Origin of the sequence: Campylobacter concisus, from assembly GCF_003049065.1 — a bacterium.
GTDB classification, from domain to species: Bacteria; Campylobacterota; Campylobacteria; order Campylobacterales; family Campylobacteraceae; genus Campylobacter_A; species Campylobacter_A concisus_BE.
This window is the reverse complement of sequence record NZ_PISC01000001.1, coordinates 228,973-286,643: the sequence shown is the minus strand read 5'-3', so window position 1 is coordinate 286,643 and position 57,671 is coordinate 228,973. Positions and strand designations below refer to the sequence as shown.

Below are 57,671 nucleotides of genomic sequence, written 5' to 3'. Positions count from 1 at the left end.
ACAAGGCAAATTTGTGATGGCTTTAGCAACGTGAAATTTCACGAGCAAGCTTGGCTTGGATTTGGCGCGCAAAAGCAAAAGGGCGTGGATATAGCCAAAAACGAGTGGGTCTTTGTGCTTGATAGCGACGAGGTGATTACAGACGAGCTTAAAAATGAGATCATTAGCACATTAAAAGAGCCTAAATTTATGGCTTATAACGTTGCTAGGTTAAATTTTTTCTTTGGCAAAGCGATAAAAAACATGGGGCTATATCCAGACTACACGGTGAGGCTTTTTAATAAAAATTTTGCCAAATTTGATGGTAGAGCCGTGCATGAAAAGGTCGTTTTAAATGACGGCTCACAAAGGCTTGGCGCGCTTAAAAATCACTTCTTGCACTACGCGTATGAGAGCATAGAGCAGTTTATCGCCAAGCAAAATCGCTACTCAAGCATGGGCGCAAAAAGAAATTTGCTAAAGGCGCTTACAAGCCCGGCTTGGACATTTTTTAAGCTTTACGTGCTAAAAGGTGGCTTCAAAGAAGGCTTTACGGGCTATATTATCGCTAGACTTTACGCCCAGTACACATTTTGGAAATATATAAAATGAAAATACTTGTGATTAAATTTAGAAACATCGGAGATGTGCTTTTAACAACACCGCTCATTGAAAATTTGCACCACTACTACCCAGATGCGACTATCGACTTTGCCCTAAACAAAGGGACAGAAGCGATGATAGAAGGCAACCCTTATATAAATAAAATCCACATTTACGATAGGCAAGGTGCAAATTCTGGCTTTTTTAAAAAGCTAATTACCGAGCTAAAATTTATAAGAGCGATCAAAAAAGAGAAGTACGATATGGCGGTGCAAACGACCACTGGAGACCGCGGCGTCATCATCTCAAAGTACGCTAAGATAAAAAAAATAGTTGGCTTTTTAGGCAAGCACAAGGCGATAAACAAGCTTTTAAGCGTAAAGGCAAAATACTACGAAAATTTCTCTCATACGGTTGATCTAAATTTAAACGCGCTAAGGGCTTTGGGCTTTGAGCCAGTAAGTAAAAAAGTGAGTGTTTTTTCAGATGAGAGTGTGGAGTATCTAAATTTACCAAAACGCTTTGTGCATGTGCATCTAACAAGCCGCTGGATGTTTAAATGTGCAAACGACGAGAGCATGGCAGAGCTCATCGACTACTGCGAAAACGAGCTAAATGTAAAGGTCGTGCTAACAAGTGATAACAAAGAAAATGAGCTAAATAAGCTTGCAAGCGTGCTAAAAATTTGCAAAAGCGAGCCTATAAATTTAGGTGGTAAGCTAAGCCTAAAACAAACGATCGCCCTCTCAAAGCGCTCAAGCCTCTTTATCGGCGTCGATACTGCTATCATGCATATAGCCGCAGCAAACGATGTGCCAGTGATCGCCCTTTTTGGCCCAAGCAATGCTTTTGAATGGGGACCTTGGGATAATAGCTTGATGCAAAATGGCTACACAGCGCAAAATGGCATCCAAAGTATGGGCAAGCATATCGTATATCAAAAGGACTGGGACTTTGTGCCTTGCGACAAAGAAGGTATCACGAAGTATAATGTAGAAAAAACGCTGATGGATTTTAGCGACGAAATGCTAAAGATAAAAGAAAAGATAAAAGAAAAGTTAGGATCACAATAATGAATATACTTTATACAGAGACGCTTTATAACTGGGGCGGACAACAAAATAAAGTGATAAACGAAATGCAATCAGCGCAAGAGCTGGGTCACAATGTAATATTATTTTGCAACCCAAATTCTGAAATTTTAAAACGTGCTCGAGAAGAAAATTTTAAGGTTATTGAATGTGAGATGAACAAAAAAAATTTTCACAAAACTTTGCCGATACTTTGTAAAATTTTATGGCAAGAAAATATAGATGTGGTCATATCAAATGGCTCAACAGACAGCTGGGTAGCTGCTATATCGAAAATTTTTACTAGAAAAAAAGGTGTTAAATTTATACGAGAAAGGCACAATGAATTCCCAATAAAAGGCTTTTTGAGTAAATTTTTACACACCATGCTATTTGATAAGATCATAAGCGTAAGTCCTAACGTAACAAAAGTTTTACAAAAAATAGGCGTAAAAGATGAAAAAATATTTTTCATGCCTACCTTTGTGGATTATGATGCTCTAAATGCGGTGCAATCAACATTTAAAGAAGAATTTAACATCCCAAAACAAGCGATAACAGTAGGTATGTTTTCCTCACTTAGTCGCCAAAAAGGGGTATATGAATTTGCAAATGCGCTAAAAATTCTCATGCAAAAAAACAGCGATATATATGGCATTTTTGGTGGAAATATCAACAAAAATACAAAAGAGCAAATTTTAAGCATCTTTGATGAAGCAATGAGAGAAAAATTACTCTTTACTGACTTTAGAAGCGATATAGCAAACGTAGTAAAAGGGATAGATTATTACGCATTTCCTTCTCATACAGAAGGCCTTCCTACGGCTTTACTAGAGGCTATGGCTCTATCTCGCCCAATAGTCGCTTTTGATATCGCACCTATGAATAACTTGCTTGCAAATAACAGGGGTCAATGTGCTAAATTTTTAGACGTGCAAGATATGGCGGAGAAGATAAATGCGTACATACAAAATGACGATCTAGCCAGACAATGCGCAGAAAATGCCAGCACCTTTGTCAAAGAGAATTATGACACCAAAATTTTAAAAACATATATCAAGAGATTATTGGAGAGCCTATGAATAGTCCAGTCTGCATACTGACAGTTCACCACTGCAACAACAACAAAAACGACTTTGCTATAAGCCCGGAGCTTTTAAAAAAAGCGCTTCGCATGGCGCTTGATGAGGGATATAAATTTATAAATTATGCCCAGTTTAAAGATATCGTTGCTGGTAGGTTAAAAGCCTCCAAAAAGAGCATTTTGCTAACTTTTGATGATGGATATTTTGACAATTATAAATTTGCATATCCCATCTTAAAAGAGCTAAATATCCCAGCTGTTTGCTTTTTGATAACAGATAAGATCAAGGATTTTAAAAGGCAAGATTACGATTTTTCGTTTAAAAAACACAAAGAAATTGACTACGACAAAGACGCGGAGTATTTTTTAAATTTAGATGAGATCAGACAGATGCAAGAGAGTGGGCTTTTTGAGTTTGATAGCCACACAGCGAGCCACTTTTCTTGCAGAAGTGACGATGAGACAAGGTTAAGAGAGGAGTTTTCTAGCTCGCTTGCTAAGATAAAAGAGCTTTTCCCAGAAAAAAAAGAATTTGGATTTTGCTTTCCAAAAGGGCATTTTAACGAGCTTTCGCAAAGGATAGTTAGAGAGTATTACGGCTTTGCTTTTAGCGTGATAGATGGTGGATATTGCGCTGGGGATGATAAATTTAAGATAAGGCGTATCGATATCTCAAACAACGCAAAGAGCGAGAGCGACTACATTTTTAGGATAAAAAAGAAGCTTTTTATCTATTCGACCCCTTTTATAGGCAAAATTTACTCAGACTTTAGAAATAGAAGCTTTAAATAGCGCTTAGTTCTAACTCCTAAGAAAAGCATAAATAGATCCCAAAAAGTCATTTTGGTAGATAAACATAGTCTTTTTAAGCCATTTTTCATCGCGTTTTGTCACTATTCGTTTTATCTCCTCTAAGTTGCCATCGGCCTTGTTTATGCCACGCTTTGTCGTGAAAAATGCCTTGTAGCCATGCTTTTTAGCAGCACTTAGATACTCGTCACTATATTTGCCTCTTGGCCAGCAAAGTGCGTCATCTTCAAAGCCAAAATTTTTCTTCATAAACTCACGGCAAAGCCCAAATTCCTCATCCAAGCTAAGCTGTCCAAAATATCCATCAAAATGCTCGTGCGTATGCGAGTGAAAGCTAAAACAATCACTCATCTTCTCGATCTGCTCTAAATTTAAGATCACATCTTGCGGCCTACTTGGAGCAAGCCTCTTGCACTCGTTGTGATCAACGTTTAAAAAGCTAGCAGGCCTCAAGTCATGGGCCTTTTGCGCTGCCTCTATCCAGCCAGTTATTATAAATATATTTGCTTTTAGTCCAAATTCTTTCACGATAGGATAGGCATAGATGTAGTTGTCCATCCAGCCATCGTCAAATGTTATGCAAACACTCTTTTTAGGAACCTCAAGCTCACCCTTTTTGTACGCGATAAATTCATTTATACTTAACGTTTTATAGCCATTTTCGGCTAGAAATTTCATGTGCGATCTAAACTCATCCACGCTACTAGCGATAAATCCGCTCTTTTCAAGCACGTGATGATACATCAAAACTGGTACGCTCATTTTACAAGCTCCATATATAAATTTTGTGTGTTTTCTATCATTTTTTCGATGCTAAATGTCTCTTTGACGTACTCTCTGCCAAACTCGCCCATCTGCTTTCTTAAATTTTCATCTAAAATGAGCCTTTCAAGCACCTTTTTTAGCTCCTCTTTGTTGCCATTTTCAAATAAAAATCCGCTTTTGCCATTACTCACTGCCTCACCAAGGCCGCCCACATCGCTTCCGATGGTAGCTAGCTTGCACGAAGATGCCTCGAGTAGCGCCCCACCGATAGCCTCCATGTCTGAAGGTAACACGCAGATATCAAGCGAGCCCAAAAAGTCGTTCACGTCGGTTCTATTGCCAAGCATGAAGATATTTTTTTTATCTTTTATATACTCGTGTAAATTTTTATTTTGAGGACCGTCGCCCACGATAAAAAGGGCTGATTTTTCTAAATTTAGCTCGCTAAATGCATCGATTAAGAGCTTATGATTTTTAGCAGCTCTTAACACTGCAACAATGCAAACGCCCACTACATCGTCACTTAGGCCAAATTCTTTTTTCATATTTATCTTAAATTCTGGCGTGTATTTTTGCGTGTCGATGCCAGTGTAGATTTTTAGCACCTTCTCTTTTTTCACACCTCTTTTGATAAGATCAGCGCAAACTGAGTTGCAAACGCCAACCACCTTTGTGCTTAGGTTGTAAGGTATGGGAGAGCTTATAGGCAGCTGCAAATGCCTAGTACGAACCACGCTAACGCCACAAATTTTGCCCACGATAGCGCCTATGGTGCCGTCTTTACCCGAGTGAGTTGAGATGATTTTTATATTATTTTGCTTTACAAATTTGCAAATTTTTAAAATTTCAAGGATATTAAATGACCTTTTAAGGTTAAACTCGACAAATTCACATTCTATCTGCTTTTCAAAACTTTTTGAGCCAGGGTTTAGCCCATAAAAAACTTTAAATTTGCTCTTGTCTAATCCATTTATAACACGCTGTGTGCGGTGCTCTTGCCCGCCAAATCCCAAAGAGCTTTCAAGCTCAAGTATGTTTATCATTATTTTTCCTAGCTTCAATATCGCTTAAATTAGCGATTTTTAGGGCATTATAGCTAAAATTTTTTTAATTTTATTTTTAAGTATTTTACTATTTGTTTTTGATAAAATAAATCCCTTAAAATAAAAATCAAATGCCTTATTAATAATTATTAATGCTACTTATCTGGGCACTGGCTTTAGGAGTTATAGATGAAAAAAATAGTATTTTTAAGAACTAATCCAAACGCAGTTGGAGGTGCTGAAAGATACTTAAGAAGGCTTGTTAAGGCCCTAAATGAGCTTGATATCCAAACAGAAATTCGCTCATATCTTGGAGATGCTGGCATATCTTCTTGGAAAAAAGCGCTAAATTTTAACCGCCAAGTAAAACGCCAAAAAAAAGAGGACGAGTTTTATTTTAGCCTAGAGCGAGTAAGCTGCGCCGATATCTACAGGGCAGGAGACGGCGTGCACAAGGTTTATAGGGCTACAAAGAGCTTTTGGTGGCTAAACCCCCTAAATTTCGTCTATCCATACTTAGAGAAAAAGTGCTTTAAAAACTCCCAAAAGATCATCACAAACTCAAATTTCATCAAAGAGCAGATCATCGCGACTTACGGCATAGAGTCTGAAAAGATCACGACCATTTATAACGGCGTAAATTTACCCCAAAGGGTGCAAAAAGCTGAGGCAAAGCTCACGCTTTGTGAGGAATTTGGACTTAAATTTGAGCTTGCGACCCTGCTTTTTGTGGGAAATGGCTTTAAAAGAAAGGGGCTAAAAGAGTTCTTGCTCCTTGCTTCAAAGCTAAAAACGCCCGTAAATACGCTCATCGTCGGCAAAGACAAAAACATCTCAAGCTACAAACGCCTAGCTAAAAAACTTGGACTAAACGCCTACTTTGTCGGCGAGCAAAAGAGCACGGCTAAATTTTATGAAGCAAGCGATATCTTTATCTTTCCAACGCACTATGAGCCATTTTCAAATGTCGTGCTAGAGGCACTTAGCTTTAAAAACGTGGTCTTTACGACGGCTCAAAATGGAGCTAGCGAGATTTTAGAAGATAAATTTGTGCTTCAAAGCCCAAATGACGAGAGCGCGCTGGAGTTTATAGATGAAATTCTCACAAACCATGAGCTTTTAGCGAGCCTGCAAGAGAAGGCTTACGAGCTTTCTTTAAATTTTAGCATCGAAAAAAACGCCGCTCTTACGCTTGATGTTATAAAAGATGCCTTAAAATGAGAGTTTTTATCGAGCTTCCAACCTGGCTTGGCGATAGCGTGATGGCAAGCGCTGCGATCGAAAATTTAGTGCAAAATGAGAAGAATTTACAAATCGTTTTTTTTGGCTCATTTGTAGCTTGCGAGCTTTACAAAAACCATCCAAACTGCGAAAAAGTGGTCGTTGATGAGAGCAAAAAGGCTAAATTTAGACTTTTATCTCTTGCAAAAAGTGCAAAAAGTCTTGGCAAATTTGATCTAGCTTTTAGCTTTAGAAGCTCGTTTGCTAGCAAATTTTTGCTATTTTTTATAAACGCTAAGAAAAAAGCCATCTTTAAAAAGAACAAAACCGTCCTTCATCAAGTGCTAAAATATGCAAATTTTGTAAAAAATGCCCTTGGCTTGGGCGAAATTTCTACTCAGCTAAAGCTACATTTTACACCTCAAATTTCAACCAAAAAAACACTAGCTCTAAATCCAGGTGCGAGCTACGGAAGTGCGAAAAGATGGTACCCAGAGTATTTTGCACAGGTGGCTTTAAATTTTAAAGATGAGTTTGAGATAGTCATCTTTGGTGGCAAAGGCGAGCAAGAAATTTGTAAAAAAATAGAGCAAATTTTAAAAGAAAATGGTGCAGACTGCCAAAATTTAGCTGGCAAAACCAGTGTCAAAGAGCTTTGTGAGCGCATAGCTGGGCTTAGCAAAAATGGCATTTTCGTCACAAACGATAGCGGTCCTATGCACGTAGCTGCCGCCTTTCGTGTGCCAACGATCGCTCTTTTTGGACCGACAAAATTTAGCGAAACCTCGCCCTGGGGAAATGAATTTGCAAAGATAGTACATCTAAATTTAGCTTGCATGCCCTGTATGAAGCGAGTTTGTCCGCTAAAAACGCATGCTTGCATGAAAGATCTCAAGCCACAAATGGTAATAGATGAGATAAATTTACTAAGAAAAGAGAGTGGGATTTAGGCAAAAATAGAACGAGGCAGTTGCCTGCCCCGCTAGTTAGCATTAAGCCGACTTTTCTTTGAGATATTTGTTTATAAGAGTTGTGATCTCTTCGCCGTGTGGGAACCTTGACTCATCGTTTCCGATGCGATCTTTTTTAGAAAAGATAACGTTTCCATCAACCTCGACGATGAAATTTCCACCATCACCTACAACCAACTCGACTCTTGCATCACTAAAGTTCGCTTTTATTTCATCTTCTACACGAGAAGCTACCGGACGATAGTTTCAAGAGTTGCAGTAAATAATTTTTACTTGCATGCTCTGTCCTTTCTTGTGAAATAAGCTTTGATTATATAAAATTTATCCTAACAAACAGATAACACGAGAAAGGACGATTTTATGAAAAAGATAGCCGTAATCCTAGCTGATGGTTTTGAGGAGATCGAGGCGCTAACCTCAGTCGATGTTTTGCGTAGAGCTGGAGCTATAGCATCTATCGCTAGCTTAAAAGACGCGCAGATCAGGGGTGCTCACAACATAAATGTAAAAGCTGATGTCACACTTCGTGAGGTGGAGGAGCTTGGCTATGATGCGATCGTGCTTCCAGGAGGCCTGCCTGGTGCAGAAAATCTTGCAAATGACGCCAAGCTAAGAGAAATTTTACAAGAATTTGATAAAAAAGGTAAGCTAATTTGTGCCATTTGTGCCGCTCCTATGGTGCTTGAGCGAGCTCATGTGCTTAAAGAGCATTTTGTTTGCTATCCTGGCTTTGAAGAAAATGTAAGAAGCGACAAAAGAGGCTACGTGAGCGATAAAAACGTGCTAAAAGATCAAAACATCATCACTGGCAAGGGACCAGCTTTTTCTATGGAATTTGCACTTTTTATAGTGAAAAATTTGCTTGGCGAAGAGGCTTACCATAAAGTAAAAAATGATTTACTTTATAAATAGTTTATAAAAAAATTGTAATTTTTTATTTAATTATTCTACTTAAACTTAAGGATAAATTTTGTTTAGTGATAGATATTATAATGCCGTATTGTTGCGATTTGTTGCATTTAAGGATATTTTTTAAAAATTTGTAATATTTTTCTTGGTTTTTACATCTTTTTGACGGAAATAAGCTATTATTTCTCTAATCGATCAGATCGATAATTTTTTTAAGGAATAATCCTGTGAACATTTATGTAGGAAATTTGTCGTATAGAACGACAGAGGCAGAGTTGAAGGAAGCTTTTGCACAATTTGGTGAAGTAAAGCGCGCAAAAATCGTAAAAGATAGAGAGACAGACCGCTCAAAGGGCTTTGGATTTGTTGAGATGGACGACGCGAACGAGGGCCAAAAGGCGATCGACGCACTAAATGAAAAAGAACTTGGCGGACGCACTTTAAGAGTAAATGAGGCTAGACCAAGGGATTAATGACTATTTGCCACCATCTGGTGGCATAGTCTCTCGCATAGCACCGACGCCAAGCGGCTATCTACACGCTGGCAATGCCTACAACTTCATTTTGACTTATCTTTTGACGCGCTCACTGGGCGGCGTTTTACACTTAAGGATTGATGATTATGACCTTGGCAGATACCGGCGCGAATTTGTTCAAAATATCTTTGACGTGTTAGAATTTCTGGGGCTAGATTATGATAAAGGTGCTAAAAACGTTAGCGACTTTGAGCAAAATTTTAGCTTCAAAACAAGAGCCAAAAGATATGAAAACGCACTTGAAAAGCTAGATGAAATTTACATTTGTGAGTGCACAAGAGCTACCAAAGATGCCTATAAAAACGGCATTTACACTAAAATTTGCAAAGACAAAAAGCTAAAATTTATAAAAGATAAAACCGCTATCAGACTAAGCGTGGATGAAAATGATGAGCTTGGCAGGCAAGTGGCAGCGCAGATGGGCGATTTTGTCATTTATAAAAAGGATCTTACTCCAGCTTACAACTTTGCAAGCGTCATAGACGATGAGGATATAGGGGTAAATTTAGTCGTTAGAGGCGAGGACTTGCTGCCTTGCACGCTAGCTCAAAAATACCTTGCAAAAAGGCTAAATTTTAGCTTTTTAAATGCTAAATTTATCCACCACAAGCTACTTTTAGACGGAGCCAAAAAGCTTTCTAAAAGCTCCAAGTCGCCGCCTATTGATCTAAGCCAAAATCCTCAAATTTATTACAAAATGTTAGCAAGTGATCTTGGATTAAATTTAAACTCAGCAGATAAAATTTCAAACCTGCTTTATGAATTTAGGCTTAAAAATATGGCTGAATTATTGCTAAATCACACCTGAAATATTTACGAGCCTATTAAGATCATCAAATTTAAAGCTAAGTTCATCTTTAAACTTAGCTACGATCTCATCTTTGTTTTCGCTAAATTTTATCTCGCAGCCCAGCAAAAGTCCTTTTATAAAAAGCTTGTGATCTAGCTCATAGGCGCTTATGCACTCATTTACTACGCTTACTACTTCGTTTGCTAAAACTGGCTCTTTAAAGATAGCCTCCGCCCTAAATGCCACGTACGCAGCACCTCCGTCGTAATCGATCCTATAATAGCTTAGCTCCTCACCAAGCGCCACGCAAGCAACCATGCTGAGCGTATGACCATTTACATTTTCATCTAGCTCAAACTGCGCCGTGCTAAACGCTTCAAGCCCAAATTTCTCGCCAAACTCATGCGCCCTATTTGCAAGGCCAAGCAAGCGCTCATCAAAGCCATTTACATTTTCATAGCCCCAAAGCCAAGTGTTAGACGAAAAGCTCTCAGAGCCGATAAACTGCATATCAAACTCCTGCTTGTCAAAGCAAATTTTGCCACTTTCAAAGTCAGCCTGCCACTTGCTAGCCTCAACCACTTGCTTAAATAATCTCTTTTGAAGCAGCATCGCTCTGCCAAGACAAGCGCTAAAAAGCTCACTCCAGTTACCTTTATCTATGCCAAGCTCGTCTAAAAAATGGCTCTTTTTTCTAAAAATATCAAACATTTATCGTCCTTAAATTTACGCCGAAGCAGCGAGCTTTTCTATCTCTTCGCCCACATCGTCGCTTATGATAAACTCAGTCTTATAGATGAAAATTTCGCCTGTCGTTTCATTTTTTATCTTCAAAATTAGCCGTTTTTGATTATTTGGAGCATTTTTGCTAAAAACTAGCGAGTAAATTTGCTCCAGCTTTTGCCTGCTAAGCTCGCTAAGGCTTAAAAGCACCTCTAGCTCGGCATACTCTCTTACTTTTTGAGGGGCGCTCGCCTCGTCATTTTTGCTAAATTTAGAGTTTTGTTTTAGCTTTCTAGTCTTAAAGTCTAAATTTTGCGCATCTTCTAGGCTATAAACCTCGTTTAAATTTGTCCTTACAAACTGATCGTCGCGCGAGATATTTATCCTAAATGCATAAGGCAGATCGCGTTTTGCCTCGTCTTTTACGATATCTTCGATGTTGCCAAGCTCCCTTTCAAAGACGGCGATCTCGATGTTGCCGTGAAAGTCCAGCACATTTATAGTGCCCATTTTTTTGCCACTTTTTGTGATCCTTGTGCTAAAGTCCTCGATCTTGCCGACTACCAAAATTTCAGCACTTTGTGGCAAGGTCTCAAACTCCGAGCTTAGCGTGTATTTGATCTTATTTATCTCATCTTTATAGTCATCAAGCGGGTGACCTGAGAGGTAGATGCCAACGCTCTCTTGCTCAAATTTCAAGATCTGTTTGATGTCAAATTCATCATCTATAGTGACGAAATTTATCTTCACATCATTCATACTATCATCTTCGCCAAAGAGGCTCTCAGCCGCATTTTTACGTATCTGAGCTGCATTTTTGCAAGCCTCTACGATATTTTCTACATTTTGCAAAAGCATCTTGCGGCTAAAGCCAAACTCATCGAAGCAGCCAGCTTTTATAAGGCTTTCAAAGACCTTTTTATTGACCTTAAATGGATCGATCCTTGAGACAAAGTCGTCCATGCTCTTAAACTCGCCCTTTGCGTCACGCTCAGCGATGATGTTCTCAATTGCCGCACCGCCAACGCCTTTAATCGCTCCAAGCCCAAATATAATGCCATCATGATCACCATTTTTAACGACGCTAAATTCTTTGGTTGATTTGTTGATAGATGGTGGCAAAGTATCGATGTTTATGCGTTTTATCTCATCGATGTAGCGAACGATCTTATCGACGTTGCTCTCCTCGCTTGTTAGAAGTGCCGCCATAAATTCAGCCGGGTAATAGGCCTTCAGATAAGCAGTCTGAAACGTGACATAAGCGTAAGCTGCCGAGTGAGACTTGTTAAAGCCATATCCTGCAAATTTAACGATCAGCTCGAAAAGATCGTCCGCTTTTTGGCCATTTAGCCCTTTGGCTTCAGCACCTTTTACAAACTCGCCCTTTAGCCTATCCATCTCTTCTTTGATCTTTTTACCCATCGCACGGCGCACAAGGTCTGCCCCGCCTAAGCTAAAGCCGCCTATGGCTTGCACGATCTGCATGACTTGCTCTTGATAGACGATGACGCCGTATGTTGGCGCAAGGATCGGCTCAAGCTCCTTAAATGCGTATGTTATCTCCGCCTCGCCATGTTTTCTCTTGACGAAGTCATCAAGCATACCACTCTCCATCGGTCCTGGGCGGTAGAGTGCTAGCATCGCGACGATATCCTCAAAGCAGTCTGGGCGTAGGCTAGTTCCTAGCTTTCTCATACCCTCGCCCTCTATCTGAAAGATGCCGATAGCTTGGCCACTTTGTATCATTTTATAAACACCAGAGTCGTTTTTATCGACCTGCTCCCAGATGATATCTCTGCCAGTACGCTGTTTAACGAGCTTGATCGCGTTGTCGATAACCGTTAGCGTCTTAAGACCAAGAAAGTCAAATTTTATTAAATCAACGTCTTCTAGGTATTTGAGGCTATACTGCGTGACAAAGCGATCTTCTGGGCTGTTTGGCTGGCGAAATAGCGGGGTTTTGTTCCAAAGCTCTTCGTTTGAGATGACGACACCTGCTGCGTGCTGGCCGGCGTTTCTGTTTAGCCCCTCAAGGTCAAGGGCAAATTTCCAAATTTTAGCCGCCTTTGGATTTTGACTTATTAGCTCAGCTATCTTTGGCTCTTTATCATAGGCATCTTTTAGCGTGATGTTAAGCTCATCAGGGATAAGCTTTGCCATCGCATCAGCCTCCGCATAAGGCATGTCGCAGACTCTAGCGACATCTCTGATGACACCTTTTGCGAGCAATTTACCAAATGTAATAACGCCAGCAACGTTAAATTTGCCGTATTTTTGCGTGACGTAGTCGATGATCTCGCCACGTCTGCTCTGGCAAAAATCCACGTCGATATCTGGCATGCTAACGCGCTCTGGGTTTAGAAATCTCTCAAAAAGCAGGTTGTATGGGATAGGATCAAGGTCGGTGATCTTTAGCGAGTAAGCGACCAAGCTACCAGCTGCGGAGCCACGCCCTGGACCAACTGGCACGCCTCTGCGCTTGGCTTCGTTGATGAAGTCCCAAACGATCATCATATATCCTGGGAAATTCATCTTATTGATGATGCCGATCTCTATCTCAAGGCGCTTTCTATACTCTTCATGTAAATTTTCAGGTACAAATTTCAGCCTCTCTTCAAGGCCCTTTCTGCACTCATGCTCGAAAAATACAGCGTCATTTTTGAAGCTATATCTGTTTTCTGGCTCTGGGAGTGTCAAATTTCTCTCCTTAGCGCACTCAAGAGTAAATTTAAAATTTGGCGGAGTTGGGTTGCCAAGCTTGATCTCAAGGTTGCACTTATCCACGATCTCTTGGGTATTTTCTATCACTTCAGGGATGTCTAAAAATAGCTCGTTCATCTGCTCTTTGCTTTTAACAAAAAACTCATGGACGCTGTGGCGAAGGCGGTTTGGATCATCTAGGGTTTTGTTCATCGCGATGCACATGAAAACCTCGTGCGCAGCGGCTCTTTCTTTAAAAGTGTAGTGGGTGTCGTTTGTAGCGATGACCTTGATGCCAGTCTCTTTTGCGATACGCAAGATGTCATCGTCTATGCGCCTTTGATCGCCGATGCCGTGGCGCATGATCTCAAGGTAAAAGTCATCTCCAAAAATTTCTTTATACTCAAGCGCGACCTCTTTTGCCCGCTCGTAGCCTTTAGCGCCAAATTTAACGTTGCGCTCGCTTAAATTTAGATGCCAACTCACCTCGCCCTGCAAGCAAGCAGAGCTGCAAACTAGGCCCTCGCTGTGCTCTTTTAAGATTTTTTTATTGATACGAGGATAGTAGTAAAAGCCCTCGATGTAGCTCATGGAGCTAAGATACATCAAATTTTTATAGCCAGTCTCGTTTTTGGCGATTAGGATGAGGTGAAAGCGCTGTTTGGTGCTCTTATCATCAAGCTGCTCGCCGTTATGCACGTATGCTTCGATGCCAATTAGCGGTTTTATCCCATTCTTTTTCATCTTTTTGTAAAAATCAATCGCGCCAAACATGTTGCCGTGATCCGTGATCGCTGCTGCTGTGTCGCCTCTGTCATGGAGCATGTGAGCTAGCTCTTCTATCTTGTTTGCGCCGTCTAGTAGGGAGTATTCGGTGTGTAAATGTAGGTGTGTAAAGCTAGAATTTTCACTCATTTTTTATCCTTTTTAATGAGCGGATTTTACAAAATTTTGGCTAATAAGGCGCTTGATGAAAGCTTAATGATAGCTTTAAAATTTAGAGATTTTTTCAGTCTATGGCAAGAGCAAAGCGCATGGTTAGGCTGTCATGCTGCGCTATTTAACGTTTGAGAAATTTTAAAATTAGAGCAGACATATTACATTGTCAAATTTAACCTCGATAAAATTTTAAACTGCATGCGCTACGCTAGCACAATCGCATGCAGTTAAAAAACTCGAGCAAATTTTAAAATTTCATGAACGAGTAATTTCGGCTCTAAAATTTGAGCTAAGCGGTAAGCGAAGCCAAATTTTAGTAGTCAATTCTTGCTAGTGAATGAAATTTTAAAATTTGCAAAAAGATTTTTAGAAATTTAAAGTTTTATTTCTTTGTTAAGGAGGAAGAGGCTTGAATTACGCTCTGCTTACAGTTGCGAGCTAGCGAAGCAAAGCCGTCCCCTTATCCCCCTTTTTAAATCCCCCAAACCCCTCGCACGTTCAAGGTGCATGCGATAGCGTTTTGCGCCGCATGCGTTTTATCATCATGCAAGTGTCAGGCAAATTTTAAAATTTATGAGCGAGCATATCACGGCTCTAAATTTAGTGGCGAGTTTTACGAAACCTAAATTTAGTAAACTGCTAAGGCGAGCGAGTAAGATTTTAAAATTTGCAAAACGAAAAGATGAATTTATTAAATTAGATCGCGGACTAAGCCGCAATCTATTATAGATAAACTGGGATATTTGTATGTTCTAAGAAAAATCTTGATGTTCCGCCAAGGACCATCTCCATTAGTCCGTTTTCGCCGTATCTGCTGGCTACGATAAGATCTGCATTTCTATCATTTGCAGCTTTTAAAAGTGCCTCGCCAGGTATCGTTGTAGTTGCTATAACTTCAAAACTAGCACTGATATTATGAACCTTAAAATACTCTTCAAGCTTTTTAAGATTTAGCTCGGCATTATCACCAAGGCTTGCTTTTGAAGTGATGCATTGAACTCTTTTGGCGCTCTTTAAAAGATCGATCGCTCCAGTTAGGGCTCTTGAGCTTTGTGTAGTGCCTGTCCAGCTTACAAGGATGTTATCAGCCCTAAATTCACGCATCTTTCTAGGGATAACGATCGCATTTTTGCCGCTTTTTAAAACAGCTGACTCAAATGTGCCAGTGATCTTGCCATCAAGTGGCACTGCAGCTACGACTAGATCGCAAAATTTACTCTCTTGCTCGACTATGGCGCTTCTTTTTCCATTATGGATCGTGAAATTTGCAGTGCAGACATCTTCGATGACCTCGTCGCTCACCTTTATGCCTAGCTCGGCGCAAATTTTATTAAAAAGCTTTTCGTTCTCTTCATGCTCAACCGCAAGCTCAGACTTGGCTGATTTTAAAAATTCCTCAAAAAGCACTCCACCACGAAGCGTCATTTTCATATTATAAACCACGCTTGGATCTAGTTGGCAAGTGAGGATCTCCATGTGAGCTTTAAACCATTGTGCAACCTTTAAAGCACCGTAAATTCTTGGCTCGATATCGTCCCCTGCTCCTATTGGAAAAAGCAACTTTTTGTATTTCATCATCTATCCTTTAAAAATTTATTCAACCAAAGAGAGCGAAATTTTGTTTCCTTTTTGCTCGCTCACACACACTTTTACCTGATCGCCTACGTTTAATGGGCTCTTTATCTTTGAGATGTGAAGCAGACCATCAACACCGTCTTTTAGCTCGATAAATACTCCAAAATCAACCACGCTTTTTACGCTTCCAACAAACTCATCTCCGATATTAAATGTCGGTTTTACACGCTCTTTATCGTGTTTAAACGGCTTTTTGCCAAATGAGCGAGAGTTCTCTTTTGAAGTGATCGAGATGATGTAGTCTTTTGCTGCATCGACGTTTTTCTTAGCACCGCCTGCGATTTTAACCTCGCCTTTTTCTCTATCAAGGTCGATCGAAACTTCAAATTTCTCGATGATCTCTTTTATAGTCTTGCCAGCTTGACCGATGATATCTACGATCTTGCTTGGATCAACGTTAAATAGCTCAAGTTTTGGAAGTACATCTTCGTTTATCTCTATGTTTTTATCAGCCTGTGTCATTAGTGCAAGGATGTGCTCTCTGCCGCGTTTTGCTTGATAAAGCGCCTCTTTTAGCACCTCTAGGCTGATGCCTCCAAGCTTGATGTCCATCTGAAGCGCTGTGATGCCATCACTTGTGCCAGCAACTTTAAAGTCCATATCGCCGTCGTGGTCTTCAAGGCCCATGATATCAGTTAAAACAGCGTGTTTCTCGCCCTCAAATATAAGACCCATAGCAACACCAGCGACTAGTTTTTGGGTATTGACCCCAGCTGCTCTAAGTGCGAGCGAACCACCGCAAACGCTAGCCATAGAGCTTGAACCGTTACTCTCTAAAATTTCTGAAACGACCCTTATCGTGTATGGAGATGCTAGATCGATGCTTGGTGCAAGGGCACGTTTGGCTAAATTTCCATGTCCAAGCTCACGTCTGCCAGGAGCTTTAAGTGGGCTTGCTTCGCCGACGCTAAAGCCTGGAAAGTTGTAGTTAAACATAAATTTCTCAACCAAAGGAGCTTTTTCAGTTAGGATGTCATACATCTGAGCATCACTATCTGTGCCAAGAGTGGCGACAACTAGCGCCTGAGTTTGACCTCTTGTAAAGAGACATGATCCGTGAGCATTTGGAAGGACATTTGTCTCTATGCTAATAGGTCTAACCTCTTCAAGTCCGCGTCCGTCGGCTCTAACGCCCTCGTTTATGATCTGCTCTCTTACTATTTTCTTTTTATATTTACCAAGAACATTTGAGATGACAGCCTCGTCCCAGCCCTCTTTTTGAGCTACCTCATCGCTTGAAATTTGTTTAGCGATCTTGCCAAGCTCGCTTGCACGCTCGCTCTTTGCCATTTGATTGATCGCGTTTTTAACCTCTGCTTTATAAAATTTATCGATGTAAATAGCGATATTTTCGTTTTCTATCTCTGGTTTTAGCTCAAGTGCGGCATCCTCTTTTTTATGCTCTTTAAACGCCTCTTCATAAGCGCTGCTAGCTCTTAGTATAGCCTTACCAGCAAAGTCAATGGCCTCAACCATCTTATCTTCACTAAATTCATTCATCACTTGCTTTTGCGCCATGCTATCGCTTAGGCTAGGATCTATCATCGGCTCGATCGCTACCATCGGTATGAGTTGCGTAGTTTGCTGAGGCAAGCTTCTCATCTCGATCATCAAAAGCTCATCTTTTGTGCCAGCAACATAAAGATCGATCGCGCTTTGTTTTAGCTCAGAGTTGCTTGGATTGATAACAAATTTATCATCTATATAGCCAACTCTTACACCACAAACTGGGCGATTTACAGGAATGTCGCTAAGGTAAAGTGCAACTGAAGCCGCATTTAGGCTCACAACTTGCAGATCAACCTCAGGATCAGCTGAAAGCACCATGACAACGATCTGCGTTGGGTATGCGTAGCCTTTTGGAAAAAGTGGGCGAAGTGATCTATCTATAATGCGAGCTGTTAGTGTCTCAAAGTCGCCTGGCTTGGTCTCACGCTTGACGTAACCACCTGGTATTTTGCCAGCTGCGTAAGCTTTTTCGATGTATTGCACCGTTAGAGGCAAAAAGTCCTCTTCAACTTGCACATCTTCTCTTGCCACAGTTGCTAAAACTACGGTGTTTTTCACCCTTAAAAGTACTGCCCCGCTAGCTTGTTTAGCTACTTTATTAAGGTCAAAAATTTCGACCTGATTATTGACTTCTATACTATATTGCATTATTTTTATCTCCTTGTTGTTTTTGTAACGGTAAATAGTGAGGGCTCTCTTCTAATATCGACATGATGCGCTCGCTCGTAGCCTCGATCTTTTTCTCGTAATACGAATCCACATCGATAAAATCAACGATCTTGTTTATCGTGTAAATTTCATCGACCATATCATTTAAATTTGCAAAGACATCAGTGGCTATCATCGGCGTTGCGTATGAGATGGATTTTACCTTCACATCAAGCAGCGTCTTTATACAAATGAGTGCCGTCATGCCAGTCTCGCACCCCTCATCGATCAGTAAAATATTCTTGCCCTTTAGCTCTCCTATCAAATTTCCTTTTCTGTATTTATAGACATTTTTTAAAATTTTCTCTTCATATTTTCTATGTGCTTCGCCGTAGATGTAGTCATAGCTTATGTTAAAAGCCTTTATGAGAGGATCGTTTAGCACGATGTCCTCAGTTTCGCTAACTATCGCTACGTCGCATTCGCTGTTGTTTGGCGCAGGGATTGGCTCGCTAAAGAGCATCTCATAGCTTAAATTTAACCCCCTGCAAACCACATCAGTCAGGATAACAGACTCAAGCGACATGCAAAGAACTATCGTCTTAGCGTCATTTAGCTCTTTTTTTGGCAGGATCTCGATGAGCTTGTTAGCTGCATCTAGTTGATCTTTAAATTTAACGCTTGCCATTTATCTAGCCATCTTATTTGCTACTTGATGAAGTGGTGCTGCTTTGTGAAAAGTCATAGTGCAAGCCGCCCATCGGATAGAAATTTATAGTAAAGTAGATGCCGCTTTTCTTGGTTGAGGCTGAGCCATTTGTCGTTGTTGTTGGCTCGACATCGTGTTGATAAATTAGCCCGTAGTTCCAGCACTTCCTTTGATGAAGCACGCCAACTCTCCAGCTCTTTGTGTAGCTCCTTTCAAGGTCGTATTGCCAGCCGCCAATTAGGCTATACTGATGCGGGAGTTTTACACCAGCGCTACTTGTAAAGTAGCTATCTTTTGTTGCACTATTTTTAGCTTTGCTATCACTCTTTTTCATCGTATGGAGCATATTTATCCAAAATAGATCGTGCGTATAGTAAAGTCCGTTTTGCACCTTTTTAAGCTCTCTATCTTTGTGTGAGTATTCAAGCTTGTTATAAACGCTAAAATTCTCAAACGGATATAGATAGATGGCATTTTTTAAATTTGAATACTCATCATCTTTTGTGTAGTAGCCTTGTGAGATACTGTGTTTGACGACCTTTCTGCCACTGCCGTTAAAGAAATACTGCGTCAAATAGCCAGAAACTTCTTCTTTGCTCTGATCTTGAGCTAAGAAATTTTCATACTCATTTAGATCTTTGTCATAGATAAACTCGTCGTCTAAATTTCCTTTTCTATATCCTGGTAGCAAATACTCAGCACCAAAATTTAAAGTGTGATAAAAGCTCTCATACGCCTTTGCAAGGTCTGTGTGAAGAGCAAATTTATGGTAGTTATTTACAAAATTTGCGTGTTTATCTTCTCTTTTGTCATCAAATGAATTTATCTTGTTTTCGTAGTTTATCCTTGAAGCGTAAAGGTACTCGTAAAATGAAAACGTTAGGCTATCATCAAACAGTGGCACATGCACTGAAGCTGGCAGCGTAAATTCATACTGAGTTGCTCTAACGCCTATCTTCCTATCATATCTATGCGATTGAAGATCGATTGAATATAAGATATTTGGCAAGACTATGTCATCTGTAAATTTATGATACTGAAGCGATGGAAGCTCTTGAAGCGTATCTTTGTTTTCATTCTTTGAGCCGATCTTTTCGGTGTCTATGTAATATTTCGCATAGGCACCAAAGTAGTGATCGTCATTTGCTATGAAGTAGTTAAATTTAGAGGTCACAAGCGAGTCGTAGTCATCATCTCTGCCCTTTAAATTTAGATAGTCTATGTCATTTAGCTTGGTTGCATCTATCCACATGCCCTCTTGCAGATCGGCCTCGCTAAGGTATTTTATGAGTTTATCTCTTTCATATTTTAGCCCGACACCTTTGTGAGTTTTGTTTTTTAGCTCAGCTCTGTTTGAAGTCTCGCTTTTTTGCTTGGCTCGGTAGCTGTTTTTATCAGTAAATGAACCAAAGCTGATCTCACCTCTAGAATCGGGCGAATCAGTAAATCTAAAAGCACCGTAAATTCCAGCGCCCCTGTTTGTTCTTATCTGCGGATCAAACTCCAGATCCCACTCATTATAAGGTGCAAAATATACTGGCTGCTTGTAGTAAAAGCCCTCTGACTTGCCATATCCTAGCTCTGGTGGCAAAAGTCCTGTCCTTCTTGTAGTATCAGTTGAGAAGCCAAAGTATGGCAGGTAAAAGACTGGCACGTTTGCTATGCGAAAGACTGGGTTAAAAAGGTGCAAAAATTTACTCTGTTTGTTTAGCATGGCTGAGCTTGAGGTGATGCTCCAGTCAGGATCTTGGACGTTGCAGCTTGAAACCATCGCCTTTCTTACTCTGTAGTACTCGCTATCAGAGCTGCTCTCATCGCTTCTCATCCACACTTCCATGTCTTTGTTCATCATAAAAAGTGACTCAAAAGCAGCGTTGTTGTTTTTTAAATTTAGCTTAGCGTAGTTTGAGCGAGAGACCTCATCTTTGCCCTTCATCATATTGACATTGCCAAAGAGCTCAATGACTGAGTTGTTTTGATCATAAACAGCACAATCAGCCGTCACAAGATACTCTTGCGAATATACAACGACGTTTTTGTTTGCCGTTACGATGCCCTTATCTTGCTTCACATCATCAGCCAATAGCTGCACATCTTGCACTGCTGCACTTAAACTAAAAACACAAACCGGAATTAAAAATAAAATTTTACGCATTTATCACCACTGTTTTTGCTATTTTGTCTTGCCACGTCTGCCTTGCAGGGTTTGAAAGTGCCCACGCAAAGCCAAGATAAAAACAAGCTTCACTAACTATCCTAAATATCGCCCTAACAAGACTTTGAGTTAAATTTGGCTTATCTAAAATTTCTACATTTATACACATCGTCTTTGTTATCATCTGCCCGGGGCTTGCGCCATAATACCAAACAAAAAATGTGTGATAGATGACTTTTAAAGCGACCACTTGCCAAAATAAATTTAATACTAAATTTCTAGCGTCATCATAGTTGGTGCTAGTAGAAAGAGGCTCCCAATAGATGATCATAAAAAGAAACGAAACTATGATCTCATCGATAGAAAACGCCATGATCCTCTTAGCAAAAGGAGCAAGTGAAATTTCTTCGTTTTGAAGCTTCTCTTCTATCTGCATACTCATTTTAGAGCCTGCCACGCGATATCTTTTCTAAAGTGTGCTCCGTCAAATTTGACATTTTCGCAAAGCTCATAGGCCTTATCACGTGCCTCTTTTATGCTCTTTGCGGTCGCCACGCAGACTAGCACTCTGCCGCCATCTGCGTAAATTTCATCACCCTCTTTGCTCACGCCTGCGTAAGCTATATGGGCATCTTTTACATCATTTAAAACTGAAATTTTAGCCTTTGGGCTACTTTTATAAGGATAGTTTTTGCTAGACATCACGACGCCAACAGCAAATTCATCTTTTAAACTAATAGGCTTTAGCTCGCCTTTTGCAGCATTTAGTAAAATTTCACTCAAATTTCCATCTATCAAAGGCATCAAGACCTCGCACTCAGGATCGCCAAATCTCACGTTAAACTCAAGCACATAAGGCTCATTTTTCACGATCATCAGCCCCACAAAAAGCACTCCACAAAACGGACTGCCCTCGTTTTTCATCCCTTTTAATGTAGGTTTTACCACCTCTTCTTCGACCCTTTTTATCAGCTCTTTTGATGCAAGCGGACTTGGAGCGTAAGCGCCCATGCCACCAGTATTTGGACCCTCATCGTTATCAAGTAGGCGTTTGTGGTCTTGCGCCACTGGCAAGCTTACGAAATTTTCGCCGTCACAAATGGCAAAAAAGCTTAACTCAAAGCCGTCTAAAAACTCTTCAACCACCACAAATTTACCAGCATCGCCAAAGCTAGCTCCACTTAGCATGTCGCTAACTGCCTCTTTGGCTTCTTCTTTGGAATTTGCGATGATCACGCCTTTTCCAGCGCAAAGTCCGTCAGCCTTTACGACCATCGGAGCGCTTAGGGTATCAATAAATTTAAATGCTTTTTCTTTATCATCTGTGTTTAAATATTTTGCAGTTTTTATATTATTTCTAGCTAAAAAGTCCTTCATATAGGCCTTGCTAGCCTCAAGTCTAGCTGCTGCTTTGCTTGGTCCAAAGATGAGCAAACCCTCTTTTTTAAAGAAATCCACCACGCCTTCACTAAGAGGCGCTTCAGGTCCCACGATAGTTAGCTCGATACTATTTTTTTTGGCAAAATTTGCTAGTTCATGAAAGTCTTTTATGTTTAAATTCTCACCAAGGCGTGAGGTCGCACCATTTCCAGGCGCAAAGTATAAATTTATATTTTTTTCGCTTTTTAGTTTTAGAGCAATGGCGTATTCGCGGCCGCCACTTCCTATTATGAGAATGTTCATATTATCTCCGTAAATTTAAAAACCCAAGTGGGCGTCGCATAGAAGAGTGGCCCATAAACAAAGCCAATCTTGCAAATAGATGGATACCAAAAGGTTGCAACTTCTCGCTGTTTAAGGCTCAAACGAAGCCACATCGCAAGGCACCCATACCTTTTCGCTAACAAAAAAGTGTTGGACCCCGTAAAATGCTGACTCGCTTCACTCAGGCAATAAAATTATATAAATTCTTTGCTTAAAGTAACGTTTTGGCAAGTGCGATACAAGCGTTTATATCTTGATTTTGACTAACAAGTGGCTTTGTAAAATTTAGCTCTTTTGCAGTGACCTTTCCGATGCTTATCGTCTGATAGCTCTCATCCCAGCCAAAATTAGTTAGAAAATTTCTCACATTTATCGGAGATGCGAAGATCAAAATGCTATTTTTTGGTGGTTTTAGCTCCATTTTGCAAGGGTTTAAGACATTTTCATAAGCGATGACCGATTTTATATTTACGCCACCCTTTTGTAAAATTTCTAAGAAATTTGAAGCGCTATCTTTGCCTTTTAAATAAAGCACCTTTTTGCCATTTAAAAGTGGCAAAATTTCTCTTGCAAAGTCATCTCCATGAGCATTTTGCCCAGTGTAAATTTTACTAAAGCCAAACTCTCTTGCCACCGCTGCACAACTATTTGCGATAGCAAAAACTGGTAAATTTACACATGAAATTCCATTAAATTTTAAAGCCTTAAAGGCATTTTTAGAGGTTGCCACAAACGCGTCAAATTCACTCAAATTCAGATCAAATTTAAAAAACTCTATCTTGCTAACACTTAAATTTACAACGCTCTCATCAGCCGTCTTTGTGTTTGAGACAAGATAAATTTTACGCAACTCTTTTTAGTCCTAAAAATGAGATAAAAGCAAGCACGCTGCAAGCTAAAATAGCTATTGAAGTAGAGTAAAAAATGTCGCCAAGACCAACTAGTGGCGAGATGATGCCGCCTAAGAAAAATGGGCAAAATCCAAGCACCGCTGAGGCTGAGCCCGCGTACTCCCTGCCCTCATTCATCGCTAGTGATGAGGCCGTTGGTAAGATAAAGCCAGTAAAGAGCAAAAGCAAGAAAAATGCGATGATAACGCCGATCACTTCAAATTTAAAGCAAAGCATAAACGCTATAAAAATGCTAGCAAACAAGGTGCCAAAAAGCCCAGTTTTTAGTGCTTTTCGCTCGTTTAGCAAGCTTGCAAGCCTAGCACCTATGACGATGGCTAGGCCATTTGCCGCAAAGCAAAAGCTGTAGCTTACTGGGCTTAGCAGGTAAAACTCTTGTAAGATAAAAGACGATGCCGCGATATAGGCAAACATCGCAGCCATCGTAAATGTCTGAATCGCAATAAATAGCATAAATTTCTTTTTTCTTAAAATTTTGCCAAAGACGCTGTAGGTCTGAAGCAAAGGCACTTTTAGGCGGTTAGCAGGGCTTAGGCTCTCTTTGAAGTAAAAATTTGCGATAAATAGCAAAATGCCAATGATCGTTAGCGCCATAAAGATGCCGCGCCAGTCGGTAAATTTAAGTAGCAAGCTGCCGCCTATTGGTGAAAATATCGGAGCAAGACCATTTACAACCATCATAAGACTAAAAAATTTTGTCATCTCGTGACCCTTGTAAAGGTCGCTCACAACGGCTCTTGAGATAACCAGACTGCCCGCACTTGCAAGCCCTTGGATGATGCGCATAAAGATAAAAAACTGGATATTTTGCGCAAAAAATATAAAAATCGTGCTAATCGTGTAGATGATGAGCGAGATGGTAAGTGGTGTTTTTCGACCAAATTTATCGCTGATTGGACCAACTATTAGCTGACCGATCGCAAGGCCTGCCATCGAGGTCGTAAGCGTTAGCTGGGTTGCTGAAACGCTTGTGCCAAACCACTCAGTTATGGCTGGAAGTGCTGGCAGGTAAAGGTCTGTGACAAATGGTCCAAATGCTGAAAGCGCGCCCAAAAATAGTAGTAAAAATAGTTTGGAATTTTCTTTTTTCATAGCTCTTCTTTAAATTTTAAAGGGATTATATTATGACTTTGCTTTTTGGGTTATTAAGGGTAAATTTAATGTGATTTATAAAAGAGAGAAGCCCTAAAATAGGGCTTATTTTACATTTTGTCTTTTGTGACGATAAGTAACATTTTGAATTTGTCTTTCACTTTTAGGCCATGTGGGATCTTGCCTGGAAGCACGATGCTATCGCCTTTTACTAGATGAAAACTCTCATCAGCTATCTTTAAATCAAGCTCGCCATCAAGCGCGATAAGTAGCGCATCTCCAGGGGCAGCGTGGGTTGAGAGCTCTTGGTCTTTGTCAAAACTAAGCAGCGACATCGAGCCATTTTCGTTTTTGACAAGCGTCTTGCTAACTATCTTGCCACTCTCGTAGCTAACGGCATCTGCGAGGCTAAAGACACTCGCTTTGTCTAAATGATCTATCATAACATTCTCCTTAAAATCTATTAGTAAATATTTTGTCTTCTTTGTAAATTTGAGCTTTCGCCAGGTTTTTGCCTCGATAAGGCAGGCTTCGTCGCGCCCAAGCTTCATCTGCTTTTCGCCATACTCAAGCTGCGCTTCGCCGTACGAAGGCAAGGCTATCTATAAAAAGCATCTCGTGATCAAGCTCCTCGTCCTCGTCAAATGCGTATATATCTACGCTTGCGTTTTTGTTTTGAAAGAGCCTTTTGCTAACGACGCTTTTTTCAACTATCTTTGTGTCTTTGTCAAGATTATAAATTTTGCTCAAGTTGTATCCTTTTTTGCGAAGGATTATAATGCAAGTTTTGATAATAGTTCTTAACTTATGTTAAGGAATTTGACTATTTTAGTCCTTTTTTTAGCTTTCTTATCAAAAATCTAGCAGGGTGTAGCTCGTAAAATAGCGATCTTTCTATGCAAAGTGGGCGAGCAAGCACAAGATCCGTTATCAAATTTGCTCCAAGTATCGCCGTACCAAGGCCGCGCGAGCCGTGAGCGAAATTTACAAAGAGATTTTTTTCGTAGCTTGCTTTTGGATTATTATCTTTATTTTTGCTCCAAAATAGCCCTTTGTAGTTTTGCTTGTAAAACTCCTCGTCATGTAAAGCGCCAATTATCGGAAATCTATCTCCGCTGTAACTTCTATATCCCACACGTGAGCCGATGATGGTGGCTTTTGTGGCGTCAAAAAACTCGCTCACGTCGCTTAAATTTTTAGCATTATCCTCATCTTTTGGCGTGTCGCAAATTTCATTTCTAGAGTAGGTTGCACCGATGACTTGCACACCTTTGACGGCTGGACAGATGTAGCCTTTTGCGCTTAGTGGCAGAGTGTTTTTTAGCACTGGCTTTAGGTGCGTGACTTGGCCGCGGACGCTGCTTATTTGCATGTCATAGTCTTTAAAAATTTCACTACTTCTGCTGCCTGTGCAAAAGATCAAAATATCAGCCTCCAAGCTTTTTTTATTTTTAAATTTAACGCTTATCTTGCCATTTTGCAGGTGCGTCCTGCTCTCGTACTCGTGGTTAAATAAAATTTCAAAACCGCCTGATAGAAATTTACAAATTTCTTTTGGTCTAGCATAAGCCGCCTCTTTTATAAATATCCCAGGATATGGCTTTAAGCTCTCATCAAATTTAAAAACATCCTCCGCGTTTTGACCCTGCCATGAGGCGTACCTTTTAACTAGCTCATCATCAAACGCATAGTCGATGCAGCCATTAAATTTGATAAGACTTTTTGGTAAATTTGCCTTGTAAAATCTCACTGCCTGTAAAAACGCATTTATGTGCATGCGGCCTAAATTTACCCCAGGCTTCGTAACTAGTGGCATCAAGGCGCCGCAGTGGTTACCTGAGCCATTTGCCGCGACCTCACTCTTTGCCTCGGCGATCACCACTTTAAAGCCATTTTTAGCTAGCTCTCCAGCGGTAGCAAGCCCAGCCACACCTGCTCCTATAACAAGCGCTGTTTTGCCTTTTACACTGGCAACTGGCTCGCACCTAGCAAACCAAGCGTCCTTTAAATTTTCATCCTTTTTCTCTAGCACGGCGCTACTCATCTGGCGTTTTCTAGCGTAGCCCTCTTTTAGGCTCAGCAAAAAGCCAGCATTTTTTAGCCCATCTTTTACTATTTTTGCGCACGAGTAAGTTCTAACTATGGTGCCAACCCTGCTTAACCTTGCGATCTGTTTAAAGACCTCTTCGCTCCAGATCGAGCCATTTTTGCTTGGGGCAAAGCCGTCTAAAAACCAGATATCAGCGGCAAAATCAAGCTCGGGCAAAATTTGATCTGCCTCGCCGTAGCAAAGATCAAGGGTGATATTTGGCGCGAAATTTATGCGGTGTATGCCAGAAATTAGCGGCGGATAGAGCGAAACTAGCTTTTTAGCATAGGCCTTAAAAATGCCTAAATTTTCATAAATTTTTAAAATATCTTCTTTTTTAATGGGGCTTTTTTCGATGCTAACGAAGTGAAGTTTTTTAGAGCTATCTTTAAATTTCTTACAAAGTGTGAAGAAATTTAACCCAGCGCCAAAGCCAGTCTCAGCGACTATAAAGCTATCTTTGCTCTGCCAAATTTCATCAAGTGCGCTCGCAAAGACAAATTCGCTCTCAAGCCAGGGCTTGTCGGTGTTAAAGTAGATATCGCCAAACTCTTCGTTAAATGGAATTTGTCCTTTAAAGCTTAAATTTGCATTTTTCATCTATTTTTTGCGAAATATCCATCTATGCCATTTGCGATGCCGTTTGCAAGTGCTTTTTGATAGGCCTCGTCAAAGAGTTTTTCGCCCTCGACTGGATGTGTGATGTAGCCGATCTCGACAAGAACTGCCGGCATAAGAGCGCCCACGAGCACCCAAAATGGCGCCTCTCGCACGCTGCCGTCGCTGGCTGCATAGACCTTTCTAGCGCTTGCTAAAATTTCTTTTTGGATGTCGATACCAAGCTTGTTTGAGGCGATGATCTTCTCGCGATTTAGCACGTTTAGAAACGTTTGCTGCGAAAAGTAGTTCATCTCTTCGATGTCTGATTTGTTTTCAAGTGCGGCTGCGTTTTTGCTGCGCTCGCTCCTTGCAGGCGATAAGAAAAATGTCTCGATGCCGTGCATGCTCTTTGCTTTAGCAGCGTTTGGAGCGGCGTTTGCGTGGATGGATACAAAGAGGTCAGCCATCTTGTCGTTTGCAAATTTTGTTCTTGATCTTAAATTTATAAAAACATCAGTTGATCTGGTGAAATAGACCTTGTAGCCACGAGATTTTAGTATCTCGCCAAGCTTTTTGGCTACACCTAAAACGGCTGTTTTTTCTTTTAAACTGCCATTTACCGCACCTGGGTCTGTGCCACCATGCCCTGGGTCGATGACGATCGTTTTGTTGCGTGAAAACTTACCCGCAGCAACTGGAGGCAAAGGCTCTTCTACTGGCTCACTTTGTGCTGGCTCAGACTTTAAATTTGGCTCTACTGCGCTTTGTGCTGGCTTTTCATTTTTATTTTTAAGCTTATGAAGCGGTGCTCTTACATTTTCATTTGAAATGAAATTTTGAGCGCTGATTATTAGCAAATCCCCAGTCGCATTTGCTTTTATCGTCTTTTGCACCTTGTCAGAAAAGATGATCCTGACGGTGTTTTTGTCATACTGAGAGATGTGAATGTAGTCTGAGATGAAATTTTTATAAGTTAGTGGATTGCCATTTAGCCTGCCATCAATGTCCATGATATTTTTGTAGGCATTTTGCTGTTTGGCAAACGATGTTTTTAGCCTTGCGGTATCTAGCTTTGTGTTAAATTTAAGCACCAAGGTGTCATTTACCTTTGTGGCGCTTAGTAGCGTTAAAGCTGGCGAAACCACTGGCGCGCTGGCACCTTTTACGCCGTTTATCGCATTTAGGTCCCTTATATATGCGCTTGAGTCAAAGCCAAGCGCCTTTGAGCTTGTTATTAGCCTAGTAAGTGCCTGCTTTTTCGTGTTTTTGTCGTTTTTAATGATCGCATCAACGTAGATATTTTTTATATCATTATGAAGCTTGATCTTAGCGCTTCTATTTAGAGCCATAAAATTTCTATCAAATTTGGCAAAAGTCTCCGAATTTGTCGCCGCAAAAAGAAAGCTAAATGCCAGAAAAAGAGATATTAAAACCCGTTTCATTCACCATGTACCAGCTTATGCATTAGCTCTTTTACGCTTATTAGCTCTTTTAGTTTGTAGCCGTTTGCTCCCGTGAAAAATAGCCCGCTCTCTTTTTTGCCGCTATATGCGTCAAATAGCCTATCTGCGATGCAGTATCCAACCTGCTTTGCCTCTTTGCCTCTTTGGCAAGGGCTCACGCAGTTGCTTATACACTGGATCTTTGGACCCATTCTTTTATCGACTAAATTTATCAAATTTGTTCTTATCCCGCGAGCTGGGTAGCCAACTGGGCTCTTTATAAGCTCGATGTCTTTCTCTTCAGCCGCTAGCAAGACCTCTTTAAAGCCGATGTCTGCGTCGCACTCGTGAGTGCCTATAAAGCGTGTGCCCATCTGAACGCCATTTGCTCCAAGCGATATCGCCTTTTCGATGTCGTTTTTATCCCAAATTCCACCAGCTGCGATGAGAGGGAAGTCGCCCCACTCTTTGATCTCAGCTTTTACCTGCGGGATGAGATTAAATAGCGAAAACTCAGGATCAAGGCACTGCTCGTATGTAAAGCCCTGGTGGCCACCACTTAGCGGTCCTTCAAGCACGACAGCATCAGGCAAGCGCTCATATCTTTGAAGCCAGCGCTTACAGATGATCTTTAGTGCTTTTGCGCTTGAGACGATCGGAACTAGTGCTATCTCTTTAAAATTTTGTGTAAATTCAGGTAAATTTGTAGGCAAGCCTGCACCTGAGACGATGATATTTATACCAGCCTCGCAAGCGTCTTTAACCACCCTTGCGTAGTCGTTTGCAGCATACATTATATTTACGCCAAGTGGCAATTCGCCACAAATTTTACGTGCATTTTCTATGACTGCTCGAAGCCCTCTTGTGGAGTAGAAATTTTCGCTTCCAAAAGGCTTTGCATTTAGCTCTTTATCTATAAATTTGCGGTTTTCATAGTAGCCTGTGCCAACTGAGCTAATTATGCCAAGACCGCCTTCTAAGCTCACATTGCCAGCTAGTTTGTCCCAGCTGATGCCAAGCCCCATACCGCCTTGAAATATCGGGTATTTTATCTCGTATTTACCTATTTTTAATGGCTTTAACTCCATTTATTCAACCTTTATCTTCGCAAATTTACGCTTACCAACCTGCAAGATATACTCGCCTGCTCCTAATTTTAACTGCTCATCACTAATTTTTTCTTGATTGACGCTAACTGCGTTTGCTTTTATATCTCGCCTTGCTTGAGAGTTTGACTCACTTAGCCCGCACTGAGATAAGGCTTCAACTATCCAAATCGGCGCTTTTAAACTAAATTCTTTCATATCAGTTGGGAGCTGATTTTGAGAGTGCACGCTGTTAAATTCAGCCATAGCAGCCTTAGCAGCCTCCTCGCCATGATACCTCGCTGTTATCTCATAAGCAAGATCCTCTTTCGCCTTTTTTGGATGATATTTGCCACTATTTACGTCGTTCATCAGTTCTTCTATCTCGCCAAGTGTTTTTGTGCTTAGTAACTCGTACCAGCGCCACATAAGCTCATCACTTATACTAAGCGTTTTTGCAAACATATCATTTGCATTTTCAGTTACGCCGATGTAGTTGCCAAGGCTCTTGCTCATTTTATTTACGCCATCAAGTCCCTCAAGAAGTGGCATCATGATGACAGCTTGCTCTTTGCCGATATTATATGTTCGCTGCAAAGTTCTGCCCATTAAAAGGTTAAATTTCTGATCCGTGCCGCCCATCTCGATGTCGCACTTCATCGCCACGCTATCATAGCCTTGAAGAAGTGGATACATAAACTCAGAGATTGATATAGGATTGCCCGCCTTTATCCTCTTTTCAAAGTCATCTCGCTCTAGCATCCTAGCTACTGAAAATGTGCTAGTTAGCTCGATTATGCCAGTAGCACCAAGCTCATTTGACCATTTTGAGTTAAACATTATCACAGTTTTTTTAGGATCTAAAATTTTAAAAACTTGCTCTTCGTAAGTTTTGGCATTTTTTAAAACAGTCTCTTGATCTAGCTTTTTTCTAGTGGCTGACTTGCCTGTTGGATCGCCTATTTGAGCGGTAAAATCGCCTATCAAAAACTGCACGATCGCGCCATGTTTTTGAAGCAAAGCCATCTTGTTTAAAACGACTGTGTGACCTAGGTGAAGGTCTGGAGCTGTTGGGTCAAAACCTGCTTTTACGTAGAAATTTTCGCCTTTTTCATAATAATTTTTAACCAAATTTTCAACTCTCTCAGCATCGATCATCTCGGCAACGCCGCGGTTTATCTCTTGTAAAATATCGTCTATATCTTGAACCATTTTTCTCTCCTAATTATGATATGGGTCGCTTTGCGAAACAAAATCAATAATCTTATATCTATCTTTGATCTTCTCTTTGATCTCGTTTGCATCGATGTTTTCTGCTATTTCGACGCTTATTTCAAACGTATCTCCGCTAAGATCATTTGCTTCGTTTAGCGAGATTGTAGCTAAATTTATATCAAGTCTAGCAAGATATGTTAAAAATTCAGCCAACGCACCTTTTCTGTTTTCTAAATTTAATAAAATTTTATACCTATGTGGGGCATTTCTCGTCCATTTGACGAAAATAATCTCATCGCCACTCTCCATGAGCTTACCAGCGCGCTCACAAAGCTTGTGATGCACTGTCACGGTGTGACCATTTTTAAAGCCAACTATGCTATCGCCCCTTTTTGGATTGCAACAATAATCAAACTCGACATTTGAAATTTTGTGGTTTGAGTAGATCACTATGTTTTCAAATTTTTGCTTTTTGATCTGGTATTTGTCGCCCAAAGAGATCATAAATGGGCGCTCTTTTCTGATGTATTTTTTAAGCATATTTGCCACTTCTTGCAGATACTCGCTATCAGTTGCCGCGCGAAATACCTTTTTGCCTAAATTTTCGCACTCTACCCACTCTAAAATTCTATCTTTTGAGACGTTAAATACTGATTTTAAGATATCTATCGCCATTTTGTAGTTTATATCTTTGATCTTTTGCTTACAAAATGACCTTATCGTCGCCTTTGCCTTGCCTGTTCGCACGCTATTTATCCACGAACAGCGAAATTTAGCCTCTTCGCCAGTTACTATCCTAACGATATCGCCATTTTTTAGCTCTGTTAGAAGCGGCATCCTAACGCGGTTTATATAAGCCTCTTTTGCGTAAAGTCCGATCTCTGAGTGAATCTCATAAGCATAATCAAGCGCCGTAGCACCTCGTGGCAGAGTAAAGACCTCGCCCTTTGGAGAATAAACTGCGATATCTTCGATATAAAGGCTATCTTTTGCGTATTCATATAGCTCTTCGACGTTGCTCTCGTTCTCGCTATTTTGCATGCTGATGTCATTTAGCCAGTCAAGCTTTGGATTTAAGAGGCTGCCCTCGCCGTTTTTATATTTCCAGTGAGCAGCAACGCCGTATTCGGCAGTTTTATGCATATCATAAGTGCGAACTTGCGCCTCAAATATGCTTTTGTTATCAAAAATGGTTGTGTGTATCGTTTGATAGCCATTTTGCTTTGGAAGTGCGATATAGTCTTTAAATCTAGAAATTAAAGGGTTGAAATTTATATGTAAATTTCCAAGTGCTAAGTAGCAATCAAGCGGCTTTTCCACGATGATCCTAATGGCAAGCAAGTCAAGCACCTCTTCTATGGAAATACCCTTTCTTTGCATTTTTAGGTAGATCGAGTAGTAGTGTTTTATGCGTTTTTGTATCTCAAAAGTGCCCTCGATAAAGCCATTTTCAAGCAAAATTTGACTTACTTTTTCATTAAAAGCATTTAGTTTTAGGCTAAGCTGCTGCTTATTTTTGTTTAGGTAGCTATCGATCTTTGTGTACTCTTCTGGCATCGCATACTTAAAGCTTAGATCTTCAAGCATGTTTTTGATCGATGAAATTCCCAGCCTATGAGCGATCGGAGCATAGACCATAAGCGTCTCTTCCGCTATGCGTTTTTGCTTTTCAGGCCTTAGCGCTTCAAGCGTTAGCATGTTGTGAAGTCTGTCGCAAAGCTTTACGACAAGGACTCTGACGTCTTCTATGGAGATTAAGAGCATCTTTCTAAAAGTTAGCGCCGAGCTTGCTAGTTTTTCGTTGCTATCTGAGCTTGCAAGCTTGTTTTCTCTAATGGCAACTATCTTTGTAAGTCCCTCAACCAGCTTTGCTACCTCATCGCCAAATTCAGCCTGAAGCTCACCTAACGTTACGTCGGTATCTTCGACCACGTCATGAAGGAGTGCAGCTATAACCATGCTCTCATCGCCGCCCATATTTGCTACGATAGAGGCTACTAAGATGGGATGGATGGCGTATGGTTCGCCGCTTTTGCGGTATTGTCCAGCGTGAAATGTGACGCAGCTATCTACGGCTTTGTCTAAAATTTCACTTCTTTCACAAAGAGAAAAGAGCAGTTTTATCGCTTCTGAAACGTTTTTGCAAGCTAAAATTTGCTCTATTAACTGCTCTAAAAAAAGACTATTTTCCTTCAACTATTGCCTCTAAGCCTATTTTGCCCTCAGCCACTTCAAGTAGTGCTATGTCGGCAAATTTCATCTTTGAAGTATCAGCATCAACTAAAGCTATGGCGCCATTTGCTAGCGCTTCTGCACGCTTTGCAACGATAAGTGAAAGCTTATATCTATCATCTCCTACTTGTTTTAGCGCTCTTGCTGTGATTTGTTCTGTTCTCATTTTTATCCTTTTTGAAATTTATTTTACAACTGAGTATAGGGCTGCTTCTTCTTCATTTATTATTTTTAATAAATTTCCAGCCTTAAACATATTACAAACTAAGATCGGCAGTGCGTTGTCCTTTGCTAAAGCTATGGCAGTATCGTCCATAACCTTGATATCATCGCTCATCGCCTTTTCGTAATTTAGTGATTTTAGAAGTTTTGCATCTTTGAATTTTTTAGGATCTTTGTCATAAACGCCATCAACTTTTGTCGCTTTTATGATCATATCTGAGCCGATCTCGATAGCTCTTAGCGTAGCTGCTGTATCTGTTGTGAAGAAGGGATTGCCCGTGCCTGCAGCAAAGATGACAACTCTGCCCTTTTCTAAATGGCGCTGCGCACGTCCCACGATAAATGTCTCACAGATCGCCTCCATCTTGATCGCGCTTTGCACTCTTACTTCAAGCCCGCTTCTCTCCAAAGCTTCACGCATCGCGATCGAGTTGATGACAGTTGCTAGCATGCCCATGTGATCGCCACTTGTTCGTTTGATGATACCATCTTTTGCAGCGCTCACACCGCGCACTATGTTGCCACCGCCTATTACGATGCCAACTTCGATATCATTTTCTATAAGCTCTTTTATCTCGCTTGCTATAAATTTAAGCACAGCTGTGTCTATACCAAAACCATTTTCTCCAGCCAAGGCTTCGCCTGAAAATTTGACCAATACGCGTTTTCTCTTACTCATTGTCATGCTCCTTGAAATTCACGCATTTTAGCCAAAAAGGCTTTAAATTTAGCTAATAACGCTTACAAAGTGACTATTTTGAGATCATTTCAAGCGGGTCGATATGGTAGTTTCTTTGCGTTACTTCAAAGGTTAGATCGTTTCTAACTCGGCCTATGACGTAGCCTTTTTGCACGATAGAGCCTACTTTTACAGTTGGTGCGATCTGGCTTAGGTGGGCGTAGATCGTGTGGATGCCATTTTCATTTTCGATGATGACGACATTTTCGAGCATTGGAGTCGCTTTTGCAAAGACCACCTTGCCATTTAGCACGCTTTTGACCTTTGCATCTGGCGTGCTTGAGCGAAGTATGACTGACTCATTGAAAATTTTGATGTTATATATCGGATCTACGTAGTTGCCAAATTTTTGCTTTACAGAGTAGCTATCAAGCGGAGCGATCGTCCTTGCGCCTGAGTATCTCTTAACTGAGCTTGTCTGATAGCCCCCACCCATTGGCTGGCTCTTTTCGCCCTTTTTGCTACCTTTGCTAGCTGCTCTTTCTTGCTTTTCTCTGGCTGCACGTGCGGCTTCATCCTCTTGCTTTTGCATGATAGCAAGCTGCTCAAGCGTCTTTCTTAGCTCGTCTTGTTGGGCTTGAAGCTTGGCTAGTTTTTTGCTGTAAATTTCTTTATCACGTTTTAGCCCGTTTATTGTATTTTTCTGCGTGCTCTCTAGGCTTTGTAGATCATTTTGCTTGCGCCTATAGTTTTTTATGCTTGAGTTTATCTCATTTATCTTGCTTGATTTATTTTTTATCTTTTCTATCGTATCTTCGTAGTTTTCGCTAAGCCTTTTAAAGTCCTCTTTTGCTATGGCGTTTAGCTTGGTTAAAATTTGCGACGAGATAATGCTCTCTTCGCTTTGTTTGCCCTCGCTTGCTGACATCATAAGATCAAATGAGAGATCTTCTGCGATGATCCTTATCATATTTTGCTCTAGCTCTTTTTGGGTGCGCTCTAGCTCTTTGTTTTGCTTTGTTAGATCATCAAGCTCAAGAAGCGCTTTTGAAGCATTTGTCTCAAGAACTGAAATTTGACCTTTTAAATTTGTGATATCTCCGCTTATGCCACGAAGTTTTTTCTCGCCATTTACGATATCGCCAGCCAAGTCATCAAGCTTTTTACTAAGCTGCTCGCTCATAGCCTGTGTCGATCTTAGCGAGTTTTTGGAGTCTTTTATCTTCTCTTTAGTATTTGATGCAAAAGCTAGACTAAATGCTAGCAAAAGTGTAAAAATTCCTTTTTTCATATCGTGCTTTTTCTAGCCTTACTCATCACTAAACTAACAGCAAAAATGCTTAAAACCACAGCCACGCCAAATAAGATAAATATATCTCTTGAAAGATCAAGACTAGGCAAGACTACATCGATGCTTGCGGCATTTTCTCTAAAAATTTCAATGCTAGGCAAGAAAAAGAAAAATGCGCCAACAACAATGGTCGCAACTATGCTATCAACCATGGCTGATTTATAGAGCATGGCTGATTTTAGCCAAAATGGCGCGCCAAAAAGCGTCATGATCTCGATGCGCTCTCTATGCTCAAATAGCCAAATTTTAGTCTGCTTAAGCATAAGCATAAGCCCTACAACACAAAGTATCGCCATAAATGCATACGATATGCTTTTGGCTAAATTTAGCATCTTAAAGACCTTGTCATGGGTCTTTGAAAATGTCTCGACCTTGCTTATACCATCAAATTTCAAAAGCTTTTGCTTTATCTCCTCCATATACTCTGGCGATGGAAATTCGCTTAATCTTAGCGAGTAAAATTTAGGTAAGGCATTTTGCAGGATCGATAAATTTTTAGCCGAGATGTCGTTTGATAGGCGGTCTATTATCTTTTGTGGGCTTAGTGGCTCGACACTTGCTAGCGTGCTAACTACTGGCTTTAGCACTGGCTCGCTTAGCTCTTTGTTTGAGACCACCACGATGTTGTAGTCATTTCCCATAAGCCTCTCATACTCTCTTACGATCTTGTCTGCGGTGAGGCTAAACTGCACTGAAAATAAAAGCGCTATTAATGGCAGGATAAATCCAAGGTGATTTTTAAGCGATCTCATGCACGCCTCCATTTTCTATGACGAAGTGGCGGTATGGGATGCGAAGCGTTGATGGGATGTGATGCGTCACCACGACCACGCTTGTGCCTAGAAATTCTCTGGCTGATTTTAGAAGCGACCAGATGACGTCGCTTGAGTATTCGTCTAAATTTCCCGTTGGCTCGTCGCATAAAAGCAAATTTGGATTGTGCGCGAGTGCTCTTGCCATGGCAACTCTTTGCTGCTCGCCGCCACTTAGCTCGCGAGGGTATTTATCGGCTTTGTGAAGCATATTTACGTGCTTTAAAAGTTTAGCCACCTGCTTTTTGCTCACATTTTGATTGACGCCTTTGATGATGAGTGGCAGCATTACGTTTTTTTCGACATTCCACTCATTTATCAAGCGGTAGTTTTGAAATATAATGCCAACTCGCTGCCTAAGCTCGCAAAGTCTTTTGTCATCGATATCGTCCATTTGCGTCATGCAGACATTTAGCTCGCCTGCTAGAGGTGAAATTTCTCCGTAAAATGACTTTAAAAGCGTGCTTTTTCCGCTTCCACTCTTGCCTGTGATAAAGACAAAGTCATTTGCGTAGATGTCTAAATTTACGCTATTGATCACAACCTCGTTGCGCTCGTAAGCTAGGCTTAAATTTCTTGCACTAATTATCTCTTGCATCAGCCAAATACTCCTTCAAAAGCTCGTGTGCTGCTAAATTTTCACGTATTAAGATCGGTTTTTTTATAAAATATTCACTTTTCTCATCGCTTATCTTGATGAAACACTGCTCTGGTTTGTTAAACGCTCCAAAGGCTATTTTTAGCAAAATTTCACTCTCATTTATGGTGTAAATTTCTTCAAAATGCAAAAAGTGATCCTCTTTTTTTATGATGAAATTTTTGAAATTTTTAATGATATTTTTTACGCTTGTCTTTTCTTTAAAGCTAAAATCCCCAGCCAAAACACTCTCGCTACTTTCAACCTCACAAGTATAAATGACATCGTAAATGTCCTTATCTTGGCGTCTCCAGCGGTCTTCATATTTGCTTGTTACTTCTAAATTTCTATTTTTAAAAGCTTCGATTTTTGAGTTTGTGGGCTCTAAAAATTTACTCAAACTAAAGTCGCAATACTCCTTGCTATCAGTCCGTAGCTCAAATTTACCACCAAGCTTTAGTATCCTCTCGCACTCAAGCGCAAACGCCGTTGAGACCACGCGTCTATGCTCAGCCTTATCCCAAGGCACTGGAAAGTGTAAAAAGACTCTATCAACTAAATTTGATCCGACAAGCGAGAGTAAGAGCCTTGCGTCAGTATTTATGAGACGCACGTTTTCTAGAGCATTTGCCCTAGCAAGCTTTGCTACTTGCTCGATGCTTGGTTTATAGACCTCTATGCCGATAACTAGGGCATTTGGGTTGTTTTTAGCCTGATAGAGCAAGTGCCTGCCAGAGCCAAAGCCGATCTCGATAAAAATCTCTTTAAATTTATCTTTTAGCTCACAAAAAGCTGGCACAAACTCTTCAAGGCTTAAAATTTCACTCACTTTTTTGGTCAAATTTGTCTTTTTTACAGCAAATGCTTGGCTGATGATGCCGTTACAACTTTGCTCTTTAAAAAGCTCAAGCGCTTCTTGCAAAAGTCCGACCTTAGCAGGCTTTGTAAGCTTTTCTCCTTTTACGACGACGCCATTTTTGCCTGGCTTTACGACTAGAAAAAAACCTTCATCTTCATTTTTTGTGTAGATGAGCCTCTCGTTTCGGCCATTTGCCTGCCAAAGAAATTTGATCTTGTCGTTACCAAATGGAAACGAGAGCTCTTTTAAGGACGAAGCGATGAAATTTGGCATTATTTTATGCTAACTTCTGCTTTTGACGACTTATCAGAGGCGATGCCGTATTCATCGACTGCTACGACGCTGTAAGAGTAGCTAGCTCCTTTTTGGACGCTGTCATCTCTAAGCCCAGTATCACTTATACCGCTAAAGACTTTCTCGCTAGCACCGCTTCTATAAACTGTATATGTGCTAGCTCTATCTACTGCACTCCAGCTTACATTTACACCGCTGCCATCGTAGCTAGCGCTTATGCTTGGAGTTTTTGGTGCGCCAAGCGTGCTACCAACGATTGGCTCTTCTTGCTTTAAGCTCTCAAGACCGTCTTTATCGACAGCTGTGACCCTATAATACCTTGTCGCTGCGTTTGTATTTATGAGATCCTCATAGGTGTTGCTAGTCGTTTTTGCTAGGTATGTGTAAGGCAAAATTTTACTTGTCGTTCTATAAACCTTAAAATAAGCAAAATCCTCAGCCGGCGCGTAATCCCACGTTAAGATGATCTTTTTTGGCGCATTTTTGGTCGCTTGGACGTTTGTTACTGATTTAGGGTAACTCCTTTGTTGTGGCGCTTATGTTTTGGCTTGGTTTTGAGATGACGCCAGAAGAAGTTTTAACTAAGATCCTATACTCATAAGACCTACCAGGTTTTACCTCAGTGTCGATATACTCGGCATTTAGTCTGCCATTTACCTCTGCTACTTGGCTAAATTTATTAGCTCCTGCATCGCTTCTTTGGATGATGTAGCTTGCTACTGTGCTATCAGGATGTGGTCTCCAGATCACTTTTACACGGCCTGGAAGTCCTGTGATAGCTTGCGCAAATGGCACAGACTCAAGTAGTGGCTTAGTTGTTGCAGTTGCGATCGCACCTGGTTGAGAGATGGCGTTGCTTGAGTAGGTTCTCATTTGGTATGAGTAAGTGGTCTCTGGAGCTAGGTCGCGATCTACATAGTGCGTAGCAAAGCGGTCTTTTATGTTTGCAACTAGTTGCATTTTTGAGTTTGCATCGTTTGGATTTGAGCGGTAAAGGTAGTAGCCAACGACGCTCTCGTCGCTCACTGGGTTCCACTCGAAGCCAACTTCTGTCATGTCTGAAATAGTTTTTAAGCTTGTAATAGTTGGTAGTGACGTGCTTTGCTGAGTCGGTACGCTAGAGCCGCATCCCGCTAAGAAAGCTACTAAAAATGGTGTCAATATGCGTAGAGCAAATTTTTTCATCAAAAATCTCCTTGGGAATTTTTTTGTAAATTATTTGGTTAAAGTCATCATACGTTTTTGCGGTAAATTCTACCCTTTTGCCAGTTCGCGGATGGATAAAATAGAGCATATAAGCGTGAAGCATAACCCTGCTTATTTTATCGCCTTGGCTCTTAAATCCGTATAAATCATCGCCTAAAATGTGGCGATTTATGCTGGCAAGATGCACTCTTATCTGGTGCGTCCTACCTGTAAAAAGCTTTGCTGCTATCAAATTTACTCCGCTTTCACTTAGTAAATTTACAAAGGCGCTTTTGGCAAATTTAGCGTCTGCAACGATCGCTTTTTTTAGGCGGTTGTTTGGATTTCTGCCGATTGGCTTGTCAATGATGACGTCCTCTTTTAGAGGCAGGTCGGTCAGCGCTAGATAAATTCGTCCCATGCTCTTATCACTTAGCTGCTCGCTTAGTTTTGCGTGGGCGAAGTTGTTTTTAGCAACGACGATAGCACCACTCGTGCCCTTATCTAGGCGGTGGACGATGCCAGCTCTTACGTCACCGTTTAAATTTGAAAGCATAAAGCCTTTTTTATTTAGCCACTCAACAAGTGTCGCCTCTTTGACGCTTGGGGCTTGGTGAACGACGATTTGAGGGGGCTTGTTTAGCACTATGAGATCATCGTCTTCATATATAATCGGGATGTCAAAATTTACTTTGTATTCGTTTTGCACCTCTTTTTTTGGGGCAAAATTTACGCAAATTTCATCGTTTTCGCTCAGCAAAAAGCTTGGTTTTGAAACTGGTTTTAAATTTACGCTTACAAGGGAGTCTTTTATCAAATTTAAAGCTTGATTACGTGAAATTTGAAGCTCTTTGGCCACTGCAACGTCGAGTCTTGAGCTATTTAAAACATTAAATTTAACCAAAATCAAAGCCTTGTTTGTGATATAATCTAGCCCAAAAATTAAGGTTTGCTTCTTGATAAAACTAGATCGGCGTATTTTAACACATTTTGATTTTATTCAGCCGTTTTTAATCATCCCAATCATAGCCATCTCATACATTCTAGTCTCCGAAGCAAACGACATTTTGGCAAACAAACAACTTGTATATTTTGGCATCGGATTTGTCTCATTTTGCATCGCATTTTTGCTGCCTATTAGACGCATCGACTGGATCATCCCGATGTTTTACTGGGTCTGCATCGTACTGCTTTTAAGCGTTGATATATTTGGCGTTAGCAAGCTTGGAGCTAGGCGCTGGCTTGAAATTCCCTTCGTTCATTTCACGCTTCAGCCCTCAGAGCTCATGAAGCCAGCCTTTTTGCTGATGCTGGCCTATCTAGTTAAGCAGCGCCCGCCAGATGTCGATGGATACGGACTAAAAGACTTTTTAAGGCTCAGTTTTTACATACTTTTGCCATTTGCGCTCATCATGAAAGAGCCTGATCTTGGCACTGCACTCATACTTTTGATAGTTGGATACACCATCCTTTTTGTCATCGGCGTAAATAAAAAAATTTGGATCTGCATCATCCTTGCCATAGGATTTTTGGCGCCAGTTTTGTATGAAAATTTACATGATTATCAAAAAAAGAGGATCCACGACTTCATCGCTGAAGAGCCGAGTTACCATGTCAAACAAAGTATCATTGCCATAGGTAGCGGCGGGCTAAAAGGCAAACCAAAGGACGAGGCTACGCAAACGCACTTTAAATTTTTGCCAATCGCCACAAGTGACTTCATCTTTGCCTATAATATCGAGCGTTTTGGCTTTTACGGAGCGCTTCTTTTACTGGGGCTTTATGGAGCGCTTATAACGCACTTACTTAGCCTAAACTACGGGCTTAAGAATGATTATTTCACGCAGGTGACCGCCACTGGCATAGCTGCGCTCATCTTTGTTTATGTGGGGGTAAATGTCTCGATGACGATCGGTTTTGCGCCGGTTGTGGGCGTGCCGCTGCCGTTTTTTAGCTATGGCGGAAGCAGCTTTGTCACCTTCATGGTACTTTTTGGGATACTGCAAAATCTGCTAACGTTTAGGTTTGATCAGACCTACCGCTCGGTGAAATTTAAATTTTAAAATTTATAAATTTATTTTGTCAAATCAGACAAGCGTCAGGCAAATTTTAAAATTTCATGAACGAGTAATTTCGGCTCTAAAATTTGAGCTAAGCGGTAAGCGAAGCCAAATTTTAGTAGTCAATTCTTGCGAGTGAATGGAATTTTAAAATTTACAAAATAGCAAATTTCTCTTTTAAAAATATAGACCTTAAATTTATAAACTCTTTTATTCAAAAGGGAGACAAGGGGACTCGAGTTACGAGGCCGTCCCCTTATCCCCCTTTTTAAATCCCCCAAACCCTTCGCACGTTAGAGGTGGCATGCTTCGGCACTTCGCACCGCATGCGGTTTTGTTACAAAAAACTCTATCAAATTTTAAAATTTCATGAACGAGTAATTTCGGTTCTAAAATTTGAGCTAAGCGGTTAGTGAAGCTAAATTTTAGTAGTCAATTCTTAGGGGTGAATGGAATTTTAAAATTTGCAGAATAGTTTTTTAAAAATTTAAAGTTTTGTTTCTTTGTTAAGTTGCTAAGGTGAGTGAGTAAGATTTTAAGATTTGCAAAAGCTAAAATTTACAAAATCAATCCTATTTCTCCTCCTTAAACAAAGAAGCAAAATACTCATCAATATTAACGCCATCTTTTTTCATCTCTTTTAGTCTTAGTCTTACGTCGGCGTCTTGCCAAAGAAGCGGTGGTAGCGCAAACATCACCTTATCAAGGCTAAAACCTCTCACGTCCTCACGCCAGCCATCCCAGCGGTAAAGCTCATAAAATTTAAATATATCCCCACTTAGCGCCCAGTATAAAAACTGCGAGTAACCAAGCTGCGTATCTTCCCATTTGCCGCTATCTGGTGCGTAGTAAAAGACGTTGCCAGCTTTGCCACCAAAGACGCCGCCATTTACTGCGAAAAATCCGCCCAAAACATCATCCGCCACGAGCAAATAGCTAGGCATCTGTCCTACTTCGCTAAAGCTTTTACCAAGGTTGAAGCTGTAAATTCCGCGCTTCATCTGCTCGCATCCTGAACCAAGCAGGCGCAACCAACCGCCATCTATCACAATGCCGCCACATCCATAAACAAGCGCTCCCATCGGCAAGCGAGTGGTGACCTGAAGCCCTAAAAGCTCACTTTGTGCCCTGCTCTCATCTCGAGGCAAAATTTCATAGTCGTTTTTGGCCTCTTTTAGCCACTCTTCGATCAGCGCCCAGCCTGGCTCATTTGTGTCTATAAGTTCGTCTAAAGCCCTCATTTTCTGTCCTTGCGATAAATTTGGTGAAATTTAAAAGAAGAATTTGGCGAGTCGCCCCGCCAAAATTTATATCAGTAGATTATTTTGCGTCCCAAGCTAGGATCGTGTTGCCCTCGGCGTCGGTAGCCACGTCGCCCATACCCATGATGTTGTAGCCGCAGTCTACGTAGTGGACTTCGCCTGTTACGCCGCTAGCTAGGTCGCTAAGTAGGTACATAGCGCTGTTGCCGACGTCTTCAGTGGTGACGTTGCGTTTTAGCGGGCTATTTACTTCGTTGTAGCGCAAGATCATCCTAAAGTCGCCTATTCCGCTTGCGGCAAGCGTTTTAATTGGGCCTGCGCTGATCGCATTTACGCGGATATTTTTAGCGCCAAGGTCGTGCGCTAGGTAGCGAACTGAGCTTTCAAGTGCTGCTTTGGCAACGCCCATGACGTTGTAGTGTGGCACAAATTTTGGTCCGCCAAGGTATGTAAGAGTTAGCACCGAGCCGCCCTCTTTTAGCACCGGTAGGACCGCGCGAGTAAGGCTTAGTAGCGAATAAACGCTAGTGCCCATCGCTATGTCAAATGCCTCTTTTGTGGTATTTACAAACTCGCCCTCAAGCGCCTCTTTTGGTGCGTAAGCCACTGCATGCACGACGAAATCTATCTCGCCAAGGTCTTTTTTGATCCTATCAGCAAGGCCGTCTAGGTGTGCTTGGTTATTTACGTCAAGCTCGTAGACAAATTTGCTACCAAACTCCTCAGCGATCGGCTCTACGCGCTTTTTAAGAGCGTCGTTTAGGTATGTAAATGCCATCTGCGCGCCTTGATCATGACAAGCTTTTGCGATGCCATAAGCTATCGACTTGGCGTTGGCAACGCCTACGATTAGACCTTTTTTACCTTTTAGTATCATCATTTCTCCTTTTATTTTGTTTGACTTTTAAGCGATATTTAAATTTTAAACCAAATTTAATAGCGGCAGTATCGTGAGATGAATTTTAATGTTGTGTAGAAATTTTAGGTCAAGACTAGGCAAATAGCCTGTCGCAGACTTAAAATTTCGAACTCATTAAAAAGCGCTCACGAGACAACGCGTATCAAATTTAGAAAATTATTCGCATCCCAGCTGGCTGTGCCTACTAAAACCCCATCGCAGCTTTTTATACCTGCGATATCAGCGATATTTGCTGCATTGACGCTTCCGCCGTAAAGTAGCGGCACGTTTGCCTTTGTCTTTAAAAAACTTAGCACCTCATCTATCTGCTCTATGCTAGCGCTCTTGCCGGTTCCTATCGCCCAGATCGGCTCATAGGCGATGACCAAATTCTTATAGCCAAGGTCAATGTTTTCAAGCTGGCGGCTTAGAAATTCTTTGGTAGCTCCGCTTTCATTTGTGCTTAAATTTTCGCCGATGCAGTAGATGACATTCCAGCCATTTTTTGCTGCAAAGCCAAATTTCGCTCGCAAAAACTCCTCGCTTTCGTTTAAAATTTCACGCCTCTCAGAGTGGCCGATCAGCACATCTTTGATATCAAATTCATCAAGCATCGCCTTGCCGATCTCGCCTGTAAATGCCCCACTCTCGCATGGGTAGAAATTCTGCGCTCCAAGCCTAAAAATATGCCTTTTTTCATCAAAGGCACTAGCTGGAGCAAATACGCTCACGTCGTCGTTTGCGCTTAAATTTTCGTCTAAAATTTTCGCGTACTCTCTAAAGCTTGCTCTTGTGTGGTTGCACTTTAAATTCGCTAGAAATTTCAAGACCTACTCCTCTTTTCTAAGCGGTTTTATGCCAGGCAGCTCTTTGCCTTCAATGAGCTCCAAGCTTGCACCGCCGCCAGTTGAGATAAATGTCATCTCGTCGGCATCCCCAGCGCGCTCGACCACATCAGCCGTATCGCCACCGCCAACGACGGTTGTCGCGTGAGTATCGATGATAGCGTGGCTCATTTTGATGCTACCCTTGCTAAATTTATCCATCTCAAAAACGCCCATAGGTCCGTTCCACCAGATGGTTTGCGCATCGGCGATGACCTCTTTAAATAGCCTAATAGACGCTGGCCCGATGTCAAGCCCCATCCAGCCATTTGGGATCTCTTGGGCAGGGACATATTTTACAGCACTTTCAGCTGAAAATGTCTGAGCAGCGACGACATCTACTGGCAGGTAAATTTTCACTCCTAGCTCTTTGCCTTTTTGTAAAATTTGCCTTGCATCTTCAATGAGCTCTTCTTCAAGGAGCGAATTTCCGATGTTTTCGCCAAGTGATTTTAAAAATGTAAATGCCATGCCGCCGCCAATTATGAGCTTATCGACGCGCGGCAGAAGGTTATGCAAGGCTTGAAGCTTGCCACTTACCTTTGAGCCACCCACGACTGCGACAAATGGACGTGATGGATGTTTTATCAAATTTTGAGCGAAATTTATCTCTTTTTGTAGTAAAAATCCCGCCGCCTTGTGCTTCTCATCATAAAATTTAGTGATCGCTTCGACAGATGCGTGAGCCCTGTGGCAAACGCCAAATGCGTCATTGATGTAAAATTCGCCAAATCCTGAAAGCTCTTTTGCCAAAGCCTCGTCATTTTTGGTCTCGCCCTTTTCAAAGCGTAAATTTTCTATCATCAAAATTTCGCCTGGCTTTAGAGCCGCAGCCTTTGTTTTAGCGTCATTTCCGATCACATCTTCAGCAAATATCACCTCTCTATCAAGCAGTCTTGATAGCCTCTTTGCCACGCCTTGAAGTGAAAATTTCTCTTCATAGCCGTTTTTTGGACGTCCTAAGTGACTGGCCAAAACCACGCTGCAGCCATTATCCAAGCAGTAGCGGATAGTTGGTATCGCTGAGCGGATCCTGCGGTCATCAGTGATGTTTAAAAACTCGTCCATAGGCACGTTAAAATCGCACCTTATAAAGACTTTTGCACCATTGAGCTCAAGGTCGTTGATCGATAAAATATCACTCATTTTTCACCCTTTAAATTTACTTTGTAGCCACGATCTTAGCAAGATCAACAAGCCTTGTTGAGTAGCCCCACTCGTTGTCATACCACGCAAAGACCTTCACCATATCATCAGCGATAACCTGCGTGGTGTCGCTCGCTACGATGCTGCTAAAGGTGCTTGTGCAAAAGTCGCTGCTAACTCTGTAGTCGTCATCGACGAATAAAATTCCCTTTAAATTTGACTCCGCAGCCGCCCTAAACGCCTCGTTTATCTCCTCTTTGCTAGCTGGTCTTTTTAAAACCGCCGTTAGATCGACCATAGAAACGTTTGCCACTGGTACGCGCACTGCTTGACCGTGCAGCTTACCGCTTAGCTCTGGAAGCACTTTAGCGATCGCTTTTGCAGCTCCGGTGGTCGTAGGTCCGATATTTAGCGCTGCTGCGCGTGAGCGGCGGAAATCTTTAGCCTTTACATCAACTAGGCTTTGACCATTTGTATATGCGTGGATCGTAGTCATCAGCCCTTTTACGATGCCAAATTTATCGGTTAGCACCTTTGCCACTGGAGCTAGGCCGTTTGTGGTGCAGCTTGCGTTTGAGACGATCGCTTCACCTGCGTATTTATCGTCATTTACGCCAACTACAAATGTCGCCGTGTCGTCTTTTGCTGGAGCGCTCATGACGACTTTTTTAACGCCGCGAGCAAGATATGGCTCACATTTTTCGGTGGTTAAAAACTTGCCAGTGCACTCTAAAACCACGTCTACGCCGTAGTCTGCGTAGCTAAGCTCGTTTAGATCTCTTGTAGAAAAAACTCTTATCTTTTTGCCATTTACTTCTATAAAATCGTCGCTTATCACCTTAACGTCTTGCTTAAATTCGCCATGAACGCTGTCGTATTTGAGCAAATACCTCGTCATATCCCTTGTTGCGGTGTCGTTAATAGCGACAAGCTCAACATCATCACGCTCTAAAATAATACGAGCAGCACACCTACCGATACGCCCAAAGCCGTTTATTGCTACTTTAACTGACATCTTAGCTCCTTTTGATATAATTACGCCTAATTCTACAAAAAAGAATTTTAAAACAAATATAAACAAGGCACTTTAATAGATGAAGTTAGCACTTTTTGGCGGGAGCTTTGATCCGGTTCATTTAGGACACGATAGCATTGTGAAAATGGCACTAAGCGGCCTTGACATCGACAAGCTCATCATCATGCCAACTTTTATAAGTCCCTTTAAGAGCGAATTTTCAGCTCCGCCAGAGCTTCGCCTAAAGTGGATAAGAGAAATTTGGGGCGGCCTAGAGAAGGTCGATATCTCAGACTATGAGATAAATTTAGCCCGCCCAGTGCCTACCATAGAGACGGTTAAGTATTTGTATGAGAAATTCAAGATAGAGAAATTTTATCTCATAATAGGCGCGGACCACCTAGCCACGCTTGATAAGTGGCACGGCTACGAGGAGCTAAAAAATTTAGTGCAGTTTGTGATCGCCAAACGCAATCACATAGAAATTCCACAAAATTTACAAAAAATGGATGTGCACGTGGATGTTAGCTCGTCGCAGATCAGGCACCAAAAGGGGCTTGATGAGCTGCCTAGCGAGATAAAAGATGAAATTATAAATTTTTACCAAGGATTAAAAATGCAAGAGAGATCGATGCAAGAGCGCACCGAAAGTATAGTTAAGGTTTTAGACGCAAAAAAGGCTGAAGAGATACAAGTCTTTGATATGAGCGGGGATGATTATTTTGTAAAGGCCGTAGTTATCGCTACTACGCTTGGCGAGAGGCACGCTTACTCGCTGGCTGAGGATCTAAAAGAGGAGCTTAAGCCTCTTGGGGAGAAATTTATAGGTACGGAGAGCTCGCCTGATTGGATCGTGATGGACCTTGGTGACATTTTGATACATCTTTTGAGCCCAGCTTACAGGGCAAAATACAACATCGAAGAGTTTTTGCAGAAGCTAAAAACTAGCAAAGAGTCTTAACAAAGACAAGCGATGAGCAAATAAGCCATAAAAATATAAAAAATGCTAGCAAAAATGGCTTTTTACCCGTCGCTTTAAATATACTCCTATCTATCCCAAATCCTAAAGCACACATCGCAACGCAAAGGCAAATGCTGGCGGCTAGCTTTAAAATCTCCACTAAATTTTCAGGGAAAAATGGCAAAGATCTAACGCAGATCGCCACTAAGAAAAATAGCGCAAACCATGGTATGCTCTTTATTTTTGAGCCACCGCTATTTTGACTTAAATTTAAGAAACTTAGCAAAAACAAAAAAGGTACTAGCATAATGACGCGAAGCATTTTTATGATGACGGCGGTGCTGCTTACTGCGCTGTCAAATGCTGCTGAGGCTGCCACTACGTGGGCTACTTCGTGAAGTGAGCCGCCGATAAAAAAGCCAGTTTGGTGCGGCGTGAGAGCTAGAAATTTAGCGATAAATGGATAGATAAACATACCAATCGTCCCAAAAAGTACCACCGTGCAAATGGCGATAGCAAGCTTGTTTGCGTCTGCTTTTATCTCATTTTGAGTAGCCATAACAGCAGCTGCGCCGCATATGCTAGCCCCTGAGCCAATGAGCACAGCACTATCCTTGCTAAGCCCCAAAGCTTTAGCGGTAAAAAGCGCAAAACAAAAGGTCGCAAAAACCATAAAAGCTGCGTATATCACGCCTAGAGTGCCGACACTTGCGATCTCGCTAAGGCTTATATTAAAGCCAAAAAGTATGATGCCTAGCCTTAAAATTTGCTTCCCAGCGATCGCTACGACGCCACTACTTTTTAAAATTTGAGTCTGTTTGGCAAAAAGATTTGCAAAAATGGCGCCTAAAATGATAGAGATGATGAGCGGACTTGTGTGAAATTTAGCCAAAAGTGTGTTTGAGAGCGCAAAAGAAATGGCGCATATGAGCGCTAAAACAAGTACAGCGAGAAATTTATGAGACATATTTTAACCTTAACTCTTTTTTTAAAAATGCAATTAGCACGTTTGGGTATAATTAGACGAATTTTATAATGCAAATTTAAAATAAAGATAAAGGGATAGGCCTATGATCATCCTTGGCGAAAAATATACTTTCACCAAACTCGAGCTAGAGAAGCTTAGGAAGAAATTTGGCCAGGTGAATTTTTTATCCCATGAAAATAGCTACGCAAAAGCTTTGCGAAGCGCACTAGAAAATCTCATAAAATCAGGCGATCAAAGGCTGATCGTGCTAAATACCCAAAAGCCAGTTGATAGCAAACTGGTGAGATTTCTCACGCTTTTGCAGTTTAAGACGAAGTATAAAAAGATCAAATTTCTAAATGTGGAGAGCTTTTTAGAAATTTACTTGCAAAAGTGCTACATCCCAGAAAATGGCGAAAATTTAAACTTTTTAAACGATATCAAGCCTTATAATGCCTTTGAGTACGCCTTAAAACGTGTGATCGACTATGCAAGCTGCTCGCTGCTTCTTGTGATACTTTTTGTACTTAAATTTTATGTAAAGAAAAAGATAGACGAGCAGTCTCCTGGCAGCCTTTACTTCTTGCAAAATAGGGTCGGGCTGGATGCTAAAATATTTAAATGCTATAAATTTAGAACGATGCATGAAAACTCGGAACACAACCCATACACGCAAAAAAATGACACAAGAGTATTTAAATTTGGCGAATTTATGCGCAAGACTAGAATGGATGAAATACCTCAATGTATCAATGTATTTCGCGGCGATATGCACCTAATAGGACCACGTACAGAATGGGATATATTAGTTCATGACTACGAAAAAAAGATCCCTTACTACAATGAACGCCACATCGTCCGCCCAGGGATTACCGGCTGGGCGCAGGTAAACTACCCTTACGGCGCAAACACTCACGATGCCAAGCAGAAACTCATGTATGATCTTTACTACATCAAGCACTGGTCACTTTGGCTGGAGATAAAAACTATATTTAAAACATTTGAGATAATACTAGGCAAAAAAGGTATCTAGCTGTTTAGTCCATAATAGCTTTTGTATATTTTTCTAGGACGATATTCTCATCAAAAGATAAAATCATTTTTTTTCTGCCATTTCTACCCATTTGCTCAAGAATACTTTTATCAAGATTTAAAATTTTTTCCATTTTTTCAGCGAGATCTATAGAGTTTTTTGGCTCACACAAAAAGCCATTTACTCCATCATCTACTATTTCTTTACAGCCACTAACATTTGTAGCTATTAATGGCTTTGCCATGGATGCGGCCTCTAATAAACTTTTTGACATTCCCTCTTTATACGACGCCAGTACGACGCACTCAGCACTAGCTACAACCTTACTTACATCATCGCTCATACCAAGATAGTCCAAAAAGTCGTTTTTGAGCCACAAATTTAACTCTTCGTCGCTAATGGCAGTATTATTTTTGACATTTTTTTCTCCGAGTAGCAATATCTTAAAATCATCTCTTTTTTTTCTTAAAATTTTACCAGCCTCAACTAACTCAACAATACCTTTATCTTTTATAAGTCTTGCTACACACAAAAATTTAAATTTTTCGTCTCTTTTGCTCTCTTGTCTTGGGGCAAATTTATTTATATCTACACCACTTCCTGGTAGGAGGTCGCATTTTTCTTTTGAAATAATGCCCAAATTTACAAATAGATCTTGATCATCTAAATTTTGAAAGAAGACAACCTTGTTTGCATTTAGCGATATCTTATAAAGAAATTTAACTATGCTTGTTACAAAACTTTGTTTTATAAAAACTGTCCCAAGCCCCGTGATATTGCTAATACAACAAATACCTAAAATTTTACAGGCAAGTGAGCTATAAATATTTGGCTTAATAGTAAAATTTAGGACACAAGCTGGCTTCTCATTTTTATAAAGGGTTAGCAAGCTAAAAAAAGTTTTTAGATCAACTAACGGATTTATCCCTTTTGCATCAAAATTTATATGAAAAACTTCAAAATTTTCTTCCAATAAAGTTGAGTATTTTTCATCATATGGAACAACAAACGACACTTTAAAACCATTTTTCTTTAGGTGATTTGCAAGGCTCAATCTAAAGTTGTACCCACTCCAAGCACTATTTGTCACTATAAAGACGCTTTTACTCAAGCCATCTCCTTTTCCACATTTGATAAACCACTATAAACCAAATAAGACTTTGAAGCTCTTCTCCAGCATAAAATCTATCTTTTAAAATTTGTATTTGTTTTACATCAAATATCTCATCATTTAAAGCCCTAGAGTCCAGATTCTCTTCAACAAGCCATCTTAGATCACCCCTTAACCACTTTGCAAGCGGGATCTGAAAGCCTGATTTTGGCTTGTCTATTATATCTTTTGGGATATATTTGTACAGAATTTGTCTTAGCAAATATTTTGGCTGATTATTCTTATATTTTATACTTACTGGAACGCGTGTCAAATACTCTATCAAACGATGATCTAGTAGTGGCTCACGCCCCTCTAAGCTAACACTCATTGTAGCACGATCAACTTTTGTAAGCACATCATCGCACATAAAAAGTTTATAATCACACATCATCATATGATCTAAAAAATCAAGATTGAGCTCATTTTTCCACACATTCATATACTCTTGTTTTAGCCCTATTTTTAGAAATTTAGTTACGTCCGACCTATCTACATAACTACTTGCATTTATAAACATTTCGTCTAAATTTTTACTATTTATAGCTCTTTTTAACTTTAGAAATTTATCTCTGAAATTTGTCTGGCGGATATTATTTGGCAGGGCTTGATTTGCAATATCAGCAATTTTTTCATTTATTAAATTTAATCCAATTTTTATCAAATTTCTCTTGAGCGAAGTAGAAAAAATACCCTGAAATTTATGTAAAAAGAAATACTTGCTATATCCACAAAAATGTTCATCTCCACCATCTGCGCTAAGTGCAACTGTTACATCTTGTTTTGCCATTTTTGAAACTGCCATGGTCGCTACCGCAGAGCTATCTCCAAAAGGCTCATCATAAAAGAAAGAAAGAGTGTCGATATATGAAAGCATGTCGGCTTCATTTATATAATACTCATGATGATTTGTACCAAAGTGCGTGGCCACTTGCTTTGCGTGGGCAGCCTCGTTAAATCTAGCGTCATCAAAACCTATGGTAAATGTATCAATCTTTTGCGTTTTGCTTAGCAAAGCAGCCACCAGTGAGCTATCATATCCGCCACTTAAAAAGACGCCAACTGGCACATCAGCGATAGTACGTAAATTTATTGCACTGTCTAAAAGACCTTCGAGTTCGTTTAAAATTTCACTCTCATTTTTATTAAATTTTGGCTGTGCATAAAAATATCCTACATCCCAATATTTTGTTATTTTAAATGTCGTTTTGACAATATCAAATTTTAAATAACAACCAGCAGGAAGTTTAAAACAATCCTTAAAAATACTATAAGGCGCAGGAATATAGCCAAACTGAAAAAAATAAGCTAGCGCATCTAAATTTTGCTCTTTCTTAAATTTTGGATGCTTGTGAAAAGATTTGATCTCAGAAGAAAAAATAAAATTTATACCATCAAAATAGTAATAAAGTGGTTTTACGCCAGCTCTATCACGGCATAAGAATAGCTCATTTTTATTTTTATCCAAAATAGCAAATGCAAACATTCCTATAAATTTAGCAAGACACTCATCACCCCACTCTTTATAAGAGTATAAAATAACTTCGGTATCAGAATTTGATACAAATTTATAGCCAAGGGCTAATAGCTCTTCCTTTATAGCTTTAAAGTTATAAACCTCTCCATTAAAAACTATCACATATCCACCGCAATCACTCACAAAAGGCTGGTGTCCATTTGAGCTTAGATCCATTATAGATAGGCGGTTGTGTCCAAGGTGAACGCCACTTTTTTCATCAAAAAAAACACCTCTATCATCTGGACCGCGATATGCCTGCATCTCTAGCATATCTACTAAAATTTGCTCATTTTTATTTTTATCTATAAAACCAACTAACCCGCACATATTACTTCCTTGTATCGTTTTATAATACCATCAATGTTAAAGTCATTAGCCCTTTTTTTAGCAACTTGTTGGTACTTCTCTCTTAACTCATTATCACCTATTACAACTTCTATCGCTTTTGTCAAATTTACCTCATCTTGCAACGGTACTAACACTCCAAATTCTGCAAGTTCGATATCATCTCTTAATTCAAATTTAATATCACTTTTTGGCGCTAAAATCTCCCTTGGACCACTAAGACAATCCGTGCTTATAACTGCACATCCACAAGCCATTGCCTCTGCCAGCACATTTGGAAAGCCTTCAGCATTTGACCCGAGTATAAATATACTGCATTTTGAAAGATACTTATATGGATTATTATCAAAACCCAAAAAAACCACCCTCGTGGCGATACCAAGCTCTCTTGCAAGAACTTTTAGTTTACTCTCGTTTTCGCCTTTTCCCAGTAGATATAATACATAGTCGTTATCAACTATTCTTGCAAATGATCTTAATATCAACTGCTGATTTTTCCTATCGCACAATGTTCCAACTGCGATTATACTTTTATTGTCAATATCAACGCCAACTTTTTCGTTGGCCTTATTGTTTATACTCTCTATATCATATGGGTTGTAAATTACCACCTGTTTAACACCAATATTAAAATTTTCAATCAAGTCAAATTCTATTGCTTTTGAAACCGATATTATCAAGTCTGCCTTTTTATATAGTGTTTTTAATAAGATTTTACTAATTACATCTTCGAGAGAATTATTACGATACATCGCACTAGGAGCTATTCTCTCGCTAATAACAACCCTATGTTTTGCAAAAAAACTAGATAATATATTTATATAATTTGCCCTATACAAAAAGCTTGTTACCTGCGCAAAACCAAATTTCTTAATGATTTTAGCTAGCTTAAAGGCCAAAAATGGAAGCCTGATTAATTTTTTTATACCACTTAAATTTACATCTTCATTTAAACAAATAACATTTATTCTGTTATCAAGCAGATAGTCTATGTTGTTCTCTAATAAAATCAGATAACATTCATATTCGAAACACAACTCGTTCAATAAGGTACTAACGACCCTCTCTGCACCACCACCGCCAAGAGAGTTGATCAATATAGCTATTTTTTGCATGATTTAAGAATTTATATTTTTGTATATTTTTTCTAATTCTGAAAAATATTTTTCGATATTAAATTTATCGACTACACTATCATATAAAGCATTTCCGTATTTTTGCCTTAGCGCGTAGTCCTGCTCCAAGTTAATTATATGATTTGCCAATTCATCAGGTTCTATCTCTTTTGGCTGTTGTAGCTTTTTTGTTTTTGGATTGACCACATATTCTGGCATAGGAACAGAATTGATAGGTATCTGACTAATACTAATTTCCTTTTTGGGCTCTATAAGCACACCGCTAATCCCATCGTCTATAATTTCTGAAATTCCATCTACACATGAAGCAATTACAGGTTTTTTACAAAACCCAGCCTCAATTATGGTATTGCCAAGTGGTTCTCTAATGGATGGCACAATGATTAGATCCATGCTATTTATAAAATCAAGCGGATTCTTCACTCTACCAACGAAAAATATATTGTCTCTTTTGTCCGCCATATCTTTTAGTAGTAGCTCCCATGGGCCATTTCCAGCTATAAAAAACTCATATTGTGGCAACTTTTTTGCAACCTCTATAAAAGTATGAACTCCTTTTGGGGTATCAAGCCTGCCTATATATCCGACTTTAAATTTATTAATATCATTAGTAGCAAATGCGCTATTGTTTAAAATCATATCACCACTTAAAAAACCATTATACAAAACATGAATTTTATTTGCATCTACGCCAAATCTCTCAATCATCATAGTTTTTGATGCATTAGAATTTGCAAGCAGTAAATTTGCTTTATTGGCATTATCTCTATACACACGAATATCTTCATCTTTTAAATTCCAAGCAACTCCCCTTTCGTGCAATATAATATTTGACAAAGGCAGTGAATTTAAAATTCTATGCAAAGAGTGGCTTCCTATATTATTATAAAAGTGTACTATGTAGTCTTTGGAGTATAAAAAATAGATAAATTTTAGTTTGTTAAATACGGAACTTCTTATATTTTTATAATAACACCCTATTTCCTTAAAATAGTCGTCTAATGGATGAGTGCCATAGATCTGATGGTCAAACTCACTTTTTTGCAGCGCCATCTTAAAATATGGAACAAAAGACTGCTGAACTCCTCCTATGCCAACAAGCGATAGTTGATGAATAACTATTTTTTTATGCATTTACTAGTCCACATATTATTTTGTAGTACGCCTCATCTATAACTTTTGTAGATGCCCTATTTATAATATTTTCTGCGTTTTTAGTAAGCTTTTCTTTTGGAATTTTTAATGACATTATTATTTTATTAGCAAATTCTTTCGGATCCAAGCTAGAGCAATACCCACCCTCTCCATCAACTATCTCAACATCAGTTATATTTTCTATAATATTTGCCACTATAGGCACTCCACAAGCTTGGGCTTCTATGATAGGTGTTCCAAATCCTTCAGCTTTTGATGGAAATGCAACAACATCACTTAGTTTTATGTATTCATCCATATTATCAACAAAGCCCATTTTAAACTGCACTCTATCTTCTAAACTAAATTCCTTTATTTTACTGATTATATTATCAAACATATAAGGCTCTCGTTTATTTTCAGGACCACCTATTACTAATTTAAAGCAATCTGGCAATAACTTTAAGACATCAAGTAAAAAAATATGATTTTTTCTATCACACAAACTACCAATGTGACACAATACCGTATCTTGATCAGAAAATTTGGTGTATTTTTCTCTCAATATACTTTTTAACTCTTCGCTACACAGATTAAATTTATCTTCATTTACAGGATTGGGTCTTGACCATATATTTTTAATAGCAAATTTTCTTGCTAGGATTTCAAGCCGCTTAGATATAGCAACAACCACAGTATTTTCTTTTGAAAAAATCTTTTGCATAATTCTTGAAAACTGTATGGGGTAAAATGGATCTGACATATCATTGCAAAGCTCTCTTATGATGGGCTTATTTTTTTTAGAAAAATACCATGTCAAAAACCCTATGGTAAATGTATTTCCAAAAGTATGTAACAAGTCATATTCTTTTATGTTTTTTCGTATATATAGCCAGCTATAAAAAAACTCCCAAATCATATCAGCTAAAACTATAACGCTTCTTTTTAGTGATCTTTTTTTAGGAACATTAAATGGAGATGAAATTCTATACACATCCACATCATTATATTTATATTTTAGATTATTATTAAGTGATACAGAATTTGATACAACATCAAATTTAATACCATATTTATCAGAAAGTCTTTTGTATGTATTATAAGCCCGCAGTCCAGACCCAGAATACTCCTCTATAAATTTACTTGAAACTACTAATACTTTTATCTTTTTAGCACTATTTGACATTCTTATTCTTTTTCAATATAAAAATTGTCCATTTTGGCCTTTTTGATCTAAAAAATAGGTCAAAAAATATACTAAAAACTCCAAAAAAACCTTTATGTGGGTTTAAATGTACAACTTCCACGATCTCAAGATCTGTATATGTTGTTAAATTTTTGAAATCTATAGTGTCTAGCTCAAATATATGATAGTTCTCTAACCTTTTAGTTGCCGTATCCTCTTGTTGTTTTTTTAGTACATGACTGTTTTTTACATAAGGTATAGATAAAAATAAGTAGCCACCATTTTTTATATATTCGCAAATATTTTTTAATACCATCAACTGATTTTCTACATGCTCAATAACCTCAAAAGCAAAAGCACTATCAAATTTATTTTCAAGAGAAGACAACTCATCTACTGTATATGCTTCTATTCCCTTTGATTTCATATGTTCAACGCATTTTTTATTTATATCAACACCAACGCCACCCAATCCCAAAAATTCCAGAAAAACACCATTTCCAGCTCCAAAATCAACAATCTTATTATTTTTTATATCAATGTATTTTTCTATAATTTCTTTTGTTTTTATATACCTATAAACAGAAGAATATAATCTATACTTATTCTTTGTATTATTAAACCACTTTTCCTTATCTACTAAATCAATATTCCTTTCATTTAAATCGATTATATGATTTTTAATAGAATCAATAGCTACTATTTTTTCAATATCTATATTCATGTTATTTAGTTTGTTCAAACTGCATTTACACAAATATAATTCAAGTAACTTAATGTATGTCTTTTTCATTTTCTAAACCTTGACAAATAATCTTCAGTCTGCCATGAAACATGACTTCTTGGCTTCTTAAATATATCTTTCATAGCTCTTGTATACTTTACAGTATCCATCATATGAGTAACATCCATCCAATAATAAAAAAAGCTTATCTCAAAATTTCTCCAATATTTCTTTGCGTTTTTACCAAAAAAAACAAAAGGAATTTTAAAAATAAACCTTAACGGGATGACCCAGCTTGGGACAATACTTTTTTTATTAACAGGGATATCATCACCCCACACATTACACATATTTTTATCTTTTAACATACTAACATATAGATTTTGCTCATCTTTAAATTCTGCTGGAACCTTTTGCCAAAAAAATAAATATTCATCATCCCATAATGGCATTCTCCACTCATGTCCATAATACTCGTAAATTCTTTGACCAGATATTACATACTTAGTTTGCCTATCTATAAACTCAGAATACTCGTAAAACAAATGATCCTGGGAACTATCACTCTTTAAATCACCGCAGGCCAAGACGATTTCATCCCACAACTTTTTCTTGATCAATGATATATTTTTCTCTGTTTTTAGATACCCCCAAAGAGAAAAATGCTTATTAATAAGGTTATTTAAAATATTTTCTTTTCTATCTTCATATGAGGTTAAATTTTTTCCACTCTCCATCATCTTGCTAATATGTGCACCTGAAATAAAATCGCCACTATTTCCATTTATAAATATAGCATCACTATCTACATAACCAATATCTTTTAGATATTTAAGTGCAGATAATCCTTGTATATACGGCACTGATGCAAAACTTTCACTATATTTTAAGTATTCAGCATAATCATTTGAGCTATAATAATGTTTCTCAGTACAATGAGTTAAAGGAATAAAAATCCACTCATAACCTAACTTCTCAGCCACAATCTTAGCAACTTTTGCTTCGGAATTATCTTGTGTACCGTAAGAGAAGCATTTAACATT

General features: G+C 39.7%; 52 protein-coding genes and 1 pseudogene (2 of these 53 only partly in view). 12 read left to right on the top strand and 41 right to left on the bottom strand.

Annotation, left to right across the window (positions count from 1 at the left end; translation table 11 throughout):
* The 4 genes in view from CVS81_RS01390 to CVS81_RS01375 are tightly spaced (each overlapping or abutting the next) and all read left to right on the top strand, a layout consistent with a single transcriptional unit that may run on beyond the window.
* A protein-coding gene (locus tag CVS81_RS01390; protein ID WP_107964843.1) for a glycosyltransferase family 2 protein crosses the window boundary here: on the top strand, positions 1–591 show its 3' portion. 114 nt of this gene lie to the left of the window's left edge; only the last 591 of its 705 coding nucleotides appear in the window; the start codon falls outside the window, past its left edge; it ends in the stop codon at positions 589–591.
* Entirely contained in the window at positions 588–1,655 is a 1,068-nt protein-coding gene (rfaQ, locus tag CVS81_RS01385; protein WP_107964842.1) for a putative lipopolysaccharide heptosyltransferase III, read from the top strand. Before CVS81_RS01390 ends, rfaQ begins: the two co-directional genes overlap by 4 nt.
* The gene (locus CVS81_RS01380; RefSeq protein ID WP_107964841.1) at positions 1,655–2,734 is read left to right on the top strand and encodes a glycosyltransferase family 4 protein; all 1,080 of its coding nucleotides are present in this window, start codon (positions 1,655–1,657) and stop codon (positions 2,732–2,734) included. Before rfaQ ends, CVS81_RS01380 begins: the two co-directional genes overlap by 1 nt.
* Positions 2,731–3,528, top strand: a complete 798-nt coding sequence (locus CVS81_RS01375) for a polysaccharide deacetylase family protein (protein ID WP_107964840.1) — start codon at positions 2,731–2,733, stop codon at positions 3,526–3,528. The genes CVS81_RS01380 and CVS81_RS01375 overlap by 4 nt, the downstream gene beginning before the upstream one ends.
* A gap of 9 nt (positions 3,529–3,537) precedes the next feature.
* Here the strand turns inward: CVS81_RS01375 and CVS81_RS01370 are convergent, their stop codons facing one another.
* A complete protein-coding gene (locus tag CVS81_RS01370) occupies positions 3,538–4,308 on the bottom strand; it encodes a polysaccharide deacetylase family protein (protein ID WP_107964839.1) in 771 nt (256 codons plus the stop codon).
* A complete protein-coding gene (locus CVS81_RS01365; protein ID WP_087581549.1) occupies positions 4,305–5,354 on the bottom strand; it encodes a glycosyltransferase family 4 protein in 1,050 nt (349 codons plus the stop codon). Before CVS81_RS01365 ends, CVS81_RS01370 begins: the two co-directional genes overlap by 4 nt.
* Positions 5,355–5,543: 189 nt before the next feature.
* On the opposite strand from CVS81_RS01365, the gene CVS81_RS01360 reads away from it, so the two are divergent.
* Both CVS81_RS01360 and waaF read left to right on the top strand, forming a co-directional pair.
* Positions 5,544–6,575, top strand: a complete 1,032-nt coding sequence (locus CVS81_RS01360) for a glycosyltransferase family 4 protein (protein WP_107964838.1) — start codon at positions 5,544–5,546, stop codon at positions 6,573–6,575.
* Complete coding sequence (waaF, locus tag CVS81_RS01355; protein ID WP_107964837.1) at positions 6,572–7,525, top strand: lipopolysaccharide heptosyltransferase II; 954 nt, start codon at positions 6,572–6,574, stop codon at positions 7,523–7,525. The genes CVS81_RS01360 and waaF overlap by 4 nt, the downstream gene beginning before the upstream one ends.
* Positions 7,526–7,567: 42 nt before the next feature.
* On the opposite strand, the gene CVS81_RS01350 is transcribed toward waaF, so the two are convergent.
* A complete protein-coding gene (locus tag CVS81_RS01350; RefSeq protein WP_257639680.1) occupies positions 7,568–7,825 on the bottom strand; it encodes a SelT/SelW/SelH family (seleno)protein in 258 nt (85 codons plus the stop codon).
* Between the two features lie 81 nt (positions 7,826–7,906).
* On the opposite strand from CVS81_RS01350, the gene CVS81_RS01345 reads away from it, so the two are divergent.
* The 3 genes from CVS81_RS01345 (at position 7,907) to CVS81_RS01335 (ending at position 9,799) form a co-directional block, all read left to right on the top strand.
* On the top strand, positions 7,907–8,458 hold the full coding sequence (locus CVS81_RS01345; protein ID WP_107964836.1) for a DJ-1 family glyoxalase III: 552 nt from the start codon (positions 7,907–7,909) through the stop codon (positions 8,456–8,458).
* Positions 8,459–8,682: 224 nt separating this feature from the next.
* Positions 8,683–8,928 (top strand): RNA recognition motif domain-containing protein, encoded by a 246-nt coding sequence (locus CVS81_RS01340; protein WP_035142802.1) that lies wholly within the window; start codon positions 8,683–8,685, stop codon positions 8,926–8,928.
* Positions 8,906–9,799, top strand: a complete 894-nt coding sequence (locus CVS81_RS01335; protein WP_107964835.1) for a glutamate--tRNA ligase family protein — start codon at positions 8,906–8,908, stop codon at positions 9,797–9,799. The genes CVS81_RS01340 and CVS81_RS01335 overlap by 23 nt, the downstream gene beginning before the upstream one ends.
* On the opposite strand, the gene CVS81_RS01330 is transcribed toward CVS81_RS01335, so the two are convergent.
* The 25 genes and pseudogenes from CVS81_RS01330 to CVS81_RS01205 form a co-directional block, all read right to left on the bottom strand.
* Positions 9,785–10,492: a DUF6882 domain-containing protein gene (locus tag CVS81_RS01330; RefSeq protein ID WP_107964834.1), complete on the bottom strand. Its 708-nt coding sequence runs from the start codon at positions 10,490–10,492 to the stop codon at positions 9,785–9,787. The two genes, CVS81_RS01335 and CVS81_RS01330, sit on opposite strands and share 15 nt — an antisense overlap.
* Before the next feature lie 15 nt (positions 10,493–10,507).
* Positions 10,508–14,119, bottom strand: a complete 3,612-nt coding sequence (gene dnaE / locus CVS81_RS01325; protein WP_107964833.1) for a DNA polymerase III subunit alpha — start codon at positions 14,117–14,119, stop codon at positions 10,508–10,510.
* Between the two features lie 747 nt (positions 14,120–14,866).
* Positions 14,867–15,718, bottom strand: coding sequence for a universal stress protein (locus tag CVS81_RS01315; protein ID WP_107964832.1), 852 nt, complete (start codon positions 15,716–15,718; stop codon positions 14,867–14,869).
* Between the two features lie 18 nt (positions 15,719–15,736).
* A complete protein-coding gene (locus CVS81_RS01310; protein ID WP_103608246.1) occupies positions 15,737–17,935 on the bottom strand; it encodes a polyribonucleotide nucleotidyltransferase in 2,199 nt (732 codons plus the stop codon).
* Complete coding sequence (locus tag CVS81_RS01305; RefSeq protein ID WP_002941705.1) at positions 17,925–18,623, bottom strand: sodium:proton antiporter; 699 nt, start codon at positions 18,621–18,623, stop codon at positions 17,925–17,927. The genes CVS81_RS01310 and CVS81_RS01305 overlap by 11 nt, the downstream gene beginning before the upstream one ends.
* Before the next feature lie 13 nt (positions 18,624–18,636).
* Positions 18,637–20,799, bottom strand: coding sequence for an LPS-assembly protein LptD (locus CVS81_RS01300; protein WP_107964831.1), 2,163 nt, complete (start codon positions 20,797–20,799; stop codon positions 18,637–18,639).
* On the bottom strand, positions 20,792–21,241 hold the full coding sequence (locus CVS81_RS01295) for an RDD family protein (protein ID WP_103596999.1): 450 nt from the start codon (positions 21,239–21,241) through the stop codon (positions 20,792–20,794). Before CVS81_RS01295 ends, CVS81_RS01300 begins: the two co-directional genes overlap by 8 nt.
* Positions 21,238–22,482, bottom strand: a complete 1,245-nt coding sequence (gene purD / locus CVS81_RS01290; protein WP_107964830.1) for a phosphoribosylamine--glycine ligase — start codon at positions 22,480–22,482, stop codon at positions 21,238–21,240. The genes CVS81_RS01295 and purD overlap by 4 nt, the downstream gene beginning before the upstream one ends.
* Before the next feature lie 232 nt (positions 22,483–22,714).
* Positions 22,715–23,353, bottom strand: coding sequence for a uroporphyrinogen-III synthase (locus CVS81_RS01285; RefSeq protein ID WP_107964829.1), 639 nt, complete (start codon positions 23,351–23,353; stop codon positions 22,715–22,717).
* Entirely contained in the window at positions 23,346–24,506 is a 1,161-nt protein-coding gene (locus CVS81_RS01280) for a multidrug effflux MFS transporter (protein WP_107964828.1), read from the bottom strand. Before CVS81_RS01280 ends, CVS81_RS01285 begins: the two co-directional genes overlap by 8 nt.
* Positions 24,507–24,616: 110 nt before the next feature.
* Positions 24,617–25,256, bottom strand: a pseudogene (locus CVS81_RS01275) (cupin domain-containing protein).
* 73 nt (positions 25,257–25,329) lie between these two features.
* Positions 25,330–27,195 carry a bifunctional tRNA (5-methylaminomethyl-2-thiouridine)(34)-methyltransferase MnmD/FAD-dependent 5-carboxymethylaminomethyl-2-thiouridine(34) oxidoreductase MnmC gene (mnmC, locus tag CVS81_RS01270; RefSeq protein WP_107964827.1) on the bottom strand — a complete coding sequence of 622 codons (1,866 nt, stop codon included), beginning with the start codon at positions 27,193–27,195 and terminating at the stop codon, positions 25,330–25,332.
* On the bottom strand, positions 27,192–28,637 hold the full coding sequence (locus CVS81_RS01265; protein WP_107964826.1) for an N-acetylmuramoyl-L-alanine amidase family protein: 1,446 nt from the start codon (positions 28,635–28,637) through the stop codon (positions 27,192–27,194). Before CVS81_RS01265 ends, mnmC begins: the two co-directional genes overlap by 4 nt.
* The gene (locus tag CVS81_RS01260; RefSeq protein ID WP_107964825.1) at positions 28,634–29,725 is read right to left on the bottom strand and encodes a nitronate monooxygenase; all 1,092 of its coding nucleotides are present in this window, start codon (positions 29,723–29,725) and stop codon (positions 28,634–28,636) included. Before CVS81_RS01260 ends, CVS81_RS01265 begins: the two co-directional genes overlap by 4 nt.
* Positions 29,726–30,934 (bottom strand): tyrosine--tRNA ligase, encoded by a 1,209-nt coding sequence (gene tyrS / locus CVS81_RS01255; protein WP_107964824.1) that lies wholly within the window; start codon positions 30,932–30,934, stop codon positions 29,726–29,728.
* 9 nt (positions 30,935–30,943) lie between these two features.
* Entirely contained in the window at positions 30,944–33,133 is a 2,190-nt protein-coding gene (locus CVS81_RS01250; RefSeq protein WP_107964823.1) for a RelA/SpoT family protein, read from the bottom strand.
* Entirely contained in the window at positions 33,120–33,335 is a 216-nt protein-coding gene (locus CVS81_RS01245) for a DNA-directed RNA polymerase subunit omega (RefSeq protein ID WP_004317259.1), read from the bottom strand. The genes CVS81_RS01250 and CVS81_RS01245 overlap by 14 nt, the downstream gene beginning before the upstream one ends.
* Positions 33,336–33,353: 18 nt before the next feature.
* A complete protein-coding gene (gene pyrH, locus CVS81_RS01240) occupies positions 33,354–34,070 on the bottom strand; it encodes a UMP kinase (RefSeq protein WP_009294284.1) in 717 nt (238 codons plus the stop codon).
* Between the two features lie 73 nt (positions 34,071–34,143).
* Positions 34,144–35,361 (bottom strand): murein hydrolase activator EnvC family protein, encoded by a 1,218-nt coding sequence (locus CVS81_RS01235; RefSeq protein WP_107964822.1) that lies wholly within the window; start codon positions 35,359–35,361, stop codon positions 34,144–34,146.
* A complete protein-coding gene (locus CVS81_RS01230; protein WP_004317184.1) occupies positions 35,358–36,173 on the bottom strand; it encodes a cell division protein FtsX in 816 nt (271 codons plus the stop codon). Before CVS81_RS01230 ends, CVS81_RS01235 begins: the two co-directional genes overlap by 4 nt.
* Complete coding sequence (locus tag CVS81_RS01225) at positions 36,160–36,831, bottom strand: cell division ATP-binding protein FtsE (RefSeq protein ID WP_004317228.1); 672 nt, start codon at positions 36,829–36,831, stop codon at positions 36,160–36,162. The genes CVS81_RS01230 and CVS81_RS01225 overlap by 14 nt, the downstream gene beginning before the upstream one ends.
* Positions 36,815–38,002 carry a tRNA (guanosine(46)-N7)-methyltransferase TrmB gene (gene trmB / locus CVS81_RS01220; protein ID WP_107964821.1) on the bottom strand — a complete coding sequence of 396 codons (1,188 nt, stop codon included), beginning with the start codon at positions 38,000–38,002 and terminating at the stop codon, positions 36,815–36,817. The genes CVS81_RS01225 and trmB overlap by 17 nt, the downstream gene beginning before the upstream one ends.
* Positions 38,002–38,415 (bottom strand): hypothetical protein, encoded by a 414-nt coding sequence (locus CVS81_RS01215; protein ID WP_107964820.1) that lies wholly within the window; start codon positions 38,413–38,415, stop codon positions 38,002–38,004. Before CVS81_RS01215 ends, trmB begins: the two co-directional genes overlap by 1 nt.
* Before the next feature lie 118 nt (positions 38,416–38,533).
* Entirely contained in the window at positions 38,534–39,208 is a 675-nt protein-coding gene (locus CVS81_RS01210) for a fibronectin type III domain-containing protein (RefSeq protein WP_199907135.1), read from the bottom strand.
* A complete protein-coding gene (locus tag CVS81_RS01205) occupies positions 39,141–40,112 on the bottom strand; it encodes an RluA family pseudouridine synthase (RefSeq protein ID WP_107964819.1) in 972 nt (323 codons plus the stop codon). Before CVS81_RS01205 ends, CVS81_RS01210 begins: the two co-directional genes overlap by 68 nt.
* A 52-nt stretch (positions 40,113–40,164) precedes the next feature.
* On the opposite strand from CVS81_RS01205, the gene CVS81_RS01200 reads away from it, so the two are divergent.
* Positions 40,165–41,271 (top strand): FtsW/RodA/SpoVE family cell cycle protein, encoded by a 1,107-nt coding sequence (locus tag CVS81_RS01200; RefSeq protein ID WP_107964818.1) that lies wholly within the window; start codon positions 40,165–40,167, stop codon positions 41,269–41,271.
* Between the two features lie 569 nt (positions 41,272–41,840).
* Here CVS81_RS01200 and CVS81_RS01195 read toward each other — a convergent pair.
* From CVS81_RS01195 to gap, 5 genes are all read right to left on the bottom strand, one after another.
* On the bottom strand, positions 41,841–42,509 hold the full coding sequence (locus CVS81_RS01195; protein ID WP_107964817.1) for a DUF2625 family protein: 669 nt from the start codon (positions 42,507–42,509) through the stop codon (positions 41,841–41,843).
* A gap of 79 nt (positions 42,510–42,588) precedes the next feature.
* Complete coding sequence (gene fabI / locus CVS81_RS01190) at positions 42,589–43,407, bottom strand: enoyl-ACP reductase FabI (RefSeq protein WP_012140237.1); 819 nt, start codon at positions 43,405–43,407, stop codon at positions 42,589–42,591.
* A gap of 167 nt (positions 43,408–43,574) precedes the next feature.
* Positions 43,575–44,255, bottom strand: coding sequence for a triose-phosphate isomerase (locus CVS81_RS01185; protein WP_107964816.1), 681 nt, complete (start codon positions 44,253–44,255; stop codon positions 43,575–43,577).
* A 3-nt stretch (positions 44,256–44,258) separates the two neighbouring features.
* Complete coding sequence (locus CVS81_RS01180) at positions 44,259–45,458, bottom strand: phosphoglycerate kinase (RefSeq protein ID WP_002941208.1); 1,200 nt, start codon at positions 45,456–45,458, stop codon at positions 44,259–44,261.
* Between the two features lie 16 nt (positions 45,459–45,474).
* Positions 45,475–46,473, bottom strand: coding sequence for a type I glyceraldehyde-3-phosphate dehydrogenase (gene gap / locus CVS81_RS01175; protein WP_107964815.1), 999 nt, complete (start codon positions 46,471–46,473; stop codon positions 45,475–45,477).
* 79 nt (positions 46,474–46,552) lie between these two features.
* Here gap and nadD point away from each other — a divergent pair, with 79 nt between their 5' ends.
* On the top strand, positions 46,553–47,434 hold the full coding sequence (gene nadD / locus CVS81_RS01170) for a nicotinate (nicotinamide) nucleotide adenylyltransferase (protein WP_107964814.1): 882 nt from the start codon (positions 46,553–46,555) through the stop codon (positions 47,432–47,434).
* Here the strand turns inward: nadD and CVS81_RS01165 are convergent.
* Positions 47,418–48,401, bottom strand: coding sequence for a YeiH family protein (locus tag CVS81_RS01165; protein WP_107831028.1), 984 nt, complete (start codon positions 48,399–48,401; stop codon positions 47,418–47,420). The genes nadD and CVS81_RS01165 overlap by 17 nt on opposite strands.
* Positions 48,402–48,504: 103 nt before the next feature.
* Here CVS81_RS01165 and CVS81_RS01160 point away from each other — a divergent pair, with 103 nt between their 5' ends.
* Positions 48,505–49,434, top strand: a complete 930-nt coding sequence (locus CVS81_RS01160; protein ID WP_107831030.1) for a sugar transferase — start codon at positions 48,505–48,507, stop codon at positions 49,432–49,434.
* Between the two features lie 4 nt (positions 49,435–49,438).
* Here CVS81_RS01160 and CVS81_RS01155 read toward each other — a convergent pair whose 3' ends face one another.
* The 7 genes in view from CVS81_RS01155 to CVS81_RS01125 are tightly spaced (at most 3 nt apart) and all read right to left on the bottom strand, a layout consistent with a single transcriptional unit that may run on beyond the window.
* On the bottom strand, positions 49,439–50,545 hold the full coding sequence (locus tag CVS81_RS01155; RefSeq protein ID WP_107831032.1) for a glycosyltransferase family 4 protein: 1,107 nt from the start codon (positions 50,543–50,545) through the stop codon (positions 49,439–49,441).
* The gene (gene asnB / locus CVS81_RS01150) at positions 50,538–52,430 is read right to left on the bottom strand and encodes an asparagine synthase (glutamine-hydrolyzing) (protein ID WP_107831033.1); all 1,893 of its coding nucleotides are present in this window, start codon (positions 52,428–52,430) and stop codon (positions 50,538–50,540) included. The genes CVS81_RS01155 and asnB overlap by 8 nt, the downstream gene beginning before the upstream one ends.
* A complete protein-coding gene (locus tag CVS81_RS01145; RefSeq protein WP_107831035.1) occupies positions 52,418–53,563 on the bottom strand; it encodes a glycosyltransferase in 1,146 nt (381 codons plus the stop codon). The genes asnB and CVS81_RS01145 overlap by 13 nt, the downstream gene beginning before the upstream one ends.
* A 3-nt stretch (positions 53,564–53,566) precedes the next feature.
* Positions 53,567–54,718, bottom strand: coding sequence for a glycosyltransferase family 4 protein (locus CVS81_RS01140; protein WP_107964813.1), 1,152 nt, complete (start codon positions 54,716–54,718; stop codon positions 53,567–53,569).
* Positions 54,711–55,904 carry a glycosyltransferase family 4 protein gene (locus CVS81_RS01135; RefSeq protein WP_107964812.1) on the bottom strand — a complete coding sequence of 398 codons (1,194 nt, stop codon included), beginning with the start codon at positions 55,902–55,904 and terminating at the stop codon, positions 54,711–54,713. Before CVS81_RS01135 ends, CVS81_RS01140 begins: the two co-directional genes overlap by 8 nt.
* Positions 55,894–56,697, bottom strand: a complete 804-nt coding sequence (locus CVS81_RS01130) for a class I SAM-dependent methyltransferase (RefSeq protein ID WP_107964811.1) — start codon at positions 56,695–56,697, stop codon at positions 55,894–55,896. Before CVS81_RS01130 ends, CVS81_RS01135 begins: the two co-directional genes overlap by 11 nt.
* Positions 56,694–57,671: the 3' portion of an asparagine synthase-related protein gene (locus CVS81_RS01125; RefSeq protein ID WP_107964810.1), read on the bottom strand. It continues 651 nt past the right edge of the window; the window shows 978 of its 1,629 coding nt (coding positions 652–1,629); the start codon falls outside the window, past its right edge; its stop codon occupies positions 56,694–56,696. Before CVS81_RS01125 ends, CVS81_RS01130 begins: the two co-directional genes overlap by 4 nt.

What these genes read in the sequence shown, in the direction of transcription:
- CVS81_RS01280 (WP_107964828.1), bottom strand. Translation starts at nt 24,506, where the DNA reads ATGAAAAAAGAAAATTCCAAACTATTTTTACTACTATTTTTGGGCGCG.
- mnmC (WP_107964827.1), bottom strand. Translation starts at nt 27,195, where the DNA reads ATGAAAAATGCAAATTTAAGCTTTAAAGGACAAATTCCATTTAACGAA.
- fabI (WP_012140237.1), bottom strand. Translation starts at nt 43,407, where the DNA reads ATGATACTAAAAGGTAAAAAAGGTCTAATCGTAGGCGTTGCCAACGCC.
- CVS81_RS01195 (WP_107964817.1), bottom strand. Translation starts at nt 42,509, where the DNA reads ATGAGGGCTTTAGACGAACTTATAGACACAAATGAGCCAGGCTGGGCG.
- CVS81_RS01260 (WP_107964825.1), bottom strand. Translation starts at nt 29,725, where the DNA reads ATGGAGTTAAAGCCATTAAAAATAGGTAAATACGAGATAAAATACCCG.
- CVS81_RS01335 (WP_107964835.1), top strand. Translation starts at nt 8,906, where the DNA reads ATGAGGCTAGACCAAGGGATTAATGACTATTTGCCACCATCTGGTGGC.
- CVS81_RS01360 (WP_107964838.1), top strand. Translation starts at nt 5,544, where the DNA reads ATGAAAAAAATAGTATTTTTAAGAACTAATCCAAACGCAGTTGGAGGT.
- CVS81_RS01210 (WP_199907135.1), bottom strand. Translation starts at nt 39,208, where the DNA reads ATGAAAAAATTTGCTCTACGCATATTGACACCATTTTTAGTAGCTTTC.
- dnaE (WP_107964833.1), bottom strand. Translation starts at nt 14,119, where the DNA reads ATGAGTGAAAATTCTAGCTTTACACACCTACATTTACACACCGAATAC.
- CVS81_RS01145 (WP_107831035.1), bottom strand. Translation starts at nt 53,563, where the DNA reads ATGCAAAAAATAGCTATATTGATCAACTCTCTTGGCGGTGGTGGTGCA.
- CVS81_RS01345 (WP_107964836.1), top strand. Translation starts at nt 7,907, where the DNA reads ATGAAAAAGATAGCCGTAATCCTAGCTGATGGTTTTGAGGAGATCGAG.
- rfaQ (WP_107964842.1), top strand. Translation starts at nt 588, where the DNA reads ATGAAAATACTTGTGATTAAATTTAGAAACATCGGAGATGTGCTTTTA.
- pyrH (WP_009294284.1), bottom strand. Translation starts at nt 34,070, where the DNA reads ATGAGTAAGAGAAAACGCGTATTGGTCAAATTTTCAGGCGAAGCCTTG.
- CVS81_RS01330 (WP_107964834.1), bottom strand. Translation starts at nt 10,492, where the DNA reads ATGTTTGATATTTTTAGAAAAAAGAGCCATTTTTTAGACGAGCTTGGC.
- nadD (WP_107964814.1), top strand. Translation starts at nt 46,553, where the DNA reads ATGAAGTTAGCACTTTTTGGCGGGAGCTTTGATCCGGTTCATTTAGGA.
- purD (WP_107964830.1), bottom strand. Translation starts at nt 22,482, where the DNA reads ATGAACATTCTCATAATAGGAAGTGGCGGCCGCGAATACGCCATTGCT.
- tyrS (WP_107964824.1), bottom strand. Translation starts at nt 30,934, where the DNA reads ATGGTTCAAGATATAGACGATATTTTACAAGAGATAAACCGCGGCGTT.
- CVS81_RS01165 (WP_107831028.1), bottom strand. Translation starts at nt 48,401, where the DNA reads ATGTCTCATAAATTTCTCGCTGTACTTGTTTTAGCGCTCATATGCGCC.
- trmB (WP_107964821.1), bottom strand. Translation starts at nt 38,002, where the DNA reads ATGCCAAATTTCATCGCTTCGTCCTTAAAAGAGCTCTCGTTTCCATTT.
- CVS81_RS01135 (WP_107964812.1), bottom strand. Translation starts at nt 55,904, where the DNA reads ATGTCAAATAGTGCTAAAAAGATAAAAGTATTAGTAGTTTCAAGTAAA.
- CVS81_RS01380 (WP_107964841.1), top strand. Translation starts at nt 1,655, where the DNA reads ATGAATATACTTTATACAGAGACGCTTTATAACTGGGGCGGACAACAA.
- CVS81_RS01140 (WP_107964813.1), bottom strand. Translation starts at nt 54,718, where the DNA reads ATGCATAAAAAAATAGTTATTCATCAACTATCGCTTGTTGGCATAGGA.
- CVS81_RS01230 (WP_004317184.1), bottom strand. Translation starts at nt 36,173, where the DNA reads ATGAGATCGCTTAAAAATCACCTTGGATTTATCCTGCCATTAATAGCG.
- CVS81_RS01370 (WP_107964839.1), bottom strand. Translation starts at nt 4,308, where the DNA reads ATGAGCGTACCAGTTTTGATGTATCATCACGTGCTTGAAAAGAGCGGA.
- asnB (WP_107831033.1), bottom strand. Translation starts at nt 52,430, where the DNA reads ATGTGCGGGTTAGTTGGTTTTATAGATAAAAATAAAAATGAGCAAATT.
- gap (WP_107964815.1), bottom strand. Translation starts at nt 46,473, where the DNA reads ATGTCAGTTAAAGTAGCAATAAACGGCTTTGGGCGTATCGGTAGGTGT.
- CVS81_RS01180 (WP_002941208.1), bottom strand. Translation starts at nt 45,458, where the DNA reads ATGAGTGATATTTTATCGATCAACGACCTTGAGCTCAATGGTGCAAAA.
- CVS81_RS01315 (WP_107964832.1), bottom strand. Translation starts at nt 15,718, where the DNA reads ATGAAATACAAAAAGTTGCTTTTTCCAATAGGAGCAGGGGACGATATC.
- CVS81_RS01295 (WP_103596999.1), bottom strand. Translation starts at nt 21,241, where the DNA reads ATGAGTATGCAGATAGAAGAGAAGCTTCAAAACGAAGAAATTTCACTT.
- CVS81_RS01305 (WP_002941705.1), bottom strand. Translation starts at nt 18,623, where the DNA reads ATGGCAAGCGTTAAATTTAAAGATCAACTAGATGCAGCTAACAAGCTC.
- CVS81_RS01245 (WP_004317259.1), bottom strand. Translation starts at nt 33,335, where the DNA reads ATGAGAACAGAACAAATCACAGCAAGAGCGCTAAAACAAGTAGGAGAT.
- CVS81_RS01265 (WP_107964826.1), bottom strand. Translation starts at nt 28,637, where the DNA reads ATGAAACGGGTTTTAATATCTCTTTTTCTGGCATTTAGCTTTCTTTTT.
- CVS81_RS01310 (WP_103608246.1), bottom strand. Translation starts at nt 17,935, where the DNA reads ATGCAATATAGTATAGAAGTCAATAATCAGGTCGAAATTTTTGACCTT.
- CVS81_RS01300 (WP_107964831.1), bottom strand. Translation starts at nt 20,799, where the DNA reads ATGCGTAAAATTTTATTTTTAATTCCGGTTTGTGTTTTTAGTTTAAGT.
- CVS81_RS01225 (WP_004317228.1), bottom strand. Translation starts at nt 36,831, where the DNA reads ATGCAAGAGATAATTAGTGCAAGAAATTTAAGCCTAGCTTACGAGCGC.
- CVS81_RS01375 (WP_107964840.1), top strand. Translation starts at nt 2,731, where the DNA reads ATGAATAGTCCAGTCTGCATACTGACAGTTCACCACTGCAACAACAAC.
- waaF (WP_107964837.1), top strand. Translation starts at nt 6,572, where the DNA reads ATGAGAGTTTTTATCGAGCTTCCAACCTGGCTTGGCGATAGCGTGATG.
- CVS81_RS01365 (WP_087581549.1), bottom strand. Translation starts at nt 5,354, where the DNA reads ATGATAAACATACTTGAGCTTGAAAGCTCTTTGGGATTTGGCGGGCAA.
- CVS81_RS01235 (WP_107964822.1), bottom strand. Translation starts at nt 35,361, where the DNA reads ATGAAAAAAGGAATTTTTACACTTTTGCTAGCATTTAGTCTAGCTTTT.
- CVS81_RS01160 (WP_107831030.1), top strand. Translation starts at nt 48,505, where the DNA reads ATGATCATCCTTGGCGAAAAATATACTTTCACCAAACTCGAGCTAGAG.
- CVS81_RS01130 (WP_107964811.1), bottom strand. Translation starts at nt 56,697, where the DNA reads ATGAAAAAGACATACATTAAGTTACTTGAATTATATTTGTGTAAATGC.